This window comes from Leifsonia sp. P73 (genome assembly GCF_051059105.1).
Classification (GTDB): Bacteria; Actinomycetota; Actinomycetes; order Actinomycetales; family Microbacteriaceae; genus Leifsonia.
Genome location: NZ_CP194931.1, coordinates 3,286,446 through 3,342,298 on the forward strand (window position 1 = coordinate 3,286,446; position 55,853 = coordinate 3,342,298).

A 55,853-nucleotide genomic window follows, 5' to 3' on the forward strand; every position below is an offset into this window, starting at 1 on the left:
AGATGAAGTAGGACGCCTGCTTGAAGTTCGCCGAGTCGAGCGGGAGCACGCCCTCCCGCACCGCGGCGCGGAGGGCGCGCGGGATGTCCGGATCGTCCGAGAAGCCGAACGTGATGTGCAGGAACTCGACGCCGTCGTCCGCGTAGCCGAGCGGGTCGTACTCGAAGGCCTCCGCGGAAGGCACGTGCGGCACCTGCGCGGTGCTCACCCCCACGATGATCACGTGCTCGTGGAGGACGTGGTTGTGCTTGACGTTGGCCCGCAGCGCCAGCGGGGTGGTGGCCTTGTTCGGGTGCGGGAAGATGGCGATGCCCGGCACCCGCGGCAGCCTCTTCTTGCGGATCTCCTCGATGAACTCCTCCATCGAGCCCTCTTTCTTCAGCCGGTCGGCCTGCACCAGCTGACGTCCGCGGCGCCAGGTCGTCATGACGAGGATGACGATCCCGGCGATCAGCAGCGGCACCCAGCCGCCGTTGACGATCTTGGAGAGGTTGCCGGCCAGGAAGCTGAGCTCCAGGCCGCCGAAGGCGACGGCCGCGAGCACGATCTTCCACGTCGCCCAGTGCCAGAGCGGCCGCGCGACGAGCAGCAGCAGGACGGTGTCAACGACGAGCGCGCCGGTCACCGAGATGCCGTACGCCGTCGACAGCCGGTCGGACGAGCCGAACGAGAGCATGACCGCCATGACGCCGATGAACAGCAGCAGGTTGACGGCGGGCAGGTAGATCTGCCCGCCCTCGTGCTTGGAGGTCTGTTTGACGGTCAGCGGCGGCAGCAGGCCGAGCTGGACGGCCTGGCGGGAGAGCGAGTACGCGCCGGAGATGACCGCCTGGCTCGCGATCACCGTGGCCGCGGTCGCCAGGATCACGACAGGCAGCCGGCCCCACTCCGGGATGAGCAGGAAGAACGGGTCCACGCGGGTCGCCGGGTCGTGCAGCACGAGCGCCGCCTGGCCGAGGTAGTTGAGCACGAGGGCGGGGAAGACGAGGAAGAACCAGGCCCGGCTGATCGGCGCCCGGCCGAAGTGGCCCATGTCGGCGTAGAGGGCCTCCGCTCCCGTGATGACCAGGACCACCGCGCCGAGCGCGACGAACGCGATGAGCGGCTTGCTGATGAGGAACGCGATGGCGTACGTCGGGGACAGACCGAGCAGCACCGCCGGGAACTGGACGACCATCGCGAGCCCGGCCACGCCGATGACGACGAACCACAGCACCATGACCGGCCCGAACAGCACGCCGACCCTCCCCGTGCCGAACTTCTGCACGACGAACAGGGCGACCAGGATGACCGCGGCGATCGGGATCACCAGGTGCGAGATGGCCGGCACGGTGACGTGGAGGCCCTCGACCGCGGACAGCACGGAGATCGCGGGCGTGATGATCGAGTCGCCGTAGAAGAGGGCGACGCCGACGATGCCGATCACGAGAAGCGTTCCGGCCTTGCCGACGTTCTTGGCGTACAGGCGCTGCGCGAGCGCGGCCAGGGCCATGACGCCGCCCTCGCCGTCGTTGTCGGCCCGCATCAGGATGCCGATGTACTTGATCGAGACGATGATCGTCACGCTCCAGAAGATCAGCGAGATCACGCCGAAGACGTCGTCCTGGTTCGGGCGCACTGCGCCGCCGTCGAGCAGGAAGACCGTCTTCAGCGCGTAGAGCGGGCTGGTGCCGATGTCGCCGAAGACGACGCCGAGCGCGGCCAGCGCCGCCCCGAACAGCAGTCGCTGCCGATGGTCCGTCCCCCGGGGTGGACGGCTCTGTCCCTTCGGCGGACGGCTTTGCGGCGAGGAACTCCGCTCGGCCACCTTCTGCGTTGAATGCTGTTGGTTCTGGTGCACGCCGGTCACGCTACGCCACTTGTCGCGCGCCGTGACTCGCCGACTCGCTGGGGGTTCAGGTTGCCCCCGCCGAGGCGGCGGATTCTCCGCCGCCTCGGCCACACACGGCGGAGAATCCGCCGCCTCAGGCAGCCTGAGAGCTTTCTCAGAATGGGATGGCGCGCGGTTTCTATACCGATCGGTCCACCCCGAGTTAGGGTGCATCTCGGGCCGTCGCGCTCGAGCGGCGGCGGGATAAGGGAGCAGCATGAAACGTTCGTCGTTCGTCTCACTCAGCCTCGCCATCGCCGGAGCCGCCGCGCTCGCCGTGGCCGTCACCGCGCCGGCGTCCGCGGTCACACCCAGCGCCGCGACCCCCGACACCAGCGGCGTCTACAGCGTCCACCCGATCGTCGAGAAGGCCGGGCTCTCCACCAGCGCCGTCACGCCGTCCCTCACGCCGGCCCAGTGCCTGGCGCAGACCGCCGGCCGGGTCGCGTGCCAGACACCGGACAGCATCCGGGCCGCGTACGACATCCCGGCCACGATCAACGGCGTCCCCGCGGGCACCGGGCAGACCGTGGTCATCGTGGACGCGTTCGGCAGCCCGACCGTGCAGTCGGACCTCGCCGCGTTCTCCGGGGCGTTCGGGCTCCCGACGCCGAACCTGACGGTCTACTACCCGGGCGGCAAGCCGACCTGGACGGGCAAGGGCACGCAGACCGGCTGGGCCGAGGAGACCTCCCTCGACGTCCAGTGGGCGCACGCGGTGGCGCCGGGCGCGAACATCGCGCTCGTCGTGGCGGCGAACGACCACGGGGCGACGATCGACAACGCGATCAAGTACGCGGTGGACAACAAGCTCGGCAACGTGCTGTCGATGAGCTTCGGCGAGGCGGACAACCTGATCGCGTCGCCGAACGCCAACAACGGGCAGACCAGTCAGGGCGAGAAGGCGTTCGTGAAGGCCGCGTCGCAGGGGATGTCGCTCTTCGCGTCCTCCGGGGACAGCGGCTCCGACAACGGCGCCGGCTTCGCGAACTTCGCGTTCCCGGCCTCCGACCCGAACGTGACCTCGGTCGGCGGCACCAACCTCTGGGCCGGCAGCGGGCTGAACCAGCCGCGCGAGACCGTGTGGGGCGACTTCGCCAACTGCCCGCTGACCTGCGCCTTCGGCGTGGTCGGCGAGACCGGCGGCGCGCCGAGCCTGTTCACGGCGAAGGGCGGCTCGGACGTGGCGTACAACGCGAGCGTCTACACCGGCGTGCTCACGTACCTCGGGTTCCTCGGCGGCGACAACAACGGCCTCTACTTCTTCGGAGGCACGTCGGCGGGCTCGCCGCAGTGGGCGGCGCTGACCGCCGACACCATCCAGGCGGTCGGGCACACGGTCGGCAACGTCGGCCAGCAGGCGCAGAGCTGGGCGTCGAAGGGCCTGCTCTACGACGTGACGGTCGGCAGCAACACGACCCCGACGTACAGCGGAGGCTACTCGGCGACGGCGGGCTGGGACCGCCCGACCGGGTGGGGGACGCCGGACGTGAATGGCATCATCGCAGCGCTCAAGTAGCGGAGCGTGACGACGGCCCCGGTGTCCTGAGGATGCCGGGGCCGTCGCATGCGCGCGTCAGTCCCCGCGCACGATCCGACCCATGACCTCCTCCGCCACCACGGCCTCCCGGCCCTCGATGGCCGCCGCGACCTCCGCGTGCAGCCGCGCATCGGCCGGCGCGTCCCGCCAGCGCACCGGCGCGTGCGGCGTCCGCTCGCGCAGCGCCTCCCGCAGCACCGCCTGCAGGCGCACGAACATCCGGTTGCCGCTCGCCGCGATCACGCCGCTGTGGAAGGCAGCATCCGCCTCGAAGAACGCGGCCGCGTCCCGGCGCGCGGCCGCGTCCTCCAGGTCGCGCGCGGCGGCGACCAGCGTCGCCGCCTGCTCGGGAGTGCGCCGCGTCGCCGCGGCCCGGGCCGCGGCCGGCTCGACGGCGAGGCGGAGGTCGAGGAGCTCCGCGATCTGCGCGTCGTGGTCCGGCGAGTCGAGGCGCCAACGCACCACGTCGCCGTCCAGGGCGTCCCAGCCCTCGCTCGCGGTCACTGTCAGGCCGACCCGCTGGCGGGCGACGAGGAGGCCGAGGGAGACCAGCACGCGCGTCGCCTCGCGCACGACGCTGCGGGAGGCGCCGGTCTGCTCCATCGCCCACTCGACGTTCACCACGCGGCCGGCCGGGAGGTCGCCGGCGATGATCGCGCGGCCGAGCCGGTCGAGGACGCGGCGGTAGGCCCGTCCGCCGTCCACCGGGGCCTCGCTCACGTCTGCGACACCGGCGACACCACCAGCTCGTCGAACCGCACGCGCGCCGGCGCCTCCAGGACGAACCGGATGCTGCGCGCCACGTCCGCCGGCTGCAGCATCACCGCGCGGGCGTCGTCAGACGGCACCTGCGGGCGGTGGCCGAGGAAGTCGGTGTTCACGTCGCCGGGGCAGAGGTGGCACGCCCGGACGCCGGACGCGGCCTCCTGCGCGTTGAGGGTGCGGCTCAGCGCCGACAGCCCGGACTTGGACGCGCTGTAGGCGACGCCCGCGATCGGGCTGAACGCCCACGCCGAGTACGACGACACGAACACGACCACGCCGTGCGACGCGCGCAGCAGCGGCAGCGCGGCCGTGACAAGGTGCGCCGGGCCGGTGAGGTTGACGCGGACGATCTCATCGAAGGTGGGGAGGTCGTGGTCGGCCCACCGGCGCTGCGGCGCGTTCAGGCCGGCGGCGAGCACGAGCGCGTCGAGCCGGCCCCAGGCGGCGGTGATCCGGTCGAGGGCGTCCCGGATGACGTCGTCGGAGGTCGCGTCGCCCGGCACGATCAGCGCCGAGCCGCCCGCCTCCCGCACCGCCGCCGCGGTCTCCTCCAGCGCCGAGGCACGGCGACCGGTGAGCGCCACCCGCCAGCCCGCCTGCGCCGCCTCGATCGCCGTGGCCCGGCCGATGCCGCTGCCCGCGCCGGTGATCCACACCACGCGCCCGTCCGCGGGAGAACCCATCGCGGACCTCCTCTCACCTCGCTACGATGTCCCAATAGTATGACTATTGGAGGTCACATGCTCATCGACTTCGCCGGGCAGGTCGTCATCGTCAGCGGGGGAGGCCGCGGCATCGGGCGCGGGCTCGTGGAGCGGTTCGCCGCCGAGAACGCCACCGTCGTCGCCCTCGACCTCGCCTTCGACGACGCCGTGGAGGGGCTCGCGCGCACGATCCGCTGCGACGTCACCGACACCGCGTCCGTCCGCGCCGCGATCGAGGCTGTCGAGAGCGAGTTCGGCCGCATCGACGTCCTCGTGAACAACGCCGGCGTGAACGTGGAGGGCGAGGTCGAGACGCTCGACCCCGAGCGCTGGCGGACGTGCTTCGACGTGAACGTGTTCGGGGTGTTCGCGCTGTCGCAGGCGGTGATCCCGGCGATGAAGCGGGCCGGGCGCGGGCGGATCGTCAACGCCGCCTCCTTCGCGGCGATCATCCCGAGCGTCGGCGCGGCGGCCTACGGCGCGTCCAAGGCCGCGGTCGTGCAGTTCACGCGCGTCCTCGCCTCCGAGCTCGGGCCGTGGAACATCACCGTCAACGCCTACGCGCCCGGGATGATCCCCACGGCCATGAACGGCTTCGCCGACCTCCCGGAGGCCCGCCAGAGCCGCCTGCTCGACACCCTGTCGCTGCGCCGCTGGGAGCGCCCGGAGGACGTCGCCGACCTGGTCTGCTTCCTCGCGAGCGACTATGCCGGTTACCTCACCGGCGCGCTCATCGACGTGTCCGGCGGCAAGTTCGCCACCCAGATCCCGAGCCTTGCGCACGAGCGGGCGGCCCGGTGACGGGGCCGCAGGTCCTGCACGCGCAGGTCGTGGTGGCGGCCGCGGCCGAGCACGCCGAGGGGCCGCTCTGGGACGACCGCGACGGCACGCTGCTCTGGGTCGACCAGTACCGCGGGGTCGTCCGCCGCGCCCGCCCGACGACGACCGGTGTGCTCATCGAGGAGCCGCCCGTCGAGCTCGGGATGGCCGTCGGCGCCATCGTCCCCGACCGCGCCGACGAGGGCGGCGGCTGGCTGGTGGCGGCCGGCGCCGGCTTCCACCGGCTCGACCGGGCCGGCATCCTCACCCCGATCGCCGACGTCCTGCCCGACGACGGCGTCCGCCGCCGGATGAACGACGGCAAGCTCGACCCGCTCGGCCGGTTCTGGGCGGGCACGATGGCGTACGACAAGACCCCGGGCGCCGGCGCGCTCTACCGGCTCGACGGCGACCGCCCGCGGCTGATGCTCGACGGCGCGACCATCTCCAACGGCCTGGCCTGGACGCCGGACGGCGGCACCCTCTTCTACATCGACACTCCGACCCGGACGGTCCGCCGCTTCACCGTCGCCGACGACGGGCTGGGCGACGGCGAGGTCGTCATCCGCATCCCACCCGAGCAGGGCGCCCCGGACGGGATGTGCGTCGACGCAGACGGCTGCCTCTGGGTCGCGCTGTGGGGCGGCGGCGCCGTGCAGCGCTACGACACCGGAGGCCGGCTGCTCGCCCGCGTGGAGGTCGCGGCCGCGCAGGTGTCGAGCTGCTGCTTCGGCGGACCCGACCTCGCGACGCTGTACATCACGACCTCTGCCGAGGGGTACGACGAGGCGGCGCTGCGGCGGGACCCGGATGCCGGGAGGCTCTTCGCGGTCCAGGTCGCCGCACGATAGGGAGCACCCGCGGACGCGCGTGGGCCTGCGCATACCACAGCCGACGCCCGAGGAAAACGGTCTTCCCGCGGACGGCCGGCGCACGTACCGTCCGCAGGGATCGGCGCGCCGCGCGCCGCGAGAGGACACCTCCCATGAACGACGACAGCATGCCCGACCCGCAGCCGCTCTCCGCAGAGGAGCTCGCGGCGGAGGCCGCAACGCCGCTTCCCGACAAGGAGGTGGCCTCCATCCTCGACCTCAACGCCGACCTGAACCTGGGGCTCGGGCTGGTCGCCCCGGTCGACCTCGGCGTCGCCGCCAACGCCAACGTCGCCGCGCCCATCGAGGCCTCCGCCGGCGCGAACGTGCTCTCGGCCGGCTCGACGGCCGTCGCGGGCGCCGACCAGAGCGCGGGCATCCAGCAGGGCATCGCGGCGGACGCGGTCGCCAACTCGCACCAGGTGAGCGAGATGGCTCCCACGGCCGACACGACCCCGGCGCCTCCGCAGCCGACCGCCACCCCCGGCTCGATCACGGACGGCAACCTCCTCAACGTGAACATCAACGCCGCCGCCGACGCGCACATCGCGGCCCCGATCAACGGCGCGGTCGCCGCGAACGCGAACGTCGCGGCGCCGATCGACGCCAGCGTGGCCGCCAACATCGGCTCGATCGACAGCCAGGCCGCCGCCGTCTCGCACCAGGACGCCGCGATCGACCAGACCATCACCGGCTCGGCGGACGCGACCGCGGGCCAGCAGTCGACCATCGGACAGCCGCCGGCGCAGCCGTAACGCACCGCTGTGACCATCGCATCGAAGCCGCCGGGGGAGAGCGTCGACCGCTCCACCGAGGTGCCCGCCCGCGCCGAGGGCGTCCAGCTGATCGGCGCCATGCGCGGTTCCGGGTACCGCGAGCCGCCATCGCTCGCCCGCCGCGGCGACGGTCAGGTCCTCCAGCTCACGCCGCTGCTGTTCGCGATCCTCGACGAGGTCGACGGCTCGAGCGACCTCGGCCTGATCGCGCAACGCGTCAGCGAGCGGGTGGGCCGCGCCGTCCGCCCCGCCGACGTCGCGCACCTGGTCGACTCGTCGCTCCGCCCGCTGGGCCTGCTCACCCGCGCGGACGGCGGCGAGCCGGAGGTCAAGCGATCGTCCCCGCTGCTCGGGCTGCGGCTGCGGAAGGAGATCACCGATCCCGACCGCACCCGGCGGCTCACCGGGCCGTTCGCCCGGCTGTTCCATCCACTCGTCGTCGTGCCGGTGATCTGCCTGTTCGTGGCGGCGTGCTGGTGGCTGCTGCTGGTGCAGGGCCTGGCGTCGGCGACGTACCACGCGTTCCAGGACCCGGGCGTCCTGCTGCTCATCGTCGCCGTGACTGTGCTGTCGGCGGGCTTCCACGAGTTCGGCCACGCGGCGGCGGCGCGGTACGGCGGCGCCACCCCCGGCCGGATGGGGATGGGCCTCTACCTGTTCTGGCCGGCGTTCTTCACCGACGTCACCGACTCGTACCGGCTCGGCCGGCTCGGCCGCGTCCGCACCGACCTCGGCGGCCTCTACTTCAACGCGATCGTCGCCGTCGCCATCGTCGGCGTCTGGTTCGCCACCCGCTGGGATGCGCTGCTGCTCGTCGTGCTCACGCAGCTCCTGCAGATGGTCCACCAGCTGCTGCCGACCGTCCGGTTCGACGGGTATCACGTGCTGGCGGACCTGACCGGTGTGCCGGACCTCTTCCAGCGCATCGGGCCGACCCTGCTCGGCCTCCTGCCGTGGCGCTGGCGCCGCCCGGAGTCCCGGACCCTCCGGCCGTGGGCGCGTGCCGTGGTCAGCGTCTGGGTGCTCGTCGTCGTCCCGATGCTGCTGTTCTCGCTGGTGGCGATGGTGCTGACGCTGCCCCGCGTGCTCGCCACGGCGTGGGCCGCGCTGGCGGAGCGGGCCCACGTGCTCGCCGTGGTGTCCGGCCGCGGCGACCTGGCGGCGGGGGCGGCGCAGCTCGTCCTCATGCTCGCGACGGCTCTGCCGATCCTGGGCACCCTCTACATCCTGTTCCGGCTCGCCCGGACCGGCCTCGTGCGGCTCTGGACGGGCACGCGCGGGAGGCCGGTGCGCCGCGGCGTCGCGGCCGCGCTCGTGCTGGCGATGATCGGCGGCCTCGCCTTCGCCTGGTGGCCGGCGCCGCAGACGTATCGCCCCATCCAGCCCTACGAGCGCGGCACGCTCACGGACGTCCTCGCGCCGGCGACCCTCCAGTCCGGCCGGCTCACCGCCGGTACGACGGGGGCCGTGCAGACGATCTGGCCCGGCGGCGGCGCCCGGCCGACCGCCGACCATCCGCAGCTCGCGATGGTCCTGGTCCCGCGCGACGGCCGGTCGCCGTCCTGGGTCTTCCCGTTCACCAAGCCCGCCCCGCCGCGCCCCGGCGACAACCAGGCGCTCGCGGTGAACACCACGAACGGGTCCACGCTGTACGACGTCGCCTTCGCGCTGGTGTGGGTGACCGGCGGCCAGTCGGCTCTGAACACCAACTCCGCGTACGCGTTCGCGCACTGCTCCGGCTGCACGACCGTCGGCGTGGCGTTCCAGGTGGTGATCCTCGTCGGGGAGACGCACGTCGTGGTGCCGCAGAACCTGGCGGTGGCAGCCAACTACGGCTGCGTCGACTGCGTGACCGCCGCGCTGGCGAACCAGCTGGTGCTGACGGTGAGCAGCCGGCCCGACGCCGCGACGATGAGCCGGATCGCCGCGCTCTGGGCGAAGATCATGGCCTTCTCGCACAACCTCCAGGGACTCGGGCTCTCGGCGGTGCAATCGCAGTTGCTCGTCTTCGAGCAGGAGCTGAAGGACATCATCGCCCGCGATCCGGCCGCCGTTCAGGTGCCGGGCGGTGGGGCGACCTCGGTGCCGGCGCCTGCTCCCTCGCCTGCGCCCACCCCCTCGGGAGCGCCGGGCAGCACCCCGGGCCCGACCGCGAATCCCGGGCCGGCTCCCGCGCCTGCTCCGACGGGGACACCGGCGCCGCAGCCGACCGACACCCCGGCGCCCACGGCGACGCCGACGCCGGTCCCGACCGCCACGCCGTGAGGCGTTCGTGCAGCCGGTGGAAAGGTCGGGCCGCTAGCGTCCTGTCGTGCCCAGCCCGTCGCCCACCGAGACGCAGCCCCCGACCACGCGGGCGAAGGTCGAGTCCGCCGTCATCTGGGTGGCGTTCGCCCTCTACCTGGTGTTCCTGGCGAAGCTGCTGCTGTTCTCCCGGGTGCCCGGCTCCGAGCGGTCACTCAACCTGATCCCGTTCGCGAGCATCGGGAACTACCTCGACGGCCCCGCGGGCGTGCGGCGGTTCGCGTTCGCGAATCTCGCCGGGAACGTCCTCGCCTTCGTGCCGCTCGGCGCGTATCTGACGTTCCTGCGGCGCAGGGCGCGACTGTGGTCGAACCTGCTGGTCGTCGCGGCCGTGAGCGTGGCCGTGGAGATCCTGCAGTGGATGCTCGCCGTCGGGGCGTCCGACATCGACGACGTCCTCCTGAACTGCGTCGGCGGGCTGATCGGGGTGCTCGCCGTCGTCGGGCTGCGGCGCGCGCTTCGATTCGAGGTCGTGCGCACGGTGATCGCGGTCGCGTCGGTGCTCGCCGTGCCGGTGCTGGGGTTCCTCGGGTTCGTGGTGCGGCTGCGGCTGTGACCTGACACGGAGGCGCGCGCGGCTTTAGGTTGGTCCTGACCCCAACGAGAGGACTCCGGATGAGCGCCGACCGTCACGTCGTCCTGGGCGGCAACGGCGTGGCCGGCCGGGAGACCGTGCGCGCGCTCGTCCGGGCCGGGCGGTCCCCGGTCTCGGTCGGACGCCGCCCCTCGGCGGTCGACGGCGCGACGTCCGCCACCGGCGACCTCCTCGACGCCGCCGACGTGGCGCGGGTGCTGGACGGCGCGGAGGTCGCGTACCTGGTCGTAGCCCCGGCGTACTCGGCGCGGGTGTGGGCGCAGCAGTGGCCGGTCATCGCGCGGAACGTGGTGGACGCCGCGCTCGAGCACGGGGTCCGCCTGGTGTACCTCGACAACGTCTACGCGTACGGCGAGCTGCGCGGCCCGATGACCGAGCAGACTGCGCTGCGCCCCAACAGCCGCAAGGGCGCGATCCGCGCCGACGTGGTGCGCGCGCTGGAGGCCGCCTCCGCGTGCGGGCTCGACGTCACGATCGGCCGCAGCGCCGACTTCTACGGTCCTGGAGCCGACACGAGCGCCTTCGACCTGTTCGGCCTCGCCCCGATCGCCCGCGGCAAGCCGGGCTCCTGGCTCGTGGACGCCGACCAGCCGCACTCGCTCACCTACACGCCCGACGTCGGTGCGGCGCTCGCCGTGCTGGGCACGGACCCGGCCGCGCGGGGCCGCACCTGGCACCTGCCGACCGCACCGGCGCTGACCGGCCGCGAGTACCTCCGCCTCGCCGCGGGCCCCACCGCACGCGTGAAGGTCATCGGCCGCGCCACCCTCCGGATCGGCGCCCTCTTCAGCACGCCGGCCCGCGAGACGCTGGAGATGGCCTACCAGTACGAAGCGCCGTACCTGTTCGACTCGACCGCGTTCGAGAGCGCCTTCGGCGTAGCGGCGACGCCGGTCGAGGAGGGGATCGCGGCGACGCTGCGGGCGCTGCGGGCGGCGGCGCGCTGAACGACGGGCCGGATCCGCGGGTCGCGGGGCGCTCGGTGACTGAACCCGTCCGAGCGCCCCGCGCGCGACTCAGCCTCCGAGCCGCGGTCGCCGCCCAACTGGGATGGCGCCGACACAGGAGAGAGCTCGGGCAGGGGGAACCATGACGCGCCCCCTCCCACCGGAGTACCCTCCCACCCAACGAGGGGAGCCCCACCCATGACCGTCCGCGACCTCGCCGCGTTCCGCGACCTGCACCACGGCGACCAGCCGCTCCTGCTCCCGAACGCGTGGGACGCGGGCAGCGCCATCGCCTTCGCCGCCGCCGGCTTCCCCGCCGTCGGCACGACGAGCTTCGGCGTCAACGCGTCCGCCGGGCGCCCCGACGCCGGCAGCGCCAGCCGGGACGCCACCGTCGAGCTCGTCCGCCGGATCGCCACGCTCGACGTCTTCCTCACCGCCGACATCGAGGACGGCTACAGCGACGATCCGTCAGCAGTGGCCGCCTTCGTGGCCGCGCTCGCCGCGGACGGCGTCGTCGGGGTGAACCTGGAGGACTCCGCGGACGGGCGCCTCGTCGACCCGGCCGTCCCCGCGGCCAAGATCGCGGCCGTCAAGCGGGAGGCTCCCGGAGTGTTCGTCAACGCGCGCGTCGACTCCTACTGGTTCCACGAGGACGACACGGTGGAGGCGGTCGCGGCCAGGGCCGCGACCTACGCCGACGCCGGCGCGGACGGGATCTTCGTGCCGGGCGTCACCGATCCCGCCACCATCGAGCGGCTCGCCGCCGCCGTCCCGCTGCCACTGAACGTCCTGGTCGTCCCCGGGCTCGGCCTGGACGACCTCCAGGTGCTCGGCGTCCGCCGGGTCAGCACCGGCTCGCTGCCGTACCGGGTGGCGATCGACGCGGCGGTGGATGCCGCCGAGGCGGTGCGCGACGGGCGCGACGTGCCGGTCGCGACCTCCTATGCGGAGTCGCAGCAGCGGCTGATCGCGTTCGCTCAGCGAGCGGACGCGGACGGCGACCGGCCCTCCAGCGCCGCGCGGTAACGCCGGTACCGCGGGCGCCCCACCCAGCGCCAGATCAGGACGACCGGCGCGGGCAGGTTCTTCCTCATCCAGATGTCGCCGCCGTCCGGCTGCGCCGCGAGGATCGCGCCCAGCATGTTCCACTGCTGGCCCCTCGGCGTGCTGCGGCGGCCGTGGTCGGCGAACCACTTCTCCTCGTCCTTCGTGACCACGTGCTCCATGACCGGGACGATGTTCGCCTCTTCGTCGGGGAGGTGCTCGGCGAGCGCGGCGTTGATCCCCGCGAGCGCGGACCGCACCGGCTCGACGGTCGTGGCTCCCGGAGCCGTGCGCCAGCCGGGCAGCGCTGCGTCGAGCGCGGTCAGCTGCACGAGCATCGCCGCGTGCTGCCGCTTCATCCGCTCGACGTGGAGGGCGCACGACGGCGCGCGCGCGTCGATCGCCGGCCACAGCTTCGCGTCCTCGCCCTCGTGGTGGGCGTGCAGGGAGACGGAGATGAGGTCGAGCTGGGATGCGACGACGTCGGCGTGGGCGCTGTCGCCGTCGGCCACGCCGTCCACCAGGCCGCCCGCCTCGCCGAAAGCGTGCCGGTAGAGCCGGTGGATGTCGATCATCCCGCCGGCGTCGCAGGTCTTCGGCCCGTCGAGCGGGGGCTCGCCGGACGAGGGGAGGGGGTCGCGGCCATGTGCAGAATCTACGGCCCCGGCGGGTCCGGCGGGCAGCCCCCTCCGTCACGCCCTCCGGTACCGCGTCAGGCTCGCGGGCCCCACCTGCTCCGACGAGGTCAGCGTGAGGAGGGCCCCGTCCGGGAACAGCCGCCGCCCCGCGCCGACCGCCGTCGGGAAGGTCAGCAGCCGGTACTCGTCCACCCGATCGGCCGCGGCCAGCGGGCCGAGCAGGGTGCCGCTGCCGATGACGACCACGTCGCGCTCCGGCAGTGTCCCCTCCAGCCAGTCCTCCAGGGACCCCGCCACCTGCTCGGTGTTCGACCAGCGCGCGACCTCCACCGGGCTGCCGCTCACGACCGCTTTCGCCGCGCGGTTCATCGACCGCGAGAAGTCGTCGTCGCGCGCCGGCCACAGCGTGCTGAAGTGCTCCCAGGTGCGGCGGCCGAACAGCAGCGTCCCCGTCTCCAGGATCGCCCCGAGCCGGAACTTGTCCCCGGCGACGCCCTGCGGCCCGAACCGCATCGCCCAGCCGCCGAACGGCGCGCCGCCGCTGCCGTCCGGGTCTTCCACGACCCCGTCCAGCGTGATGAACTGCACGACGATCAGCTCTCCCATGATGGTCCTCTCCGACACCGCGCCTCGCTGTCATCAGTGGATACGTGCGGGAGGGCCGGAAATCATCGCACGGCTGCAGCGGTCTCCTCGAACAGGGCGAACAGCCGGGGATGCCGGTACACGAGCACATGCCCGATCGCGCCGCCGGCGTCCCCGTCGAAGAGCTGGAGCGTGTGCGGCTCGCGCGCCTCCCCGGCGCCCCGGTAGAGGAGGAAGCCCGGCTGGCCGCCTGCCGAGATCGGGGTGGTCGACCACTCGACGCCGCGCCACGAGAACAGGTGCTCCATGAACGCCAGGTACGGCGCGACACCGATCGACCAGTCCGGCACCGGCGGCATCTCGAACACCAGGTCGTCGGCGACCAGGGACGCCAGCGCGCTCACGTCGGCCCGCTCGATCGCGCGAGCGTAGCCTTCGACGGCCCCGGGCGCGGGCGGCTTCGCACGCTCGACCCCGGCGGCGATCGCGGTGCGCGCCCGCTGGAGCGCGGAGTTCGCCGACGCCACCGACACCTCCAGCACCGCGGCCGTCTCGGCAGCGCTGAGCCCGATCACGTCGCGGAGGACGAACGCTCCGCGCTGCACGGGGGACAGGTACTGCAGCATCGCCGTCACCGCGAACCGCACCTCCTCGCGCCGCTCGGCGCGGCCCTCGACGTCCGAGACCGCTGCCCAGCCGGTCGGCGCCGGAAGCAGCCACGGCACGTCGAGCGCGGGCACCAGCGGGGCGCCGGCCTCCAGCCCGGGATCCTGGAGGTCGCGCGGCAGGGGCCGCCGCGGCGCCTCCCGCAGCCGGTCGACGCAGACGTTGCGGGCGATCCGGTAGCACCAGGTCGAGAGCGACCCCTTGGCCGGGTCGAAGGTGTCGCGTGCGCGCCAGCTCCGCTCCAGGGCGTCCTGCGCCGCGTCCTCGGCCTCGAACGGGGAGCCGAGGAGCTGGTAGCAGAAAGCCGTCAGCCCGCGCCGGAGGCCGCTCAGTTCGGCCTCGTCGAATGCGGTCATGGGGCGATCCTAGGGCCGTCGCGAGATGTCCCCTGTATTGGGGTAGAGGGAAAACCGGCCGAATGGTTTTAACTGAGCGGGATGCTCGTGGGGGTCACTGACGAGCCGTACCCGAAATGAGCCGCCGTTGCCCGAACGCACTGCCTCAAACATTCCCGCCCAGGACGCCGTCGCCGCGCCGCCACGCCGACGCCGGCGAGCAGTCGCGGCCGTCGCCGCCGTCGCGCTGGTCGCCGGCGGTGTGCTCGCCGCCGGCTCACTGCCGGCCGCGGCCCAGCCCGGGAACATGGGCCCCAGCACCGCCTTCACGACCTCTCTCGCCGGGGTGGCGACGGACACGGCCGTCGACCCGTACACCGGCGGGGTCTTCGTCGGCCGCAACGGAGTCGTCGACGTGGTCGACGAGTACTCGGGCGGGCTCGCCGCGACGGTCCCCGTCCCCGGTGCGGCCAGCCCGCTCCTCGCGGCCGACCCGAGCAAGGCGTTCGTCTGGGTGCTGGACGCCGCGGGCAAGAAGCTGTACCGCATCGACGAGCGCACGGTGACGATCACCGGCACAGTCACGCTCTCCGGCAATGTGCAGCACCTCACCGTCGACCGCACCACGGGCAAGGTCCTCGTGACCACCGGCACGACCGGCACCATCCTCAGTGTGGACGAGTCGACCCTGAGCCAGGGCACGGCGATCACGGTCGGCGGCGCGCCTTCCCTCATCGGCGTCGACACCTCGACGGGCACGATCTTCACCGTCGACCCCAACGGAACGGTCTCGATCGTCGATGAGGCGGCGGGAACCGTCACCGTGACGGTGGCGGCCCCGGCCGGCACCACCGCGATGACGGTCGACGCGGCACACCACAAGGCGTACCTCGGGCTGGGGAGCCAGGTCACGGTGGTGGATGCGGTCGCGCAGACGGTCTCCCAGACGATCAACCTGCAGTTCGGGCTGGGAACAGGCATCTCGACCATGTCGATCGACCCGACAACGCAGTCCGTGCTGCTGGAGGCCGGCCAGACGGTGTTCGCCATCGACACCGTCGTCGGCTCGCAGCACCTCGAGTTCACCACGGGGTCGACCCCGCTGCTGGGCATGTCGGTCGACCCGTTCAGCAACACGATCTTCATGGGCGCGGGCTCGACCCTCTGGGGGATGTACGAGCCGGTCTCGATCCTCGGCAGCGCGTCCGGCGTCGCCGCGGCGGGGCAGCCCTATTCGCAGCAGCTCGCCGCCTACGGGCCGAGCCCGACGTTCGCCATCACCGGCGGCGCCCTGCCTGCCGGCCTCGGCCTGAACGGCGACACGATCTCCGGCACCCCGACCACGACCGGCTCTTCCACCTTCAGCGTGACGGTGACCGACAGCTACAACGACAGCGTGACGCAGACCTACACGATCCGCGTGGTCACGGTCGACCGGACCTCCGGCGCCGACCGGTTCGCGACCTCGGTGGAGGTCTCCAAGGCGTCGTACCCCGACCCGTCCACCGTCGGCACCGTGTACGTCGCCAACGGGCTGTCGTTCCCGGACGCGCTCTCGGGCGGTCCCGCCGCGGCTCAGGACTCCGGCCCGCTGCTGCTGACCGGTCAGGACGTCCTGCCGGCGTCGGTGTCGGCGGAGATCACGCGCCTGCACCCGACCAACATCGTGGTCGTGGGCGGCCCGGCGGTGGTCGGCGACAGCGTGTTCGGCGCGCTCCAGTCGCTGGCGCCCCACGTGCAGCGTGTGTACGGGGCCGACCGGTTCGCGACCTCCCGGGCCGTGATTCAGCATTCCTTCACGACGGCGCCGACGGTGTACGTCTCCACCGGCTGGAACTTCCCCGACTCGCTCAGCGCGGGCGGCGCGGCGGGCAGCCAGCACGCTCCGCTGCTGCTGGTGAACAGCGCGGCCACGTCCGTCGACCAGGCCACGGCGTCGCTGCTGCTGTCGCTCGGCACGAACAAGATCGTCATCATCGGAGGCTCGAGCGTCATGTCGCCCTCCCTGGTGGCGGACTTCGCCCGCTTCGGGACGGTGACGCACCTCGCGGGCGCCAACCGGTTCGACTCCTCCCAGCAGGTGGTCGAGGGCGCCTTCACCAACAGCAGCCACGTCATCCTGGCGAACGGGATGAACTTCCCCGACGCGCTGAGCGCGTCGGCCTGGGCGGGCAAGTCCTCGTCGCCGCTGTTCATCACCACCGCCACGTGCGTGCCGCAGCGGACCCTGGACGACATCTTCTTCCTGGGCGCGAACGACGTCACCCTGATCGGCGGCACCACCGCGCTGAACCCGAGCGTCGCAGGGCTGACGAGTTGCGACGAGGTCTACTCGGTGATCGCCCCGCTCCTCCCTGCGGCGGGCCTCGCGCCGGCGGCCGCGAAGACGGGCGCCTCCGGGGGCAGCGCACCGGTCGCCGACCACCCGGTCGGCCCGACGCTGCCGGTGGCGCCGCTCACGCACCACGCGACCCTGAAGCACTGAGTTCCGGGCGCGTCGGTCCCCGTCCCGTCGGGCGGGGACCGACGCGCTCCTAGGCCGCGGCGGCGGCCTCCCTGCTCCGCACACGCCGCACCACGTACAGCCAGGTGAGGCCGCTCCCCACCGCGAACACCAGTGAGAGCAGCACCACGAGGAGCCCGCTCGCCGGGCCGAGCGCGCGTACGCTCGCCGTCCACTGCAGCGCGTCGAACAGCCCGTGCGCGGCGGCCACACCGAGGTATGCGGCCACCACGCCGAACGTGATCCGGAACCGCCCGTCGCGCGCCGCGCCGAACACCGCCGCGCCGAGCAGCGCGGAGAAGACCAGGTGCAGGAACGGTCCGCTGAGCTGGCGGGCCGCCGTCGTGGTGAGGAAGAGCCCGAGCCCTGCGCCGTCGGCCTGCCCGAGCGCGAACGACTGCTGGAGGTAGCCGAGGTTCTCGATGACGCTGAAGCCGAGGCCCACCGCGCCGCCGACGAACAGCCCGATCCGGGCGTTCTTGACCGGCAGCCGCAGGCAGAGCAGCACCGCGCAGAGCATCTTGGCCAGCTCCTCCACGAGACCGGCGCAGGCCAGCACGGCGAGGCTGGGATGCAGCGAGGACCCACCTGCCGCGATGTCGATGAGGCCCTCGACCGGCAGCAGAGTCGCGACGGCGCCGCCGAGCAGCGCGACCGTGACGAGGCGCGGAACGCTGAGCCGGTTCTCCGGCCGCAGCTTGTAGGCCATCGTGTAGAAGATCGCGGCGGCCGCGGTGCCGCTGCCGGTCACCAGCAGGTACGGCGAGAGGACCGGCGGCGCGCCGTCGTGCGCGTGCGGGGCGAGCGCGGAGAACAGGAGGCTGAGGCCGAACAGCCACAGCCACACCGCGGCGCTGCCCGCGACGATCAGCCAGCCTCCCCAGCGGCCCAGCCCCTTGGTGCGGCGCGGGGAGCCGGAGGACGCGGCGGAGACCGTCTGCACGGACCCCCCGTGCGACGCCGCCGAGGCCTGAGCACCGACCGGCCAGGTGTACCCCGTCCACGACCCGCCGCTCCACCAGCGGTACGACGGCGCGGGGGTCGGGTCGGGATACCAGCCGGGCGGCGGCGGAGGCGGCAGGACGCTCATCCTGTCAGGATAGGGATCCGTTCCCCTCGATCGCCGCTTGAGCTTCGGGAGCTGGCCGACCTCCTTCTGGGGTGCTGTCCGTCGGCGCGCGCTGCCCCGATCATGGCCCCTGCGGAAATCCTCCGCTCCCGCGTAACCTTTCGCGCCTCCCGGCGATTAAGTCACCGAGGGCGTCGGCCTTCCCCGGATATCAGGAAGGACCCGGATGCCCCTCACGACCCCCGTCCCCACCTCCGTCTCCGCCGCCCCCGCGGAGCCGGCACAGGGGACGGGTGCCATCGCGGCGTGCTGTGCGACTTCGGTCGTCCCCGTGAAGTCCGCCGCCCATCGTGCCCGTGTCACCGCCCCGGCCGGCGTCCGCTTCGCGGAAGTCCCGGTCGGGCCGGAGGGAACCGCTGCGCCAACCCCCGGGGCGCGCGGGTCCCGACCGGCCCGGCCGGGGCGTCGTACGGCGCGCGGAAGGCCTAGACGATGGACCACTGCCTGCCGCGGGCTCGGGTTCTCGCGGCGGGCGGTGGTGATGGTGGCATCGCGCTGCGCTCCGCGGTCGGCCTCCTCCCGTCGGAGTGGCTGGTCCCGCTAGAGTGGCCGCGTGAGGCCCGGCCCGTGAAGGAGCGCGCGCACCGCGACACCGGCGGTACCGCCGTGCTGTTCACCGACGCCTACCGGACCCACGCGGCGTCGCTGCTGGCCTACCTCCGCTCGCAGGGCGTGGACGATCCGGAGGCCGTGACGCAGGACGTCTTCGTCGCGCTCTACCCGCGGCTGGAGTCGCTCTCCGGAGGGCGGGACGGCCTCCGCGCCCTCCTCTTCACCATCGCGCACGCCCGGGTGGTCGACCACCACCGGCGGCGCTCCCGCGTCCCGGCCGCCGTCGCCTACGACCCGCTCACTGACACCCGCAGCACGCCGTCCGCCGAAGACGACGTCGTGCACGGCGAGACCGGCGTGGCCGAGCTGCTCGGGCGGCTGACCCCCGAGTACCGCGACGTCATCGCGCTGCGCATCCTGGCCGAGCTCAGCATCGAGGAGGTCGCCGGGATCATGGGCCGCAGCCCCGGCGCGGTCAAGCAGCTCCAGCGCCGGGCCCTGCTCGCGCTGCGCCGGGAGGTCGCGAGCGACGACCAGGCGGCTGCTCTGGTGGACGCCGGCCGGGAACCGGAGGAGGTGCGATGACCGCGGATCCTGCCGACGACCCGGTGCTGCGCCTCCTTCAGGAGGCCGGCCTGGAGGACGACGCGGCGCTCGCCGCCCTCCTCGACGAGCTGAAGGCGACCGCCGCCGCGGAGCCGCCCGCGCCCTCGCGCGACGTGGTGCGGCTGATGTCCGGCCGCCGCCCGGCGCGCGCGTCGTGGTTCGCCCGCCACAGCACGCGGACGACCACTGTGGTGCTCCTGGCCGCGGCGCTGGCCGGGGAGCGTCCGCCGCCGCGGCGAGCCCCGCGTTCCACGCGGTCGTCGGCGACGCGATCTCCAGCCTGGGGAAGCTCGTCGGGCGTCCCGCGCGTCCGACGCCCGCCCCGCCCGCAGCGCGGCGTGACGAGGCGAACGAGGCGACGCCGTCGCCGCGCAACGGGGAGACTACCGCGGCTCGGCGTCGGCCGGGGCCGGCGACGCGCACGGGAGCCAGGCTGCGCCGCCATCGACGGCGGCGCAGGAGCAGCCCGCGTCCGGAGCCCAGCTCGGCGCGGAGTCGCACGCAGGCGTGGGCGGAGCGGGCGCCGCCGGCGCCGACCCCGGCCGCAGCGGAGGCACGAGCAGCGGGTCGGGCCAGGGCCAGGGCGGCGGCGGAGGTCAGGGCGACGATCAGGGAGCCTCCGGCGCGTCGTCCACGCAGAAGCAGGCCCCCTCGCACCACCAGCCTGCTCCCACGCCGGCCCCCCTGCCACCGGCGGCGGCTCGCAGACCAACCAGCCGGGCGGCGGCGGCGAGGCGGGCTCCGACCGCTGACCCCCACCACTCCGCGGGCGGGTGCGCACCGGGCTAGGGTGTGCGGTGACGAGCGAGGAGGGTTGATGCGTGCGGCGGACTGGCTGAGGCGACACGACCCCGACTTCGCCGCCCTGCGCCGGGCCGGCCGTGCCGCGATCGTCATGCCCCTGTTGTTCGCGTTCGGGAGCCTCATCCTCCACGACGGGCAGGTCGCCACGTTCGCGGCGTTCGGATCGTTCGCGATGCTGCTGCTCGTCGACTTCAGCGGGCCGCTGGTCGACCGGGTGCAGGCCCAGCTGGCGCTCGCGGTGGCGGGCGCGGTGCTCGTCTGCCTCGGCACGCTCGCGTCGCGCCCGGTCTGGCTCTCCGCGGTCGCAATGGCCGTGGTGGCGTTCGCCGTGCTCTTCGCGGGCTCGGTGAGCTCGGTCACGGCCTCGGCGAGCACCTCGCTGCTGCTGGCGTTCATCCTGCCGGTCACGCTTCCCGGGACCGTCGGCTCGATCGGACCGCGGCTGCTCGGCTGGGGGATCGCCTCCGTCGTCGCGGTCGTCGCGATCGTCGCGCTCTGGCCGGCGCCCGCGCGGGAGCCGCTGCGCACGCCCGCCGTCGACGCCTGCCGGGCGCTCGCGACGCGGCTGCGCGCGGAGGCCGCGGCGATGCTCCGCGCCGGCAGCCCCGACCTCGCGGCCGAGCGCGACCGCGCCGTCGCGGCGGCCGACGCCGCGGTCGACGCCCTGCACACCGCGTTCCTGCGCACCCCGTACCGGCCGACCGGCCTCAGCACGTCGGCGCGGACGATCGTCCGGCTGGTGGACGAGCTGAACTGGCTGAACTCCGTGATCGCGCAGTTCGACCACGTCAAGATCACGGCGGCGATCCACGGTCCCGTCCACGTCGCCGCGTTCGAGGTGAAGAGCACGTCGGCGGCGGTGCTGGAGGAGGGCGCGACCCTCCTCGCGCAGCACGGCGGCGACCCCGCCGCCCTGGACACCGCGCTCACCCTCCTGGTGGAGGCGCGCACCGGCGTGGAGGCCGCCACGATGGCGCTCCCGGTCGCCCCCGACCCGGACGGCGGCCGCCGGGTCGCCGACGACATCGTGACCGCGCTCGACCCGGGCTTCCGCGCGCAGGAGCTCGCCCAGGCGGTCGAGACCGTGGCCGGGAACATCGCGCTCACGGCGCGCGCGGAGCGCCGCACCTGGTGGCAGCGTCTCGTGGGGCGGCAGCCCGGCGACCTGGCCGGTCCCGTCGCCGCCGCCGCCGAGCGCGCGAGCGGGTTCATCGGCTGGAACTCGGTGTGGCTGCGCAACAGCATCCGCGGCGCCATCGCGCTCGGGCTGGCTGTGGCGCTGGCCAACCTCACCGGCGTGCAGCACTCGTTCTGGGTCGTGCTCGGCACGCTCTCCGTGCTGCGCTCGAACGCGCTGAGCACCGGCCAGACCGTGCTGCGCGGCGTGATCGGCACCGCGGTCGGAGTGCTGGTCGGCGCGCTCGCGATGCTCGCCATCGGCGACAACCGTGTCGTGATCTGGGTGCTGCTCCCGATCGCCATCCTCGTGGCGGGCATCGCGCCCGCCGCGATCTCGTTCGCCGCGGGGCAGGCGGCGTTCACGATCCTGCTGGTGCTGCTGTTCAACCTCATCGCGCCGTCCGGCTGGACGGTCGGCCTGATCCGCATCGAGGACATCGCGCTCGGCTGCGCCGTGAGCCTGGTCGTCGGGCTGCTGTTCTGGCCGCGCGGGGCGGCCGCGTCGCTCCGGCAGGCGCTGGCGGAGGCGTACCGGGAGAGCGTGCGCTACCTCGGCGCGACCGTCGCCTACGGGCTGGCACGGTGCGAGACGAACGCGGAGGAGCATCCGGAGCCCCGGCAGCAGGCGCTCCGGGCGGCCGCCGCCGCACGACGGCTGGACGACGCGTTCCGCACCTACCTGGGCGAGCGCGGGAGTAAGCAGCGTCCGCTCGCGGAGGTGTCGGCGTCGGTCGGCGGCGTCGCCGGGGTCCGGCTGGCGAGCGACGCCATCCTCGACCTCTGGCGCCGGCAGGAGGCCGCGGGCGACGAGCGCGAGGGAGCCCGCCGGTCGCTGGAGGGCTCCCTTACGCGGCTCGACGGCTGGTACGAGCAGCTGGCGTCGAGCCTGGTCGCGCGCGAACCGCTCCCCGCGCCAACGCCGTCCGATCCGGAGGACCGCCACCGGCTGGCCGACGTCGTCGCGGACGACCTCGGCGACGCCTCCGGCCACATCGTCGCGCGGGCCGTCCGGATCATCTGGACGGGCGACTACCTCGACGTCGTGCGCCGCCTGGAGTCGGTGATCGTCGGACCGGTGGACGCGCTGGGCGACGACCTGGTTGCAGCGAGGCGGCGCCCCGGCTCAGGGATGCGGTGACTTGGTGTGCCCCGGAGCCGACCCGCTCTTGCCCGCTGCGGGCGGAGCGGGGGCGGGGGCAGGGGCTGGGGCAGGAGCCGGTGCCTGGTCGACAGCGGCGGGTGGCGGAGCAGCCGGCGCCGGCGTGACGGCAGCCGCCGGGGGCGCCGCTACCGCGGGGTCCTGCGGGACGGCCGTCGCCGGCGTGGGCGCCGCGTCCGGGGTCGGTCGCGACGACGGGCCGGTCTGCGCCGGATGCGCGCCCGGGTCGTGCCCGGCGCTCTCCTGCGGCGTGCTCAGCAGGGCGAGTGCGTCGATGTGGGGCCCGGTCGCGAAGAGCGTGAGCCCGAGTCCGACACTCAGGGTGAGCGCGACGACGACGAGTCCGCCGCTCGCCCGGGACCTCCGGCGGCGCGGGCGGCGGACGGGCGCAGCGATCACCGGGTCGGCCGAGTGCCGTCCCTTCGTCTCGCTCACGCCTCCACCTGCACGGTCACGCAGTTTAGACGACGACCCTCAACAGGTTCTGGACCCCGGTGACCCGCCCGTCCACCACGGTGACCAGCTCGTCCAGCGCCGGCGAATGGACGAGGTCGTGCGTGACCAGCAGCGTCGCGGTACCGCGCGCGTGCGTGAGCCGGGCGATCAGGTCCATCACCGCGGCGCCGCTCTCCTGGTCGAGCGCGCTCGTCGGCTCGTCCACCAGCAGCACCTGCGGGCTGCGCACCAGGGCGCGTGCGATGGCGACCCGCTGCCGCTGGCCTCCCGAGAGCTGTGCGGGCCGCTTGTCCGCGTGCGCGCCCAGCCCGACCGCGTCGAGCAGCTCGTCCACCCGTTCGCGGACCTGGGCGCGGGCGGTCCGGCGCCGGGACCCGCCGAGCTCGCCCATCACCTGCAGCTGCTCGCGGGCCGTGAGGGAGGCCAGCAGGTTCGACTGCTGGAACACGATCCCGATCCGCTCGCGGCGCAGGCTCGTGGCCTGCTCCGCCGTCAGCGCCGCCGCGTCCTCGCCGCCGATCAGGACGCTGCCCGAGTCCGGGCGGATGAGCGTGGCGGCCAGCGCCAGGATGCTCGACTTGCCGGAGCCGGACGGCCCGGTGATCCCGGTGACCACTCCTGAGCGGCCGTGCAGCGTGACGTGGTCGACCGCGGTGACGCGGGAGGCTCCGTCGGGGAAGGTGAGGGTGACGTCGTCGAGGGTGATCATCGGTTGCTCCCGAGTGCGGTGAGGGGGTCGGCGGAGGTGACGGTGCGGAGGGCGAAGGCCGCGCCCGCGAGCCCCAGCAGGGTCATCGCGACCGCGGGGACCGCCGTGGTGAGCGGGGCGACGAGGAAGGGCAGCGCGCCGGAGGCGAGGGCTCCGAGGCCGAGGACCACGAGCATTCCCGCGCCGATCCCGGCCACCAGTACGACGAGCGCCTGCCCGAGCGCGTCGGCCACCAGCGAGCGCTGCGTGGCGCCGAGGGCCTTGAGCACGGCGATGTCGCCCGAGCGCTGCATCGTCCACACCGTGAAGAAGGCGCCGACGACGAGCGCGGAGATGCCGAACAGCATCGCGACCATGAGGCCGAGCGAGCCGATCTCGCTCTTGAACGTCTCCAGCGCCGTCAGGCTCAGGAGGCCGGGCTGGGCGGACGTGCCGGTGCGGCTCGCGACGGCGTCCCACTGCGGGCTGCCCGACACGGCCAGGACGGTCGGCTCCCCGTCGCCGCCCATCCGCTTGTCGGCGGCGGCCCAGGAGTCCGGGGTCAGCGCGATCACAGGGGTGTGGCTGTACCAGGCGTCGCCGCCGACGGTCGCGACGCGATAGTCCGCGCCGAGGATCGAGACGGTGTCGCCGACGGCCGCGTGGAGGTCCTTCGCCGCACCCGCGGAGAGGCCGACCTCGGTGTCCGCGGCCGGAGCGAGACGGGTGAGCGCCGTCGCGCCGGTGTCACCGGCGTCGGCGGGGAGGCCGAACAGCGCGACGCCCGCGGAGGCGCCCTCCTGCGTCGCACGCGACTGCGCGATGCCGACCGGCACGACGGCTGTCACGCCGTCGGCCTGCCGCCACGCGTCCACGACGGAGGCGGACAGCGCCGATTCGCTGAAGCTCGCCGCGCCTCCCGCCGGCTTCTGCAGCACGAGCCGGTCGCCGGGGAGGCCGAGCACGGCGGAGACGTTCTGGGCTGCGAGGCCGCCGGTGAGGCCGGCGAGGAAGCCGACCAGCACGGTGATGAGGGCGACGACGCCGCCGATGAGGATGAACCGGCCGCGGGCGTGCCGGAGGTCGCGCCAGGCGACGAACACGAGGAGTCCTTTCTGCGGGGCGGAGCGGTTCCGCCCGTGTCCCTCCAGCCTTCGCTCTCCTGTCGCGTGTCACATCGTCGTTCCGGTCGAACCTCCTCTCCGACTTTCCATTGATGCCGAACCCGGCGCTCGCTTCGTAGGCTGGGCGTGTCATGTCCCACAGCGCCCTCACCCCGGTCTTCGTCGGGCTGCGCGTCGGGCTGCACGTGCTCATCGCGGGACTGCTCGTCCTGGTGGTCGTGCGGCTGCCGGCGCTGCCGCCTCCCGCCGCCGTCGCCGGGCTCGTGCTCGTGCTCCTCTTCGCCGTCGTCTACGTCTCGAGCGCCTTCGTCCGCCGGGTGCCGGAGGCGCGGCGCCGTGCGGCCGCGACCGCCTGGGTGACCGCGCTCGCGCTGATCTGGGTCGGCCTCGTGATCCTGGTGCCGGAGGCCGCGTACCTGTCGTTCCCGCTGTTCTTCCTCTTCCTCCACCTGCTGCCGCGCTGGCTCGGCCCCGTCGCCGTCGTGGTCACGACCGCGATCGCGATCCTCGCGCTCGGCCTCCACCAGGGCTTCTCGGTGGCCGCGGTCATCGGCCCGCTGATCGGCGCAGGCGTCGCCATCCTGCTCGGCCTCGGCTACCGCGCCCTCGCCCAGGAGGCCGCCGAGCGGGAGGCGCTGCTCGCCGAGCTGCTCTCCACCCGCGACCGGCTGGCCGAGACCGAGCGCGAGCAGGGCGCCCTCGCCGAGCGTGCCCGGCTGGCCAGGGAGATCCACGACACCGTCGCTCAGGGCCTCTCCAGCATCCAGCTCCTCCTGCACGCGGCCGAGCGCGCCGACCCCGACCGCCCCGGCATCGAGCACGTCCGCCTGGCGCGCGAGACCGCCGCCGACAGCCTGGCCGAGACCCGCGCCTTCATCCGCGAGCTGACGCCGCCCGCGCTCGACGCCGGGCTCGGGGAGGCGCTGCGACGGCTGGCCGAGGCGCAGTCCGTCCCGGGCGGCCTCCGCGTGGAGGTCGAGGCACCGCCGTCGCTCGACCTCCCCATGGACCTGCAGACCGCCCTGCTGCGGATCGCCCAGGGCGCGATCGCGAACGTCCGGCAGCACGCGCGCGCGAGCCGGGCGACGCTGACCGTGCAAGCGGACGGGGACGAGACCGTACTGGTCGTCGCCGACGACGGCGTGGGCTTCGACCCGGCGGTCGCGGCAGGCCCGGGCGGCGCCGACTCGTTCGGCCTCCGTGCCATCGCCGAGCGCGTCGCCCAGCTCGACGGCGCTCTCGACGTCGACAGCGCACCCGGGCGCGGCACCCGCCTGACCGTGACCGTGCCCACGAGGGCGACGGGAGGCGACGCATGATCCGCATCGTCATCGCCGACGACCACCCGGTCGTGCGCGCCGGCATCCGCGCGCTGCTCGACGCCGAGGACGACCTGGAGGTGATCCGGGAGGCCGCCACCGCCGACGACGCCGTGCTGTTGGCCGAGCAGCTCGCGCCGGACCTCGTGCTCATGGACCTCCAGTTCGCCGACGGCCCGCGGGGTGCGGAGGCCACCCGCCGCCTCCGCGCGCTCGACGACCCGCCGCACGTCCTGGTGCTCACCAACTACGACACGGACGCCGACATCCTCACCGCGATCGAGGCGGGGGCGAGCGGCTACCTGCTGAAAGACGCCCCGCCGGACGAGCTGGTCGCCGCGGTGCGCGCGGCCGCGGCGGGGAGAGCGCCCTGGCCCCGGCGATCGCCGGCCGCCTGATGGCCCGCCTGCGCACCCCGCTGACCAGCCTCTCCGCCCGCGAGCTGGAGGTCCTGGAGCTGGTGGCCGCCGGCGCCTCCAACACCGACATCGCCGCTCGCCTCCACATCACCGAGGCCACCGTGAAGTCGCACCTGGTCCACATCTTCACCAAGCTCGACGTGGGGTCGCGGACGGCCGCGGTGAGCGCGGCGCGGTCGCTCGGGTTGCTGAGGTGAGCACCGATGACTGACCAGCGCCCCCTCTGGGACGACGCGGCCGGAACCTTCGACTCCGCCCCGGACCACGGCCTCCGCGACGCGGTCGCACGCGACGCCTGGACGCGGCTGCTCCGCGCGCTCCTCCCGTCGCCGCCCGCCCGCATCGCCGACCTCGGCTGCGGCACGGGAACCCTCACCACCCTGCTCGCCCGCGAAGGCCACGAGCTCGTCGGCGTCGACTTCTCGCCGGAGATGCTCAGGATCGCGCGGGCGAAGGCGGCGGGAAGCTCGCCCGCGCCGGTCTTCGTCGAGGCCGACGTGCAGGACCCGCCCCTGACGGCGGCCTCCTTCGACGTCGTCCTGTCCCGCCACGTGCTCTGGGCGACGGCCGACCCGGCGCTCGCCGTCCGGAACTGGCACCGTCTTCTGCGGCCGGGCGGTCGGCTTGTCCTCATCGAGGGCCGCTGGTCGACCGGCGCCGGGCTCAGCGCCGCCGCGTGTCAGGCCCTGGTGGCGCCGCTCGCAGAGACGACAGAACTGCGGAGGCTGGACGACCCGGCGCTGTGGGGCGGCGCCATCGCCGACGAGCGGTACGCGCTGACCGTCGCCGGACCTCGCAGCTAGGCGGCCCTGCCCAGCCGCATATAGCCGTCACCGCACCCCCGGCGTTACATTGTGCCCGACGTCGACCGCCCCCGGTCGCGCGGAGTGCGGGAGGTGGTCGCGATGAGCACCAGGGATCGGGTCCGGCCCACGTTCGGCGGCCTCAGCGCCCCGGCGCGGCTGACGGTCGAGGGCGCGGGGATCGTGGTCGGCGCGGCCACGTTCGTGCTCGCCGGCGTCGTCGCCCTTTTCGTGTTCTGGGGGAGCAGCCTCCCCATCGCCGGCCCGAACTCGGTCGGCCAGTTCGTCGCGATCGCCGCCGGGGTGCTCGCCTTCCTCGCGTACATCGCCGGGCGGCTGTGGCGGCGGGAGGGGCTCACCCCGTTCCAGACAGCGTCCGCACCCGGCGCCCCTCCGCGCCGCGCGACGGGCGTCGACATCTTCGACACCGTCGCGATCGCGCTGGCCCACGGCATCCTGGCCCTGCTCGGCTGGCTGGTGCTGGGGGCCGTGCTCGCGAACGGGTTCCAGGACGCGACCGTCTACTTCCTCTCCGCGACCGTGCTCGCGGGCGCGGCCACCGGCGTGACCGCGTACGCCGTCTTCCTCTCCGCCGCGGGGATGGACCTGATGCGGCTCTCCACCGTGCTGGCGGCGTTCGCCGTGGTCGGCATCCTGGCCTCCATGCTGAGCGCGCCCGACCCGCACTGGTGGCAGAAGCACCTCAGCGCCCTCGGGATGTCGCAGAGCGTCTCGTCGCTGACGTTCAACCTCACGCTCATCGTGACGGGCGTGATCGTGACCGCGATCGCCCGGTACGCCACCGACGCCCGCGGCATCCTCGACCCGAAGCGGCGGTCGGCCGTGCTGCGGGTGCGCGTCGGCCTGATCCTGATCGGCGTGCTGCTGGCCTGCGTCGGCATCTTCACGCTGAACATCTCGATCCTCCTGCACAACGTGTCCGCGGTCGGGATGGTCCTCGTCTTCGCGCTCGTCGTGTTCTGGGTGCGCGCCGCGCTGCCGACCGCGCCGCAGGCGTTCTTCGTGCTCGGCTACGTCTTCTTCGCCACGATCGTCGCCGTCCTGGTGCTGTTCGCGGTCGGCTACTACGTCCTCACCGCCGCGGAGCTCGTGGCGGGCGTCCTGGTCTTCAGCTGGCTCATCGTCTACCTCCGGATGACCGGCGCCGCGACCGCCGAGGCGCGCAGCGAGCAGAACATACACGTCGTCGAGGGTTGACTCACCTCTTCGACAGCGTGTACAGGATTGGGCGTTGCGCGCCCGCCTAGCATCCTCGTGAACCCCGATGGAGGAGTGATAGCCATGAACAGCATCGAACGTGACGTCGTCATCGTCGGCGCTGGAGCCTCCGGCCTCACGGCCGCGACGGAACTGACGAAGGCCGGCCTGAGTGTCGCCGTGCTGGAGGCCCGCGACCGCGTGGGCGGCCGGCTCTGGACGAACGACATCGACGGCGCCACCCTGGAGATCGGCGGCCAGTGGGTCTCGCCCGACCAGGACGCGCTGATCGACACCCTCGCCGAGCTGGGGCTGGAGACGTACTCCCGCTACCGCGAGGGCATCAACATCTATCTCGGCGAGGGTGGCGTGCGCCGCACCTTCGAGGGCGAGATCTTCCCCGTCGCCCCGGCGACCGAGCAGGAGATCGTCGGCCTGATCGAGCGGCTGGACGCCCTCGTCGCCGAGATCGACCCCGACCGGCCGTGGGAGCACCCGCAGGCGAAGGAGCTGGACGAGATCTCGTTCCGCCGCTGGCTGGAGACCCAGACCGACGACGAGGAGGCCCGCCTCAACATCGGCATGTTCATCGCGGGCGCCATGCTCACCAAGCCGGCGCACGCCTTCTCCGCGCTGCAGGCGCTGCTCATGGCCGCCAGCGCCGGCAGCTTCAGCCACCTGGTCGACGCCGACTTCATCCTCGACAAGCGCGTCAAGGGCGGCCTCCAGCAGGTGCCGCTGCTGCTCGCCGAGCGCCTGGGCGACGACGTCCACCTGAACTCCCCGGTGCGCACCCTCCGCTGGGACGGCTCGGGCGTGACGGCGATCACCGACGACCTGCAGGTGAACGCCCGGTTCGCGATCCTGGCCGTGCCTCCGGTGCTGATCAGCCGGATCTCCTACGACCCGCCGCTGCCGCGCCGCCAGCAGCAGCTGCACCAGCACCTCTCGATGGGCTTCGTGATCAAGGTGCACGCCGTCTACGAGACGCCGTTCTGGCGCGACCTCGGCTACAGCGGCACCGCCTTCAGCCCGTACGAGCTGGTGCACGAGGCGTACGACAACAGCTATGACGGCGACCCGCGCGGCACGCTGGTCGGCTTCGTCTCCGACGAGTCGGCCGACGAGGTCTTCCGGCTCAGCCCGGAGGAGCGCAAGGCGCGCATCCTGGAGTCGCTGTCGCACTACTACGGCGTGGAGGCGCTGAGCCCCGTCGTGTACTACGAGAGCGACTGGGGCAGCGAGGAGTGGACCCGCGGCGCCTACGCGGCCAGCTTCGACATGGGCGGTCTGGCGCGCTACGGCGCGGACCTGCGCACGCCGGTCGGTCCGATCCACTTCTCCTGCAGCGATCTGGCGGGCAAGGGCTACCAGCACGTGGACGGCGCGATCCGCGTCGGCCGCGAGACCGCCGCCGCGATCGTGGCCGCGCTGCAGCCCGCCGGCAGCTAGCCGGCGACGGGCTGCCCGCAGCCCCTCCAGACCGCGCGCGGCCAGTCGTGGATGGCCGCGCGCACCACTCCGGCCGGCCGGGCCGCGCACCGTCGTGGGATGCGCGCCCCGGCCGCCGGGACACCGCTAATGCATGCATAGCATCGCCGGAGTCTGTGAAATCTCTCATCGAGCATGTATCGTCTAATCACGAGCACCGTGAAGCATCCGGAGGCTCAGTGGTAGACGGAAGGCTTGAACGGGTACTTGTCTCCGTCGTGACGCCACGCTGCTCCTAGTGCAGCCATCGATGCCCCCAGCCGGGTCGGGTTCCGCTGGGGGCATCACCCGTTTCCGGGGGTTGGGGACGCAGGGGGAGGGGCAGAAGAATGTGAGGGTGCTTGACGTTTCGGCGGCGGTGAAGCAGAGTCTCCTCGATGGTGCCGCGGGTGCGGCGCCCGCTGGGCCGCTCGGGTGGCGGCCCGGACCGGCGAGGGGGGACCGTGACGAGTGAGCCGGCGAGAGCGTCGCGCACCACGCTGACGTGGGGCGGGGCAGCCCTCGTTCTCGCGACGTTGACCCCGATCGTGACGGAGCTGGGCATCCTCTTCCCTCTGCCCGGCACCTCGTGGCTGTACTCCGTGGAGACGCCTTTCGCCGAGACGGTGTCCGCCGCCGTCCTGGTCTTCGCGTTCGTCGTGCTGGCTTTCGGCGTCCGCGGCGAGCGGGGCATCGCGGGGTCGTCCCGGGTCGGCAGGACCGCCCTCGGGCTCTTCGCCCTGACGAGCATCGTGTCCGCCGGGTATGTCGCGGTGAACATGACCGCGGTCGGCGTGAACTCCGGAGTGCTGGCCCTCGTGAGTATCCTGTTCTGGACCCTGGAGATCGTCCGGGTGGTCTCGCTGATCGCGGCCGCGATCAGCGTCTTCCAGGCGGGAGTCGTCACCGGGCTGGCCCGCTGGGGGCTTCCGGCCGTCGCGCTGGTCCTGGCCGGCGTGGTGGTGGTGAGCCGCATCCGGCTCCCCGCGCTGCTCGACGTCTGGCTCTGGGGGCTCGTCCTGATCCCGCTCGGGCTGCTGCTGACCGGCGTGCTCTTCCTCGTCCAGGGGCTGCGGTCGCCGCGCGCGATCGAGACACCCGCCGTCCCCGCGGGTTAGCGCCGGGTCAGAGCCCCCGGATCGTCCACCCCGCCGTCGCCGACTCGGCTGGCGCGAGCACGATCAAATCCGTCCCCGAGTTGTACGCGTCCGGCGGGCACGTCATCGGCTCCACCGCCAGTCCCAGCCGGTTCAGCTCCGGCACGTCGCGGTCCGCCGTGTGCACCTGCACCCACGGGCACGCCGCGTCCCAGGTCATAGCGACGCCGGTGCCCTCCGGGGCGAGCAGCGAGACCGTCGCCGTCCCGTCCGCGTCGCGGCGCAGCCCGGTGAAGGCGTGGTCGATGAACGTGTCGGCGATCGGGCGCGCCGCCCGGAAGTCGAACGGGCCGCCCATCACGTCGGCGAGGCCCGCAGGGATCAGCCGGTCCTCGGTCACCGTGAGCACCTTGTCGGCCGGGAGGTCGAGCGTCCAGTCGTCCACGCGGCCCTCGCCCGCCACCAGGTACGGGTGCGGGCCGGTGCCCCACGGCGCGGGCGTCGTGCCGGTGTTGGTGCCGGTGACCGTGGTGTGGAGGCCGTCCTCGTCCAGCTCGAACGCGACCGCGACCTCCACGCGGTGCGGGTAGCCGTCCTGCGCTTCGATCGTCGCGGACAGCGTGACGCTGCTGGGGGAGCGGTCGATGGCGGTGAAGTCGAGCCAGGTGGCGAGGCCGTGAAGGGCGTGGCCGCGGCCGGGCTCGGTGAGCGCGAGCTGCTGCTCGGCGCCGTCGAAGGTGTACCGGCCGTCGACGACCCGGTTCGGCCACGGCGCCAGCGTCGCGCCTCGGAACGCCGGCCGCACCTCGTCGGCCGAGAACGGGACGACCAGGGGCCTGCCGTCGAACTCCAGCGTGCGCAGGGAGGCGCCGACCGACGCGATGGTCGCGTGGTAGTCGCCGGCGGTGAGACCGAAGTGGGTGCCGGAGATGGGGATGTTCATCCGCCCATTCTGGCGGCAATCCGCGGCGGGCTACGAACGGGAGGTTGTGACGTCCGCGAAACGTGGGGAAATCTGCGGGTAACCGGCGCTCGGTAACGTCCAGACATGGGTGATCTGTTCGGCGGGTACGGCACGCAGGCCGCTCGGCGCCGGCGCGGCCGGGCCACGCCCTTCGACGAGATGTTCGCCGGCGTCCGCGGCGCCGTCGCCGAGCGCACCCGGCCCGCCTACCGCGAGCTGTTCGCGGCGCTGGCCGCGCTCACGCAGGAGGAGCTCCGCGGCCGCACCGACGCGCTCGCCAGCTCGTACCTCGCGCAGGGCGTCACGTTCGACTTCGCCGGGGAGGAGCGGCCGTTCCCGCTCGACGCCGTCCCCCGCGTGATCGAGCAGGCCGAGTGGTCGCGGATCGAGGCCGGCGTGAAGCAGCGCGTCCGGGCGTTGGAGGCGTTCCTCAGCGACGTGTACGGCGCCCAGAACGCGGTCCGCGACGGTGTCATCCCGGCCGGCCTGATCACCTCCTCCGCGCACTTCCACCGCGCGGCCGCCGGCGTGGAGAGCGCCAACGGCGTGCGCATCCACGTGTCGGGCATCGACCTGATCCGCGACGAGCAGGGCGGCTGGCGGGTGCTGGAGGACAACGTGCGGGTGCCGAGCGGGGTCTCGTACGTCATCTCCAACCGCCGCGTCATGGCGCAGACCCTCCCCGAGCTGTTCACCTCGATGCGTGTGCGGCCGGTCGGCGACTACCCGTACCGGCTGCTGCAGGCGCTGAAGGCGAGCGCGCCGGGCGGCATGGAGAACCCGAACGTCGTCGTCCTCACCCCCGGCGTCTACAACTCCGCGTACTTCGAGCACACCCTCCTCGCCCGGCTGATGGGGGTGGAGCTGGTGGAGGGCCGCGACCTGTTCTGCTCCGGCGGCACGGTCTGGATGCGCACCACCTCCGGCCCGCAGCGCGTCGATGTGATCTACCGCCGGATCGACGACGACTTCATCGACCCGCTGCAGTTCCGGGTGGACTCGGTGCTCGGGACGCCGGGGCTGATGCTCGCCGCGCGCCTCGGCACCGTGACGATCGCCAACGCGATCGGCAACGGCGTCGCCGACGACAAGCTGGTCTACACCTACCTGCCCGACCTGATCCGGTACTACCTGGCCGAGGAGCCGGTCCTCCCGAACGTCGACACCTGGCGGCTGGAGGAGCCGGACGCCCTGGCCGAGGTGCTCGACCGCCTGGACGAGCTGGTCGTCAAACCGGTCGACGGCTCCGGCGGCAAGGGGCTGGTGATCGGGCCGGACGCCGACCGCAAGGAGCTGGCCCGGCTGCGGGAGCAGCTGGTCGCCGACCCGCGCGGCTGGATCGCGCAGCCGGTCGTGCAGCTCTCCACCATCCCCACGCTCGTGGACGACGGGATGCGGCCGCGGCACGTCGACCTGCGCCCGTTCGCGGTGAACGACGGGCGGGAGGTCTGGGTGCTGCCGGGCGGGCCGACGCGCGTGGCGCTCGCCGAGGGGCAGCTCGTCGTCAACAGCAGCCAGGGCGGCGGGTCGAAGGACACGTGGGTGGTCGGGATGGCGGCGCCCGGCGAGCCGGCGCGGGCCGAGGAGAGGCCCGAGCCCCGGAACGTGCCCGGCCTGGTCGCCGACCAGGCCGCAGCGCCACCGCTGCCCGCGCCCGACCACTCGATCGAGGACGCCCCCGCACCGACCAGCAGCAACAGCAGCAGCAGACGGAGGCCCGGTGATGCTCAGCAGGATCGCGTCCTCCCTGTTCTGGATCGGCCGCTACGTCGAGCGCAGCGACGGGACGGCGCGCATCCTCGACGTGCACCTCCAGCTGCTCCTGGAGGACCCGTGGATCGACGAGGACACCGCCTGCCGATCGCTGCTCGGCGTGATGGGCTCCGCGACCGTGCCCGGTCCGATCGCCCGGGAGGACGTCCTGCGCCTGCTCGCCGTCGACCGCACGACACCGGCCTCCATCGCCTACTCGCTCGGCGCCGCGCGCGAGAACGCCCGGCGCGCCAGGGAGATCGTCTCGACCGAGCTGTGGGAGTGCCTCAACACCACGGCCGCGCGGGTGCCGCGGCGGGTGGCCAGCGACAAGGTCCACGAGTTCTTCACCTGGGTGCGCGACCGCACGGCGCTCGCCGTCGGGATCATGGACTCCGGCGCCAGCCGCGACGAGGCCTGGCACTTCTTCACGCTCGGCCGCAGCCTGGAGCGCGCGGACATGACGGCCCGGCTGCTGGCGACCCGCTCGCTGACGGAGGCCAGCGGCCCGAGCTGGACGACCATCCTGCGCTCCTGCGGCGCGTACGAGGCGTACCTGCGCACGTACCGCGGGGTGCCCTCCACCCGGAACGCGGCGGAGTTCCTGCTGCACGACCGGCTGTTCCCCCGGTCGATCCTCTACGCGATCACGCGCGCCGTGGAGAGCCTGCGCGACATCGAGCCCCGGCACGAGCGCGCGGGGGTGTCCGACCGGGCCGTCCGGCTGCTCGGCCAGGTGCAGAGCGAGCTGGAGTTCCGGCCGGTCGCGGAGGTGCTGGACGACCTCCCCGCGCACATGGCCGTCGTCCAGGAGGCGACCAGCGCGGCGACGTCCGCGATCACCCGGCGCTACTTCCCGGAGAGCACGGCGCCGAGCTGGACGGGGGAGCGGGTGTGAAGCGGCTGCGGGTGACCCACTCGACCGGTTACCGGTACGGGGCGGAGGTGTCGGCCTCCTACAACGAGGCGCGGATGATGCCGGCGTCCGGCGAGGGGCAGCTCGTGCTGCACAGCGCGCTCGACGTGCACCCGGTCTCGTCGCACCACCAGTACACCGACTACTGGGGCACGCGCGTGCTCGCCTTCGACGTGCTGAACCCGCACCGCGAGCTGACGATCACGGCCACGAGCCTGGTGGAGGTGCTGGACGCGCAGCACGCGCCGGACCCGCTCGGCTGGCCGGAGCTGGCCGAGGCCGTCGCGCGGTCGGGGGAGTGCGTGCAGCAGCTCAGGCAGACGCCGCTGACCGAGCCGCCCGCGTCGCTGGTCGCGCTGGCGGGGGAGGCGGGCGCCGCCGGTGATCCGTGCTCCGTCGCGCAGGCCATCGCCGCCGCAGTCGGGGACGCGATGACCTACGAGAGCGGGGTCACGGGCGTGCGGACCACGGCGCGGGAGGCCTGGGAGTCGCGCAGCGGCGTCTGCCAGGACATCGCGCACGTGGCGATCGGGGCGCTGCGCTCGGCCGGCATCCCGGCCAGGTATGTGTCCGGCTACCTGCACCCGAAGGCCGACGCGGCAGTGGGGGAGACGGTGGTCGGCGAGTCGCACGCCTGGGTCGAGTGGTTCTGCGGCGGCTGGCATGGCTACGACCCGACGAACGGCATCCCGATCGGCGACCGGCACGTCCGGGTCGGCCACGGCCGCGACTACGCCGACGTCGCCCGCTGCGCGGCGTGTACTCGGGAGCGGCCGGCTCCGAGCTCTTCGTCTCCGTCTCCATCACCCGCGAGGCCTGAGACGGTCGCGGGTGCGCCGGGGTACGGTGGCGGGATGCGGATCGCAGTGCTGTTCGGAGGGTCGAGCGAAGAGCGCGACGTGTCCATCGCGAGCGCGGCGCCGGTGGTGCGGGCGCTGCGCGGGCTCGGCCACGAGGTGCTGGCCGTCGACACGGCCTCCGGCGCCCTCGACGCGGCCGCGGAGGCGCGCGTCCTGACCGGCGCGGTCGGCGTCGCCCCGCCCGAGTCGACCGCGCTCGCGCGGCTGGCCGGCGCCGGGAGCGCGCTGCGGCTGCCCGCGGAGGTCGCCGGCGTCGACCTGGTGTTCCTCGCGCTGCACGGCGGGTCGGGGGAGAACGGGGAGCTTCAGGCGCTCCTGCAGCTCGCCGGCATCCCGTACACCGGGTCGGGTCCGCTCGGCAGCGGGCTCGCGATGGACAAGGAGCTCACCAAGCGCGTGCTCCTCCAGGCCGGCGTGCGCACACCCGACTGGGCCCTCGACCCGCTGGAGCCCGGCGCGACGGCGGCGGAGCTCGGGCTCCCGGTCGTGGTGAAGCCGAACGCACAGGGCTCGACCGTCGGGCTGAGCATCGTGCGCGACCCGGACGACCTGGACGCCGCGGTCGAGCGCGCGGCGGTCTTCGGCTCCGTGCTCTTCGAGCGCTTCGTCCCGGGGCGCGAGCTGACCGTCGGCGTGCTCGGCGAGGAAGCGCTCGCGGTGGGCGAGATCGACGTCGACCCCGATGCCGCGTTCACCTACGGCGACAAGTACCAGCCGGGCGCGGTGGCGGAGACCTTCCCTGCCGACGTGCCGGCCGAGGTCGCCGCGGAGGCCAGGGCGACCGCGCTGACCGCTCACCGGGCGCTGCGGCTCTCCGGCTACAGCCGCACCGACTTCCGGCTCGACAGGGATGGGGTGCTCTGGACGATCGAGGTCAACTCGCTGCCCGGCCTGACCGCGACCAGCCTGCTCCCGCAGTCGGCGGCGGCGGTCGGGATCGGCTACGCCGAGCTGTGCCGCCGGATCGTCGACCTGGCCCTGCGCTGAGCCGTCCGCCGCGCTGGGTCGCTCGTTACCTGAACGACCGATAACGATCGGCCCGGCGGGGTTGCCCGGCGCATCCCGTGGGTTTGAATGGGACCATGCGCAGTGTCGGTTGGTCGTTGTTCGGGTTCGCTTTCGTCGTGGCGGCGGTGGCTCTGGGTGCCCTGACCACGCCGGCCGTCGACCACGGCCTCGCGACAGTGGCTGTCGGGCATCACATGGGCTTCACCCGCCGTCAGTGGGTGGACCTCGCGATCGCCGCGCTCTTCTTCATCGCCGCCGCAGCCGCCGCCGGAGCCCTCATCGTCACCCGCCTGCGCGCGTCCGCGCACGCCGCGCACGCCGCGCACGCCGACGCTCCCCCCACCGACGCCCTCCTCCCCGCCGACTGACCCATCAATCTCTTCCGGACTTAAGTACGCGACACGCCGCGCGGAAGCGTACACAGCTCCGGGAGAGATGGTCACTCGGCGGCACGCAGTGCGGCGTAGAGGTCGGCGCGGGCGGCGAAGCCCCCGAGGTCGCGCCCGAGCAGCCGCTCGGCGTCCGCGACCCGCGCCCGCAGGGTGTGCCGGTGCATCCCGAGCCGCCGCGCGGCCACGTCGTACACCCCGTCCGCGTCGAGCCAGGTGCGGAGGATGCCGGGCAGCGCCGGGTCGGCCTCCGCCAGTGGAGCGAGGGCGGTCGCCGCGACCGCGCGTGCGTCCGGCGTCTGGAGCAGCGCGAGCATCCCGGCCGCCGCCACGTCGTCGAACGACGGCACCCGGTCGTCCCTGGTCGACCGGCGGGCCGCGACACCGGCCTGCGTCACGCCCGACGCCAGCGCCCCGAACGTCACGGGGGCCGACGACCCGCCGCGCAGCTCGAACCGCTCGGCCAGCTCGGCGATCGCCTCGGGCGAGGACCCGAGCACCACGAGGTCCTGCCCGTCGCGGGCGAAGAACCCGTCGCCGCCGGCCTCCAGCCAGTCCGCCGCCGCCGCGACCGCAGCACCGTGCAGGACCGTCACGCGCGCAGGCTGATCGGGCAGCGCCCCGAGCACCGGCTCGGCCACCGCCTCCGCCAGCCCGGCGTCGCCGGCCAGCAGCGCCCGCCACACCGCCGTGCGGAGGCGCGCCCGCGCCGCGTCGGTCGCGCGGCTCTGCTCCAGTGCGAGCCCGGCGAGCGCGACGACGCCCGTCACCACCTGCTGCGCCGCCTGGTCGAGCCCCTCCGACCCGATCGCGAGCACGCCGCGCAGCCGCCCCGCCGCGCCGAGTGTCTGCAGGGAGAACGGCCCGGCAGTCGTCTCCGCGGTCCCCGCCGCCCGTCGCCGGCTGCGCAGCAGCGGTTCGGCCGCGCCGATCAGCACCGCCCGCGCCGCCGCGTCCAGGGCTCCCGCCGGCGCGAGCCGGTCCAGTGTCCCGTCCGCCCCGATCAGCGCCACCGGCCGGTCGATCTGGCGCGCCAGCTCCGCGAGCACCGCGCCGAGCGCGTCCGGCCGCAGCGCCGCGAGCGAGATCGCGCGGGAGGCCCGCAGCGCCCAGGTGTTGCGCGCATAGGCGTCGGCGGCCAGCCGGTCGGCCACGAACCGCGCCACCGCGATGAACGGCGTCCGATAGGGCACCTCGAAGAGCGGGAGGCCGTGCCGCGCGCACGCCGCCAGCAGCGCCTCGGGGGTGTCGCGCACGACCTCCGTGCCGAACCCCAGCCCGGCGATCCCGTGCTCGACCAGGCGCGACACGTACGGGTCGACGTCCTCCGGCGTCCCGGTCACGAGCAGCACCTGCCCGGGCGACAGGAACGGCGTCGGGTCGGGAAGGTCGGAGGAGTGCGCCCACGACAGCGGCACGTCCAGCTCGCCGACATCGGCAGCGGTGAGCAGGTGGAGGCCGAGCTCGGGCCGGGCGAGCAGCTGGGCGAGGGTCGCGGGCATCGGGAGCACTCCATCCGCCAGGGTGTCGATTCCTGACGTTCGAATTGTACGGCCCGTCCAGGCGCGAGACGCGCGCTGCTCCCTACGATGCCGCCATGACCATCGTTACTCCCGCCTCCGCAACACTCGTCGGCGGACCCTCGCTCCCGCAGGAGCGCCGGCTCGTCACCCCCATCCCCGGCCCCGAGTCGCGCAAGCGCGCCGAGCGCAAGGCGCAGGCCGTCGCCGCGAGCGTCGGCGCCACCATCCCCGTGTTCACCGTCGCAGCCGGCGGGGGTGTGCTCGTCGACGTCGACGGCAACTCCCTCATCGACTTCGGCTCCGGCATCGCCGTCACCGGCGTGGGAAACGCCGCCCCGCGCGTGGTCGAGGCCGTGACCGCGCAGGTCGCCGCCTTCACGCACACCTGCTTCACGGTCGCCCCCTACGACTCCTACGTGGACGTCGCGGAGGCCCTCAACCGCCTCACGCCCGGAGACTTCGTCAAGCGCAGCGCTCTGTTCAACTCCGGCGCCGAGGCCGTGGAGAACGCGGTCAAGGTCGCGCGCCACTACACGGGCAAGCAGGCTGTCGTCGCGTTCGACCACGCCTACCACGGCCGCACGAACCTCACGATGGGCCTCACCGCCAAGAACCAGCCGTACAAGAACGGCTTCGGCCCGTTCGCGCCCGAGATCTACCGCGCGCCGCTCAGCTACCCGCTGCGCGACGGCGGCCTCACCGGCGCCGAGGCGGCCAAGCGCGCCATCACCATGATCGAGAAGCAGATCGGCGCGTCCAACCTGGCCGCGATCATCATCGAGCCCATCCAGGGCGAGGGCGGCTTCATCGTCCCCGCCGACGGCTTCCTGCCCGCGCTACAGGAGTGGGCGAACGAGAACGGCGTCGTCTTCATCGCCGACGAGGTGCAGACCGGATTCGCCCGCACCGGCACCATGTTCGCCTCCGAGCAATTCGGCATCGTGCCCGACCTGATCGTCACCGCCAAGGGCATCGCCGGCGGCCTCCCGCTGTCCGCCGTGACCGGCCGCGCCGAGATCATGGACGCTCCGCAGGTCGGCGGCCTGGGCGGCACCTACGGCGGCAACCCGCTCGCCTGCGTCGCCGCGCTCGCCGCGATCGAGACCTACGAGCAGGAGGACCTGGCCGCGCGCGCCCGCGCCATCGGCGAGATCCTCTTCGAGAAGCTCGGCGCCCTCCGCGCCGCCGACCCGCGCGTCGCCGAGGTGCGCGGCAAGGGCGCGATGGTCGCGATCGAACTGGTCGACCCGGAGACCGGCGAGCCCGACGCCGCGCTGACCGCCAAGGTCGCCGCCGCCGCGCACGCCGCCGGCGTCGTGCTGCTCACCTGCGGCACCTACGGCAATGTGATCCGTTTCCTCCCGCCGCTCAGCATCCCGGACCACCTCCTCATCGAGGGGCTGGACGTCGTCGCGGAGGCGGTGGCCAACGCATGAGCGCCGTCGACACCGCCACCACCGCCGAGTTCACCGCAGCGGAGGCCGACCTCCTCGCCCGCGTCCCCGACGGCTTCTTCATCGGAGGCGTCTGGGAGCAGGGGACCCGCCCGCAGATCCAGGTGCAGGACCCGGCCACCGGCCGCGTCATCAAGCGCATCGCGAACGCGACGCCGGAGGACGGCATCCGCGCCCTCGACGCCGCCGTGGCCGCTCAGGACGCCTGGGCGGGGACGCCGCCGCGCACCCGCGCCGAGATCCTGCGCCGCGCGTTCGACCTGCTGCAGGAGCGCCGCGCGGACTTCGCGCTGCTGATGACGCTGGAGATGGGCAAGCCGCTGGCCGAGGCCAACGGCGAGGTCACCTACGGCGGCGAGTTCCTGCGCTGGTTCTCCGAGGAGGCCGTGCGCATCGCCGGCCGCTACGGCCAGAACCCGGAGGGCACCGGCACGATGGTCGTCTCGCAGCGACCGGTCGGGCCGTCGTTCTTCATCACGCCGTGGAACTTCCCGCTCGCGATGGCGACGCGCAAGATCGCCCCCGCGCTCGCGGCGGGCTGCACCGTCGTCGTGAAGCCGGCCGAATTGACCCCGCTGACCACGCTGTTCTTCGCGCAGCTGCTCGCCGACGCCGGTGTTCCCGCCGGTGTGGTGAACGTCGTCCAGACGAACACGTCCGGCGCCGTCTCCGCCCCGATCATCGCCGACCCGCGCCTGCGCAAGCTGTCGTTCACCGGCTCCACGCCGGTCGGCCGCGCCCTGCTCGCGCAGGCCGGTCAGAACGTGCTCCGCACCTCCATGGAGCTCGGCGGCAACGCCCCGTTCGTCGTCTTCGAGGACGCCGACCTGGACAAGGCCGTCGAGGGCGCGATGCTGGCGAAGTTCCGCAACATCGGCCAGGCCTGCACCGCCGCGAACCGCTTCATCGTCCACGAGGACGTCGCGGAGGAGTTCGCCCGCCGCGTCACCGAGAAGGTCGACGCCCTGAAGATCGGCCCGGGCACCGAGCCCGGCGTCACGATCGGCCCGCTCATCGACGACCGCGCGGTCGCCTCCATGACGGCGCTCGTGGACGACGCCGTGTCCCGCGGCGCCCGCGTGCTCAGCGGCGGCAAGGCACCGGAGGGCGACGGCTTCTTCTTCGAGCCGACCGTGCTCGTGGACGTGCAGCCCGGCAGCGAGATCCTCCGCGAGGAGATCTTCGGCCCGATCCTCGCCATCACGACGTTCTCCACCGAGGAGGAGGCCGTGGCCCGCGCGAACGAGACCGAGTACGGTCTGGTCGGCTACGTGTTCACGCAGGACCTCGCGCGCGGCCAGCGCATGATCGACCGCGTGGACACCGGGATGATGGGCCTCAACACCGGCCTCGTCTCCAACGCCGCTGCACCGTTCGGCGGCGTCAAGCAGTCGGGCCTCGGCCGTGAGGGCGGGCTCGAAGGCATCCACGAGTACCTGAGCACGAAGTACACGCTCATCCCCGCCTGACCCGGCGGAACGGGCGGCCCGCCCCACCCCGGCGGGCCGCCCGACCCAGCACCACCCCAACCTCCGCACCACCCGAGCCGGAAGAGGCAGACCATGACCACCACTCAGCGCATCCTCGTCGGATACGAGGCCACCCCGTCCGGAGACGACGCCCTCGCCGCCGGCGCCGCGCTGGCCGCCTCCTTCGGGGCGGACCTCGACGTGGTCCTGGTCATGCCGGACACCTCCCGGCGCGGAAACGTGCCGAACGACCCGGCCTACGACGCCCTCCTGCGCGACACCGCGGAGGGCTGGCTGGCAGACGCGCGCACTCGCGTCCCGTCGTCGGTCGCCTTCAGCGGGCGGGTCGTCTTCGGCGACTCGCTCGCCGAGGGCCTGCTCACCGCCGCGGACGAGCTCGGCACGACCCTGATCGTGGTCGGCGCCGCACGTGGCGGCCTCCTCGGCCGCTTCACCGTCGGCTCGGTCGCGGGAGCGCTGCTGCACGCCTCGCCGGTCCCGGTCCTCCTGGCGCCGGAGGGCTGGCGCGAGCGCGCGCCGCGGCTCACCCGCGTGACGAGCATGGTCGGCACCCGCGCAGGCGCCGCCGACGTGCTGACGACCGGCGAACGGCTCTCGGCCGCGGCCGGCGTCCCGCTCCGCCTGGTCTCGCTTCTCGCCCTCGACCTCCCGGGCGACGCGGCCGCTCCCAAGCAGAGCGTCGGAGAGCACCACGCCGCCGCGGTGCTGGAGGAGGCCAGCGCGGCGACCGGCGTCGTCGCGACCGCGGTCGTGGCGAAGGGCGACAACATCCAGAACGCGGTGGCCCGCCTCGACTGGGAGCCCGGCGAGATCGTCGTCGTCGGCTCCAGCCGCCTCGCGCAGCCCAGCCGCCTGTTCCTCGGTTCGACCGCGGCCGCCATGCTGCGCGAGCTGCCGGTGCCGATGGTCGTGGTGCCGCGGACGGAGTGAGGCGCCCCCTACTGAAAGAGGGTACTGAGGATCACGGTTCGACCATCGGTCGCCACGTAGACCTTGCACACAAAACGCCCCTGCGAAAACCGCTTGTTCAGATCGCTCGAGGTGAGCAACGGTCCCGTGGGGATCGCCCCGTGCAACTTCGGTGAGAAGTCCTCGGGCAGAGGAAGCTCAGCAGTTGCGACGTCTTTCAGCAGTTCGGCATGACCCGCTTCGGGGAGTCCCACGATCGCGTCGATCCAGTATGTGCTCGGCCCTGGCACTCGAGGGTCACCCATCCTGCCGGACATCCACGTTGCAGATTCCGCATTGATGAGCGGCGGAAATCTCGATGTCAGAGGTTCGAGCTCATCCCGCACCTCGCCTGTGCCGTCTTTCGTGGCCGATTGCACGGCGTCTCGTCCCCGCGGACTCTCATCGCCCGCGGGCTGCGGAGTGCAGGCACTCAGGCAGAGCACGAGGATGAGAGCCGCTGCGACATTCGAAGAAACCCGCAACTGACCCACCTCACTGACACGACCCCCGGAACGATCACCAGCCTAGATCGCCCCGATGCTGCGACTCCTCACAGTTGATTCTGTGTAAGGGGAGGCTTACCTTACAATCGAATGCGGCCGGAGCCCGCCGGTTCGATGTCAACAGCCTCCACAAAGGATCTTCATGCCTCCCATGGGTGTCGCCGCTCTCGGCGCCGTCGCCGGTCTCACGATCTTCCTCGGCCTCCCGATCGGCCGTCTGCGCTCGAACGCGGTCGGCATGAAAGCCGCGCTGAACGCCCTCGCGACCGGCATCCTGATCTTCCTGCTCTGGGACGTCCTCTCGCAGGCGTGGGAGCCCGTGGACAAGGCGCTCTCGTCGCACCAGCTCGGCCCCGCGCTCGGGCAGGGGCTCCTGATGGCCGCGTGCATCGGCGTCGGGCTGCTCAGCCTCACCTACATGGACCGCTACATGAAGCGGCGCGCGCTGGCGCTGGCGTCCCCGATCCGGCCCCCGGCAGCCCCGGACGGCCACGGTCCGCAGGCCGGTTCGCACCAGCCGCACGGCGCGGGCACGGGCCCTGCCATCGGCACCGCGACCGGCGTCGCCATCGTCGCCGCCACCGAGGTGGAGTCGCGCGCGGGCGCCCGCCGCCTGGCGCTCACCATCGCGATCGGCATCGGCCTGCACAACTTCGCCGAGGGCCTCGCGATCGGCACCGCCGCCGCGCAGGGCGAGCTCGCCTTCGCGGTGCTGCTCATCGTCGGCTTCGGCCTCCACAACGCCACCGAGGGCTTCGGGATCGTCGCCCCGCTCAGCGGCACCCGCCCGTCGTGGGGCTACCTGGCGCTGCTCGGCCTGATCGGCGGCGGCCCGACCTTCCTCGGCACCGTCATCGGCCAGGCGTTCAGCAGCGACATCGTCTCCATCGCGTTCCTGGGACTGGCCGCCGGCTCCATCCTCTACGTCGTCATCGAGCTGCTGGCCGTCGCCCGCCGCACCGGGATGAAGACCCTGGTCGCGTGGTGCATCTTCGCCGGGATCGTCGCCGGCTTCGCGACCGACGCGATCGTCACCTTCGCCGGGGCCTGACACCCGCCAGTAGGGTGGTGGAGAGCCGAGCAGGGAGGGCCGCATGCGCCAGGTCGTGGATTTCGTCACCGTCTCGACAGAGGGACTGGAGTCGAGCCCCGTCGCACCGGCGCTCGCCGGCCTGCGCGCCAACGAGTCCCGCTACTTCAAGAACAAGTACGACGTCGACTTCGCGACGGCCCCCGCCGCCGAGGAGCAGGAGGCCCTCGACTGGGTGAGCCGCATCCTCGCCGACGAGCGCGGCATCGTGATCGCCTCGCCCGCCCTGGAGGTCACGTCGTTCGAGGTCGACGGCATCCGGATGGCCTACGTCTTCTACGAGTCCGGCCTGTCGATCAACGTCATGTACACGATCGACGACGCGGGCAAGCGCGCGGTCGGCTTCAAGCTGTCCGACGGCATGGAGGTGCCGGAGGAGCTGGCGAACTTCAAGTTCGCGCGGCAGAAGTCCCGCCTCGCCGGGACGATCCGCGGGTCCTACTTCGTCATCAAGGGCGAGTACTGAACCCAACGGCGCTCACGCCAGCGGGGTGACCTCCGCCGCCAGCTCCCGTTTGACGTCGTGCTCGATGAGCACGGGGATGAAGTCGCGCACGGGCGCTCCCGTGTACTCGATATGCCGCTGGTGCACCAGGTCGACGATGCGGTCCCTGGGGACCTTCGGGAAGCGCTCCGCGAGCCGGTCGACGGCGTGGCCGATGGCGACCTCTTCGTCGTTGGGGGCGGCGGGGATGGCGGCCTCGTCACTCATGGCGGGATTATCCCCCGCATGCCAGGGTGGAGGCTATGGATGAAATCGAGGTAGTGGTCCTCCGCGTCTTCACCGACGAGCGCGGCGCGAACGGCAACGAGCTGGGCATCGTCACCAGCTCACCGGCGACGGCCGGGCGGGAGCAGGACATCGCGGCGGCGCTCGGGTTCAGCGAGACGGTCTTCGTCGACGCGCTGGACTCCGCGGGAGGCATCGCGACGATCCGCATCTTCACGCCCGCGTCGGAGCTCCCGTTCGCCGGCCACCCGAGCGTCGGGACCGCCTGGTGGCTCGCGCACGAGCGCACGCCGGTCGGCGCCCTGGCCGAGAAGGCCGGGGACGTCGCGGTCTCCGTCGACCTCGACGGCGACTGGGCCGCGATCGACGCCCGCGCCGCCTGGACCCCCGACTTCACCTGGCTGCCGCTGGACTCCCCGGAGGCGGTGGACGCCCTCGACCCATTCGCCTTCACCGAGGGCCAGCACTACGCCTACGCGTGGATCGACGAGGAGGCCGGATCGCTGCGCGCCCGCATGTTCGCCCCCGCGATGGGGATCGTGGAGGACGAGGCCACCGGCGCCGCGGCCGTCGCCCTGACCGCGAAGCTCGGCCGCGGCCTACGCATCCTGCAGGGGAGGGCTCCGAACTGGCCACCGAGCCGCTCGCCGGCGGCCTCGTCCGCGTGGGCGGGACCGTGGTGTACGACCGCACCATCGACGCGACGCTGTGAGCGCGGAGGTCGAACTGATCCCGGTCGGGGAGCCGGGCGAAGGACCCTACGGCATCGCCGTCACCGACGATGGAGCGGTCTGGTTCACGCTCGTGCACGGCGCCGCGGTCGGCCGCCGCGACCCCGACGGCAGGCTCACACGGCTCGACCTGGGCGCGGGCGCGCAGCCTTCAGTGGTTGCTGCAGCGAACGACTCGGACGTGTGGGTGACCGACACCACGGGAGGGCGGCTGCTGCTGCTCGGGCGGGGCCCGCGCATCCTGGCCGAGGTCGCCGTGCCGACCCCCGGCGCGCAGCCGTTCGGCGTCGCCGCCGTCTACGACGGCACCACCTGGTTCACCGAGCTCGCTGCCGACGCGCTCGGCCGCATCGGGGTGCTCGGCCGGGTGGACGAGTTCCCCGTCGGCCGCGAGGACGTCATGCCCTCGATGATCGCGGCCTCCGGCGACTCGCTCTGGTTCACCATGAACGCCATCGACGCCCTCGGCCACGTGCGCGGCGGCGACGCCGCGGTCGCGGTCACCGAACTCCCGGCCGGCTCCGCCCCGGTCGGCATCACGGTCGCCGAGGACGGCGCGGTCTGGGCCGCCCTGATCGGCGCGGACGCCCTCTCCCGCGTCGGACGGGACGGGACTCTCACCATCCACCCTCTCGGCTCCGGCGCCAAGCCGCACGCGGTCGCGCCCGACGCGAGGGGAGGAGTCTGGGCCTCCCTCTGGGGAGCCGACGCCCTGGCCCACGTCACCGCCTCCGGCGAGGTCGCCCGCGTGCCGCTCCCGCCCGCCTCCGAACCCCACGGCATCGCCGTAGCCCCCGACGGCACCGTCTGGTCCGCCCTGGAGTCCGGCGCCCTGGCCCACCACCCCTGACCCCCCGGAGCGTCCCGAAAAGCAGTGAACGGAGGAGACCCGGGACCGTATCGGCCGGATCTCCTCCGTTCGCGTCAGCGGGGAGGCTTACTCAGCGACCCCCACGTACTCCGCGGCCTGGTCGGCGTCCAGGTCCCCGGCCTCCAGCCGCGCCCGCAGCGCCGCGCCGAGCTCCGCGTCCACGTTCGTCCAGTACTGGATCGCGCGCTCGCGGATGTCGTCCCGCGTCACCCCGCCGACCGCTCCCGCGATCGTGTCGAGGAACCGCTCCTTCGCCGCGTCGTCGTACACCTCGCGGTACAGCGTCCCCGCCTGCCCGAAGTCGCTGTCCTCCGAATGCAGCGTCGCCGCCGAGCGCACGAGCGCGCCGTCCGACTCCCACGAGCCCTCACCCGCCGCCTCGGCGGAGGCGACCGGCCCGCCGAACGAGTTCGGCGCGTACACCGGAGCCGACGCCGCCTTGAAGCCGTGCCGCCCCGCGCCGTCCTGCGAGTAGTTGTGCACCGGCGCGACCGGAGCGTTCACCGGCAGCTCGTTGTAGTTGGTGCCGACCCGGTAGCGCTGCGCGTCCGGGTAGGAGAACACGCGCGCCATCAGCATCTTGTCCGGGCTGATGTCGATGCCCGGGACCGTGTTGGCGGGGGAGAACGCCGCCTGCTCGATCTGCGCGAAGAAGTTCTCCGGGTTCTCGTTCAGCGTGTGGACGCCCACCTCGATGAGCGGGTAGTCGCTGTGCGGCCACACCTTCGTCAGGTCGAACGGGTTGAAGCGGTAGGTCTTGGCGTCCTCGTACGGCATCACCTGCACGCTCACCTTCCACGCCGGGAAGTCGCCGCGCTCGATCGCCTCGTAGAGGTCGCGGCGGTAGTAGTCCGCGTCCTCGCCCGCGATCTGCTGCGCCTCGGCGCCGTGCATCTCCTCGTTTCCCTGCAGTGCGTGGAAGTGGTACTTCACCCAGAACCGCTCGCCCGCCGCGTTGATCCACTGGTAGGTGTGCGAGCCGTAGCCGGGCATGGTCCGCCACGAGCGCGGGAGGCCGCGGTCGCCCATCAGGTAGGTCACCTGGTGCGCCGACTCCGGGGACAGCGTCCAGAAGTCCCACTGCATGTCGGCGTCGCGCAGGCCGGAGCCCGGCAGGCGCTTCTGCGAGTGGATGAAGTCGGGGAACTTGATGCCGTCGCGGATGAAGAACACCGGGGTGTTGTTGCCCACGATGTCGTAGTTGCCCTCGGTCGTATAGAACTTCACCGAGAAGCCGCGGACGTCGCGCCAGGTGTCGGGGGAGCCCTGCTCGCCCGCGACCGACGAGAACCGCTGAACCGTCCGCGTGGTGGCACCCGGCTGGAAGACCGCCGCCTTCGTGTACGCGCTCACGTCGCCGGTGACGACGAACTCGCCGAACGCGCCACCGCCCTTGGCGTGCACGATCCGCTCCGGGATGCGCTCGCGGTTGAACTGGGCGAGCTTCTCGACCAGGTACCGGTCGTGGAGCGCGGTCGCGCCGTCCTGTCCGGATGTCAGCGAGTGCGCGTCGCTGCCGACCGGTGTGCCGGTCTGGGTTGTCGTGTGGTTCTCCGTCATGGTTCTCCTAACCTCATTCGGCGTGCGACGGGGCTTTCGCCGCGCGCTCCTGACAGGACGGGCACAGCCCCCAGAAGGTGACCTCCGCGACGTCCACCACGTACCCGGCCGCCCCCGAGGGGTGCAGGCAGGGCGCATGGCCGACGACGCACTCCACATCCGCCACCGCGCCGCACGAGGTGCAGACGACGTGGTGGTGGTTGTCGCCGACGCGCCGCTCGTACAGCGCGGGCGAGTGCGCCGGCTCGATCCGCCGCAGCAGTCCGGCCGAGGTGAGATCGCCGAGGACGTTGTGGACGTTCTGGATCGAGGTGCCGGGCAGTGCGGGCAGCACCGCGCGGTACACCGTCTCGGCGTCCACGTGGGGATGCGCGTCGAGCGCGTTCAGGACGGCGAGCCGTCCCTGCGTCACGCGCAGTCCCGACGCGCGCAGGGCGCCTTCGAGCTGTGCGGTGTCCATCCCCGCCACGCTAGCGGGTCTCTTTTGAACAACTCAAAACAACGTGCATCCCGGGAGTGGCGGAACGGCCGTCTAATCTGGCATGAGAAGTTTCAAGCCGAAGGGTGGATCAGGGTGGCGCGCGAATTCCAGGTGGACGCTCTCGGCGCGCGGCTGCGCGTCGCCCTGGACGGGTTCGCGGAGGCCGACGCCGACCGGCTCCGCGACCAGTGGCGACGGCTGGCGGCCGAGGGCGACGCGGCGGACACGATCACGGTCGCCGCGGCGCCGGGAGCGGGTGCGGACGTCTCCGGCCACGACCTCGACGCGGTGGGCATCGCCCTCCGCCGCGCCCTCAATCAGCGCGCGATCGAGGCGAACCGCGGGGAGCTGGTGACGTTCCACGCGGCGGGCCTGGCCGATCCCGCCACCGGTGAGGTCATCGCGCTCGTCGGCCCGTCCGGGGCCGGCAAATCGACCGCCGCCGCCATGCTCGGCGCGGGGCTGGGTTATGTGTCGGATGAAACGGTCGCGGTCACGCCCTCCGGCGAGGTGCTCGCCTTCCCCCAGCCGCTGGCGTTCAAGGAGACGGCGACGCACGGCAGGCACGTCGCGGGGCCCGACGAGCTCGGGTTGCTGCGACCGGGGCCGCGGCTGCGACTGGCGCGGATCGCCCTCCTCGACCGCACGGACGCGGCCACGGCGCCGACGATCCGCACGGTCGGGCTGCGGGACGTCTTCGACGAGATCGTCGCGCAGGTCAACCATTTCAACGCGCTGCCGCGGCCGCTCAGCCTGCTGGACGGGCTGGTCCGGCGCTGCGGAGGCGTCCAGGTGATCAGCTACCGGGAGGCCGCGGACCTCGTCGAGCCGGTGCGCGAGCTGCTGCGGAGCGGAGCGGACTCGGGCCCGACGTACAGCCGCGCGGACGTCGACGACTGGGTCGACCTCGACGGCGACACGGTCGTGCTCGCCCGGGACACGATCACCCGGCTGACGCCGCTCTCCTCGCTGGTCTGGAGGGTGCTGGAGGTCCCGCTGACTCTGACCAGGCTCGTCGCCGTCGCCGAGCGGGAGTTCGGCCCGGCGCCGGGCGGGAGCAGCGCGGACGCGCTCCGTGCGGTCCTCCACGAGCTCGCCGACGCCGGCCTGGTGCGGTCGAGCGGCGCGCGTCACCGCGCCCGGGACTGAAGCCGCGTCTCCTCGATGTCGAGCATGGACTGCGCCTCGCTGAGGATGCGCGACGGGTAGGCGCCGCGCGCCCGCTCCTCCAGCAGCCGGTCGCGCTCGGCGTCCACCACCGCGAGCCGCAGCGTGCGGTACACGTGGTGCGGACGGCCCTCCGGGGGCGTGTCGTAGAGCACGATGCGCTCCCAGGCCGCCTCGGCGCGGAGGTAGGTGGTCTGGCGCACCCGCTCCACCACCTCCGGGTCGACCGCGGTCGCGGTCCCCGCCGCGGTCTCCGGGTCGTCCAGCACGGCAAGGCCGGCCTCGCTGAGGTCGTCGAGGAGCTGCGCGAGCAGCCTCCTGTCGTCCTTGACGTCGATGCCCTGCAGCCCGAGCACGCGGATCAGCCAGGGGAGCGTGCCGCCCTGCACGACCAGGCTGACGAACGCGACCGTGAACGCGATCAGGATGAGCTGCGGGCGATACGGGATGTCCGCGGGGAGCGACTGCGCCGCCGCCAGCGTGACGACGCCGCGCATCCCCGACCAGCCGAGGACGATCCCGCCCTTCCAGTCGATGGCCTCCTGGCGGAACTCCTCCAGGTCGCTGCGGTGCCGCTCGTAGCGCTGCTCGGCGCGCTGCTTCCGCTGCGCCTGCCAGCGGTAGCGCACGGGATGGTCGCGGAAGTAGCTGATCATCAGCCACTCCCGCAGCACTTGCCGCTCGGCGCGCTCCCCGCGTCTTCGGAGCGCCAGGATCAGCGGCCCGATCAGGATGTACCGGATGACGACGAGGGAGGCCATCGCGATCAGGCCGATGCCGACCGCGTCCCAGACGCTGAGGATCTCGGGATGCTCGACGTCGGCGATGAGCGTGCGCAATTCCAGCCCGATGAGCAGGAAGACGCCGTTCTCGAGCAGGAACTGGATGGTGTGCCAGTTGATCTGGTCGCTGATCCGCGCCTGCGCGCTGAACTGCCGCGGCGCCGCGTGCCCGGTGTAGAGGCCGGTGACCACGACGGCGAGCACGCCGGAGCCGTGCAGCGCCTCCGTCGGCGCGAAGGCGGCGAACGGCACGACGACCGACAGCGCGGTGTCGAGCACCGGGTCGCTCAGCTTCGAGCGCACCCAGACCGTGACGAAGCCGACGACGAACCCGATCACGAGCGCGATGATCACGGCCGAGAAGAAGTCGAGCACGCCCGCGAGCGGGGTGGCGAGGGTGCCGACCGCCGCGGCCAGGGCGGTGCGCAGCAGCACCAGGGCGGTCGCGTCGTTGACCAGTCCCTCGCCCTCCAGCACGGTGAGCAGGCGCGGCGGGAGGCCGAGCTTGCGGCCGATGGAGGTCGCGGCGACGGCATCCGGCGGGCTGATGATCGCGCCGAGGGCGATGGCCGCCGCCAGGTTGAGGTCGGGGAGCATCGTGTAGAGCAGGAAGCCGGTCGCGAACGCGGTGACGATGACCAGGAAGATCGACAGCCCGGCGATCGGCGCCAGATTACGGCGGAAGTCGGTGAGCGGGACGCTGATCGCCGCCGCGTAGAGGATGGGCGGCAGCAGCCCGTCGAGGATGATCTCCGGTGGCACCTCGATGTCCGGCACCCCCGGCAGCACCGAGAGGGTGACGCCGACGATCACGAGGATGATGGGCGCGGCGACCCCGAGCTTGCGGGCGAAGGCGGCCACGCCGACGATCACCGCGACGGCGATCACCGCATAGACACCGAGCTCCATGGTTTCCAGCCTATGAGAACTCTCAGCATCGGTGCGCCCCCGGTCCGGCCGCGAGGGGCCGCGCGGCCGGATGCCGCGCGACCCCTCCGTGCTGCCGGTCGGCGCCGATCAGTGCCGGTCGCCGCCGCCGCGCTGCTGGGCTCCCGCGGCGAGCGCGAGCGTCTGCTGCAGCGCGGTGTACTCCGCCTTCGGCTGCAGGTTCTCGTCGTAGATGTCCGCCGCACCTTCACCCGCGAACACCGCAGGCACCCACGAGTAGCCGTCGCCGAAGCCCCAGACCGTGTACGAGATGCAGTCGCGGACGGCGAGGCAGGCCTGCAGCGTGGAGGTGTAGCCGCCGACCTGGGCGTTCTGCTCCACCGCCGTGACCGGGAGCGTGGTCCGCACGTCCACCTCCGTCTCGGCGACCTTCAGGCCGAGGGCGGAGAACCGCTGCAGGTTGTTCTGCAGGTCGGGCAGGCCGTACTGCGTGTCGAGGTGCGTCTGGAATCCGACCCCGTCGATCGGGACGCCCTGCGCCTTGAGCTGCTGCACGAGACTGTAGGCCGCGTTGCTCTTGGGGCCGGTGAACTCGATGTTGTAGTCGTTGTAGAACAGCAGCGCCTTCGGGTCTGCGGCGTGCGCCCACCGGAACGCGTCGGCGATGTAGCCGGGGCCGAGCTTCTGCAGCCAGATGGAGTCACGCAGGGTCCCGTCGTCGTTGAACGCCTCGTTGACCACATCCCATTGCCAGATCTTGCCCTTGAAGTGGGTGACCTCGTCCGTGATGTGCTTCTTGAGGACGGCCCGGAGTTGGTCCGGCGTCATCGACGGCGCCGCGGCGGTGAGCCACGCTGGGAGCTGGTTGTGCCAGACGAGGGTGTGTCCGCGCACGAGCTGCCCGTTCTGCTGGGCGAAGGCGACGAGCTGGTCGGCCGGGGCCCAGTTGTAGGCGCCCTGGGTCGGCTCGATGGTGTCCCACTTCATGACGTTCTCGGGCGTGACCGTCGAGAACTGCGTCGCGGCGATCGACCGGTAGTCGCTGTCCGACGCGAGGGCGTCCGTGTTGACGGCGGTGCCGATCCGCAGGCCCACGCGCGAGGCGAGGCTGCGCAGGGAGTCGGCCGGGGCGGAGGTCTGATGACCGGGCGCCGCGGGCGGCGTCGCAGGCACGGAGGCGAAGGCCGCCCCTTGGGCGAGGATGACGGCGCCGGCCCCCACCACCGCAGTGGTGATGAGACCGGCTCGAAGGCGCAGTGACACGCTGATACTCCTTTGTATGCGAGCGCGCGCCGACGGCGAGACCGCGGCGTCGCGACTGTCCGAATATGTTGCGTCAGACAGCTAATTACACCCGCACACGGGGGTCAAACATTTTGGAAAAGCTTGCGCTTTCGCAGTCGAGGTGATGTGATCCGCGCGGATCAGCGGGGCCGGAGGCCGTCGATCGTCATCGCGACGACTCGGTCGCGCTGCTCGTCGTCCTCGAAGGCGACGCCGGCGACGCCCGACACCATCCGGATGACGTCGCCGATGGTCGCGTCGGGACGCAGCTCGCCGGCCTCCTGGGCGCGGACGACGAGCGGCTCGCCCGCCGCGTAGAGGGAGGTGCGGCAGCTCAGCAGGACGGGGAGTCCTTGTTGAGGCCTTCGAGCAGGGCCTTCTTGGTGCCCACGTAGAGCAGGAAGCGGCGCAGCCAGGCCTGCACGGCCTCCCACGGCTCCAGGGCGGCGGCGTCGTCGGCGGCGCGGACGACGGCCTCCACCTCCTCGACGTAGACGGCCTCCACGAGGGCGTCGCGGGTGGGGAAGTTGCGGTACAGCGTGCCGATGCCGACGCCGGCGCGGCGGGCGATTTCCTCCAGGGAGGCGCCGGCGCCGTCCTCCGCGAACGCGTCGCGTGCGGCGGCGAGCAGCGCGTCGAAGTTGCGCCGGGCGTCCGCGCGCTGGGGGCGCTGGATGAGGGGACGCGCGATGGTGCTGTCTGCTACGTCGGTGCCGGTCACGGCGGGGGTCCTTCCGGGTGCGTGGAACTGAGGGTTGCGAAGCGGAGGCATCCTCCGGTAATGTCTTTCCTGTAACCGGAGGCACCCTCCGAACGGAGCCTCCCTCCAATTGTAACTCCTCTTCCCCAGAGATTCACCCGGTCGACCACACGTCGGCCTCCTTCGAGAAACGGAAAGACCGTACCTATGTCTCGATCCCGCCCGTCCGCCACCTTCGCCGTCCTGGCGTTGAGCGTGGCCTCCTTCGCGACGCTCCAGTCGCTCGTCGTCCCCGTCCTGCCGGTCATCCAGCAGGACCTCCACACCACCACCGCCGGCGTCACCTGGACCATGACCGCGTGGCTGATCGCCGCCGCCGTCGCCACGCCCCTGCTCGGGCGCGTCGGCGACCTGGTCGGCAAGCGCCGCATCTTCGTGCTCGCGCTGCTCGCCGTGGCGCTCGGCAGCGTGATCGCCGCCGTCGCGCCCTCCATCGGGGTGCTTATCGCCGGCCGCGTCGTCCAGGGTCTCGGCGGGGCGATGTTCCCGCTCGCGTTCGGCATCATCCGGGACGAGTTCCCGGCGCACCGCCTCCCGTCCGCCATCGGCGCGATCGCCTCGATCATCGCGATCGGCAGCGGCCTCGGCACCGTGCTGGCCGGTCCGCTCGCCGCGGCCCTGAGCTGGCGCGGTCTGTTCCTCGTGCCGGTCGCCCTCACCGTGACCGCCGCGGTGCTCGCCCTGGTGATCGTCCCCGAGTCGCCCACCCGCGCGACCGGAGGCGTCAACCCGTGGGCTGCGGTCCTGCTTTCGGGATGGCTGATCGCCCTCCTGCTGCCGCTCAGCACGGGCGCGCAGTGGGGCTGGTCGTCGCCGGTCGTGATCGGCCTGTTCGCGCTCGCCGCCGTCCTGCTCGCCGCCTGGGTGGCCGTGGAGCTGCGCTCCCGGCACCCGCTGGTGGACATGCGGCTCATGCGCGAGCCGGGCGTCTGGTCGATGAACGCCGCCGCGGTCTTCATCGGAGCCGCGATGTTCGCGGTGTTCGCCTTCTTCCCGCGCTTCGTGCAGACCCCGGTCTCCACCGGGTACGGCCTGGGCGCGACGGTCGCGGAGTCCGGGCTGCTGATGCTGCCCATGCTCGTGACGATGGCCGTGACCGGTTTCCTGAGCGGACCGCTGGAGCGCTGGCTCGGCTTCCGCACCCAGATCGTGATCGCGGCGACCGTCATGGCCGCGGCGAGCCTGTCGCTGGCCTTCCTGCACGGCTCGCTGCTCGCCGTCGCCACCGCGTCCGGGGTGTTCGGCGTCGGCCTCGGACTCATCTACGCCGCGATCACGAGCGTGGTCGTGCAGAGCGTGCCGGCCACGCAGACGGGCGTGGCGAGCGGGATGAACGCCAACCTCCGCACGGTCGGCTCCGCCATCGGCGCCGCCGTGATGACGGCGCTCGTCACCGGGACCCTCGGCGCCGGCGGCCTCCCGGCCGAGACCGGCTACACGGAAGGGTTCGCGACGGCGGGCGTGCTGGCGTTCGGCGCGGCCGTGGTGACGGTGGCGGCGGCGTTCGTGATCCGGTCGCGGACGGCGCAGCGCGCGGAAGCGCCGGCCGCGGCCGGGCTGCCCGGGGCAGAGCTGGCCGCGGGCCGCGTCGCGGAGCCGCTCCGCGCCGCCGCTGCGTCCTCCGCCGAGGCGGCCGAGATGGCGCGCCTGGTGGAGAAGGTGGAGGCCGACCTCCCGGCCGAGGCCACCGTCTCGGCGGCCTAGGCCCCGTCGGTAACGGAGGAGATCCACCCGCCGCGACCTCGAGAACGCAGCTAACGGAGGAGAGTCCGCGGCACCGGGCCCCGGTCTCCTCCGTTACCGCCGCTGTCGGCGGCGCGCGGTAGCGTCGCGGCGTGACCGAGTGCGCGCTGTGCGGGGCGCCCGCCCATCCCGGGGCGCCGCTCCCGCTGTGCCTCGCGCACCTCCTGGAGGCGCACGAGTGGGTGGAGGGCGAGTTCGGCCAGACCGACCTGCTGCCGTCGCCGTGCACGTTCTGCGGCTCCCGGCTCGGTGTGCGATACCCGTCCGGCTGGCTGTGCGCGGTCTGCGAGTGGCGCGTGGGTGAGACGGCGCCGGAGGGCGCGGCCGCCTCGCGAGTGGACGTCGTCTACTACCTGCGCTACCGCGACCGCATCAAGATCGGCACCACGGCGAACCCGGCGCAGCGGTTCGCGAGCCTCCCGCACGACGAGGTGCTCGCCTTCGAGCGCGGCGACCGCACCCTGGAGCATCGGCGGCATGTCGAGTTCGCCGCGCTGCGCATCCCCGGGACGGAGTGGTTCGAGACGGATGACGGGCTCCTCGCGCACGTCGCGGCGCTGCAGGGCGAGGACCCGTGGCTGCTGCTCGCACGCTGGCGCAGCGAGGCGGCGGCGCGGCACTGACGGAGGAGATCAACTCCGGCAGACCGCCCGAGCGCAGCGAACGGAGGAGACCGAGGCTCAGCAGTGCGAGAACTCCTCCAGTGGCCACTCCGCGGCCGCCGGAGGACTGCGGCCTCAGTGCGCAGTCCCCGCCAGCACCTCCCGCTGCCGCGCCCGGCCGGGTTGGTCGTAGTACTTCGCCCACCACCCGTCCGTCGGGTCGAGCCCGACCGCGGCCTCCACCCCGCTCTGCGGGCCCGGCGTCGGATCGTGCGGCGCGAGGGACAGCGAGTACCGGAATCGGTAGTGGTCGAACAGCCGCATGAACTCGGTGAAGTAGAGCTCGGCGACGGCCGCGTCCCCGC

The 55,853-nt window shown here is 73.0% G+C and carries 49 protein-coding genes and 5 pseudogenes (2 of these 54 cut by a window edge); 32 read left to right on the top strand and 22 right to left on the bottom strand.

Features of this window, described 5'->3' with window-relative positions; genetic code table 11:
• A protein-coding gene (locus ACQ86L_RS17040; protein WP_434316475.1) for a potassium transporter Kup crosses the window boundary here: on the bottom strand, positions 1–1,840 show its 5' portion. The gene continues 155 nt to the left of window position 1, outside the view; 1,840 of the gene's 1,995 nt are visible here — the first part of the coding sequence; its start codon is at positions 1,838–1,840; the stop codon falls past the left edge of the window.
• Positions 1,841–2,087: 247 nt separating this feature from the next.
• Here ACQ86L_RS17040 and ACQ86L_RS17045 point away from each other — a divergent pair, with 247 nt between their 5' ends.
• The gene (locus ACQ86L_RS17045) at positions 2,088–3,389 is read left to right on the top strand and encodes a S53 family peptidase (RefSeq protein WP_434316476.1); all 1,302 of its coding nucleotides are present in this window, start codon (positions 2,088–2,090) and stop codon (positions 3,387–3,389) included.
• A gap of 57 nt (positions 3,390–3,446) precedes the next feature.
• Here the strand turns inward: ACQ86L_RS17045 and ACQ86L_RS17050 are convergent, their stop codons facing one another.
• Both ACQ86L_RS17050 and ACQ86L_RS17055 read right to left on the bottom strand, forming a co-directional pair.
• Positions 3,447–4,130, bottom strand: coding sequence for a FadR/GntR family transcriptional regulator (locus tag ACQ86L_RS17050; protein WP_434316477.1), 684 nt, complete (start codon positions 4,128–4,130; stop codon positions 3,447–3,449).
• Positions 4,127–4,858, bottom strand: coding sequence for an SDR family oxidoreductase (locus tag ACQ86L_RS17055; protein WP_434316478.1), 732 nt, complete (start codon positions 4,856–4,858; stop codon positions 4,127–4,129). Before ACQ86L_RS17055 ends, ACQ86L_RS17050 begins: the two co-directional genes overlap by 4 nt.
• A 57-nt stretch (positions 4,859–4,915) precedes the next feature.
• Between ACQ86L_RS17055 and ACQ86L_RS17060 the strand changes: the two genes are divergently transcribed.
• From ACQ86L_RS17060 to ACQ86L_RS17090, 7 genes are all read left to right on the top strand, one after another.
• Entirely contained in the window at positions 4,916–5,680 is a 765-nt protein-coding gene (locus tag ACQ86L_RS17060; RefSeq protein WP_434316479.1) for an SDR family NAD(P)-dependent oxidoreductase, read from the top strand.
• Positions 5,677–6,549 carry an SMP-30/gluconolactonase/LRE family protein gene (locus ACQ86L_RS17065; RefSeq protein WP_434316480.1) on the top strand — a complete coding sequence of 291 codons (873 nt, stop codon included), beginning with the start codon at positions 5,677–5,679 and terminating at the stop codon, positions 6,547–6,549. Before ACQ86L_RS17060 ends, ACQ86L_RS17065 begins: the two co-directional genes overlap by 4 nt.
• A gap of 134 nt (positions 6,550–6,683) precedes the next feature.
• Positions 6,684–7,325, top strand: a complete 642-nt coding sequence (locus ACQ86L_RS17070; protein WP_434316481.1) for a peptidoglycan-binding protein — start codon at positions 6,684–6,686, stop codon at positions 7,323–7,325.
• 9 nt (positions 7,326–7,334) lie between these two features.
• Positions 7,335–9,611 carry a hypothetical protein gene (locus ACQ86L_RS17075; RefSeq protein ID WP_434316482.1) on the top strand — a complete coding sequence of 759 codons (2,277 nt, stop codon included), beginning with the start codon at positions 7,335–7,337 and terminating at the stop codon, positions 9,609–9,611.
• A 46-nt stretch (positions 9,612–9,657) separates the two neighbouring features.
• Positions 9,658–10,206: a VanZ family protein gene (locus tag ACQ86L_RS17080; RefSeq protein ID WP_434316483.1), complete on the top strand. Its 549-nt coding sequence runs from the start codon at positions 9,658–9,660 to the stop codon at positions 10,204–10,206.
• Positions 10,207–10,265: 59 nt separating this feature from the next.
• Entirely contained in the window at positions 10,266–11,192 is a 927-nt protein-coding gene (locus tag ACQ86L_RS17085; protein WP_434316484.1) for an NAD-dependent epimerase/dehydratase family protein, read from the top strand.
• Between the two features lie 198 nt (positions 11,193–11,390).
• Entirely contained in the window at positions 11,391–12,221 is an 831-nt protein-coding gene (locus ACQ86L_RS17090; protein ID WP_434316485.1) for an isocitrate lyase/PEP mutase family protein, read from the top strand.
• On the opposite strand, the gene ACQ86L_RS17095 is transcribed toward ACQ86L_RS17090, so the two are convergent.
• The 3 genes from ACQ86L_RS17095 to ACQ86L_RS17105 all read right to left on the bottom strand — a co-directional run bounded on the left by ACQ86L_RS17095 (position 12,173) and on the right by ACQ86L_RS17105 (position 14,484).
• Positions 12,173–12,814 (bottom strand): hemerythrin domain-containing protein, encoded by a 642-nt coding sequence (locus ACQ86L_RS17095; protein WP_434316486.1) that lies wholly within the window; start codon positions 12,812–12,814, stop codon positions 12,173–12,175. The genes ACQ86L_RS17090 and ACQ86L_RS17095 overlap by 49 nt on opposite strands.
• Positions 12,815–12,931: 117 nt before the next feature.
• On the bottom strand, positions 12,932–13,483 hold the full coding sequence (locus tag ACQ86L_RS17100; RefSeq protein WP_434316487.1) for a dihydrofolate reductase family protein: 552 nt from the start codon (positions 13,481–13,483) through the stop codon (positions 12,932–12,934).
• Positions 13,484–13,545: 62 nt separating this feature from the next.
• Entirely contained in the window at positions 13,546–14,484 is a 939-nt protein-coding gene (locus ACQ86L_RS17105) for an RNA polymerase subunit sigma-70 (RefSeq protein ID WP_434316488.1), read from the bottom strand.
• 127 nt (positions 14,485–14,611) lie between these two features.
• Here ACQ86L_RS17105 and ACQ86L_RS17110 point away from each other — a divergent pair, with 127 nt between their 5' ends.
• Positions 14,612–16,948: a cell wall-binding repeat-containing protein gene (locus ACQ86L_RS17110; protein WP_434316489.1), complete on the top strand. Its 2,337-nt coding sequence runs from the start codon at positions 14,612–14,614 to the stop codon at positions 16,946–16,948.
• Positions 16,949–16,997: 49 nt separating this feature from the next.
• On the opposite strand, the gene ACQ86L_RS17115 is transcribed toward ACQ86L_RS17110, so the two are convergent.
• The gene (locus ACQ86L_RS17115) at positions 16,998–18,056 is read right to left on the bottom strand and encodes a PrsW family glutamic-type intramembrane protease (protein WP_434316490.1); all 1,059 of its coding nucleotides are present in this window, start codon (positions 18,054–18,056) and stop codon (positions 16,998–17,000) included.
• Between the two features lie 471 nt (positions 18,057–18,527).
• On the opposite strand from ACQ86L_RS17115, the gene ACQ86L_RS17120 reads away from it, so the two are divergent.
• Positions 18,528–19,232 carry an RNA polymerase sigma factor gene (locus ACQ86L_RS17120; protein WP_434316491.1) on the top strand — a complete coding sequence of 235 codons (705 nt, stop codon included), beginning with the start codon at positions 18,528–18,530 and terminating at the stop codon, positions 19,230–19,232.
• A gap of 37 nt (positions 19,233–19,269) precedes the next feature.
• Here the strand turns inward: ACQ86L_RS17120 and ACQ86L_RS17125 are convergent, their stop codons facing one another.
• Complete coding sequence (locus tag ACQ86L_RS17125) at positions 19,270–19,506, bottom strand: hypothetical protein (protein ID WP_434316492.1); 237 nt, start codon at positions 19,504–19,506, stop codon at positions 19,270–19,272.
• Between the two features lie 564 nt (positions 19,507–20,070).
• On the opposite strand from ACQ86L_RS17125, the gene ACQ86L_RS17130 reads away from it, so the two are divergent.
• Positions 20,071–22,374, top strand: a complete 2,304-nt coding sequence (locus ACQ86L_RS17130; protein ID WP_434316493.1) for an FUSC family protein — start codon at positions 20,071–20,073, stop codon at positions 22,372–22,374.
• Here ACQ86L_RS17130 and ACQ86L_RS17135 read toward each other — a convergent pair.
• From ACQ86L_RS17135 to ACQ86L_RS17145, 3 genes are read right to left on the bottom strand one after another with little or no spacing between them, the layout of a single operon-like run.
• Positions 22,360–22,830 (bottom strand): hypothetical protein, encoded by a 471-nt coding sequence (locus ACQ86L_RS17135; protein WP_434316494.1) that lies wholly within the window; start codon positions 22,828–22,830, stop codon positions 22,360–22,362. The two genes, ACQ86L_RS17130 and ACQ86L_RS17135, sit on opposite strands and share 15 nt — an antisense overlap.
• A 25-nt stretch (positions 22,831–22,855) precedes the next feature.
• Positions 22,856–23,560 (bottom strand): ABC transporter ATP-binding protein, encoded by a 705-nt coding sequence (locus tag ACQ86L_RS17140; RefSeq protein WP_434316495.1) that lies wholly within the window; start codon positions 23,558–23,560, stop codon positions 22,856–22,858.
• Positions 23,557–24,642 carry an ABC transporter permease gene (locus ACQ86L_RS17145; protein ID WP_434316496.1) on the bottom strand — a complete coding sequence of 362 codons (1,086 nt, stop codon included), beginning with the start codon at positions 24,640–24,642 and terminating at the stop codon, positions 23,557–23,559. Before ACQ86L_RS17145 ends, ACQ86L_RS17140 begins: the two co-directional genes overlap by 4 nt.
• A gap of 152 nt (positions 24,643–24,794) precedes the next feature.
• On the opposite strand from ACQ86L_RS17145, the gene ACQ86L_RS17150 reads away from it, so the two are divergent.
• The 6 genes and pseudogenes from ACQ86L_RS17150 (at position 24,795) to ACQ86L_RS17175 (ending at position 31,010) form a co-directional block, all read left to right on the top strand.
• The gene (locus tag ACQ86L_RS17150) at positions 24,795–25,982 is read left to right on the top strand and encodes a sensor histidine kinase (protein ID WP_434316497.1); all 1,188 of its coding nucleotides are present in this window, start codon (positions 24,795–24,797) and stop codon (positions 25,980–25,982) included.
• Positions 25,979–26,598 (top strand): annotated as a pseudogene (locus tag ACQ86L_RS17155) (response regulator). Before ACQ86L_RS17150 ends, ACQ86L_RS17155 begins: the two are co-directional and overlap by 4 nt.
• Before the next feature lie 6 nt (positions 26,599–26,604).
• Positions 26,605–27,204 carry a class I SAM-dependent methyltransferase gene (locus ACQ86L_RS17160; protein ID WP_434316498.1) on the top strand — a complete coding sequence of 200 codons (600 nt, stop codon included), beginning with the start codon at positions 26,605–26,607 and terminating at the stop codon, positions 27,202–27,204.
• Positions 27,205–27,306: 102 nt separating this feature from the next.
• Positions 27,307–28,422, top strand: a complete 1,116-nt coding sequence (locus ACQ86L_RS17165) for a DUF998 domain-containing protein (protein WP_434316499.1) — start codon at positions 27,307–27,309, stop codon at positions 28,420–28,422.
• Positions 28,423–28,506: 84 nt separating this feature from the next.
• Complete coding sequence (locus ACQ86L_RS17170; protein WP_434316500.1) at positions 28,507–29,874, top strand: flavin monoamine oxidase family protein; 1,368 nt, start codon at positions 28,507–28,509, stop codon at positions 29,872–29,874.
• A gap of 482 nt (positions 29,875–30,356) precedes the next feature.
• Positions 30,357–31,010 carry a hypothetical protein gene (locus ACQ86L_RS17175; protein ID WP_434316501.1) on the top strand — a complete coding sequence of 218 codons (654 nt, stop codon included), beginning with the start codon at positions 30,357–30,359 and terminating at the stop codon, positions 31,008–31,010.
• A 7-nt stretch (positions 31,011–31,017) separates the two neighbouring features.
• Here the strand turns inward: ACQ86L_RS17175 and ACQ86L_RS17180 are convergent, their stop codons facing one another.
• Complete coding sequence (locus ACQ86L_RS17180; RefSeq protein WP_434316502.1) at positions 31,018–31,932, bottom strand: aldose 1-epimerase family protein; 915 nt, start codon at positions 31,930–31,932, stop codon at positions 31,018–31,020.
• 105 nt (positions 31,933–32,037) lie between these two features.
• On the opposite strand from ACQ86L_RS17180, the pseudogene ACQ86L_RS17185 reads away from it, so the two are divergent.
• The 5 genes and pseudogenes from ACQ86L_RS17185 to ACQ86L_RS17205 all read left to right on the top strand — a co-directional run bounded on the left by ACQ86L_RS17185 (position 32,038) and on the right by ACQ86L_RS17205 (position 36,857).
• Positions 32,038–33,677 (top strand): annotated as a pseudogene (locus tag ACQ86L_RS17185) (circularly permuted type 2 ATP-grasp protein).
• Entirely contained in the window at positions 33,677–34,603 is a 927-nt protein-coding gene (locus tag ACQ86L_RS17190) for an alpha-E domain-containing protein (protein WP_434318916.1), read from the top strand. The pseudogene ACQ86L_RS17185 and the gene ACQ86L_RS17190 overlap by 1 nt, the downstream one beginning before the upstream one ends.
• Positions 34,600–35,441 (top strand): annotated as a pseudogene (locus ACQ86L_RS17195) (transglutaminase family protein). The gene ACQ86L_RS17190 and the pseudogene ACQ86L_RS17195 overlap by 4 nt, the downstream one beginning before the upstream one ends.
• Positions 35,442–35,490: 49 nt before the next feature.
• Positions 35,491–36,468, top strand: a pseudogene (locus ACQ86L_RS17200) (D-alanine--D-alanine ligase family protein); the annotation flags it as partial.
• 95 nt (positions 36,469–36,563) lie between these two features.
• Complete coding sequence (locus ACQ86L_RS17205; protein ID WP_434316503.1) at positions 36,564–36,857, top strand: hypothetical protein; 294 nt, start codon at positions 36,564–36,566, stop codon at positions 36,855–36,857.
• 71 nt (positions 36,858–36,928) lie between these two features.
• Here the strand turns inward: ACQ86L_RS17205 and ACQ86L_RS17210 are convergent, their stop codons facing one another.
• Positions 36,929–38,380: a PucR family transcriptional regulator gene (locus tag ACQ86L_RS17210; protein ID WP_434316504.1), complete on the bottom strand. Its 1,452-nt coding sequence runs from the start codon at positions 38,378–38,380 to the stop codon at positions 36,929–36,931.
• Between the two features lie 95 nt (positions 38,381–38,475).
• On the opposite strand from ACQ86L_RS17210, the gene gabT reads away from it, so the two are divergent.
• The 3 genes from gabT (at position 38,476) to ACQ86L_RS17225 (ending at position 42,275) form a co-directional block, all read left to right on the top strand.
• The gene (gene gabT, locus ACQ86L_RS17215) at positions 38,476–39,837 is read left to right on the top strand and encodes a 4-aminobutyrate--2-oxoglutarate transaminase (RefSeq protein ID WP_434316505.1); all 1,362 of its coding nucleotides are present in this window, start codon (positions 38,476–38,478) and stop codon (positions 39,835–39,837) included.
• Entirely contained in the window at positions 39,834–41,324 is a 1,491-nt protein-coding gene (locus tag ACQ86L_RS17220) for an NAD-dependent succinate-semialdehyde dehydrogenase (protein WP_434316506.1), read from the top strand. The genes gabT and ACQ86L_RS17220 overlap by 4 nt, the downstream gene beginning before the upstream one ends.
• A 93-nt stretch (positions 41,325–41,417) precedes the next feature.
• Positions 41,418–42,275 carry a universal stress protein gene (locus ACQ86L_RS17225; RefSeq protein WP_434316507.1) on the top strand — a complete coding sequence of 286 codons (858 nt, stop codon included), beginning with the start codon at positions 41,418–41,420 and terminating at the stop codon, positions 42,273–42,275.
• An 8-nt stretch (positions 42,276–42,283) separates the two neighbouring features.
• On the opposite strand, the gene ACQ86L_RS17230 is transcribed toward ACQ86L_RS17225, so the two are convergent.
• The gene (locus ACQ86L_RS17230) at positions 42,284–42,673 is read right to left on the bottom strand and encodes a hypothetical protein (RefSeq protein ID WP_434316508.1); all 390 of its coding nucleotides are present in this window, start codon (positions 42,671–42,673) and stop codon (positions 42,284–42,286) included.
• 268 nt (positions 42,674–42,941) lie between these two features.
• On the opposite strand from ACQ86L_RS17230, the gene ACQ86L_RS17235 reads away from it, so the two are divergent.
• Both ACQ86L_RS17235 and ACQ86L_RS17240 read left to right on the top strand, forming a co-directional pair.
• Entirely contained in the window at positions 42,942–43,850 is a 909-nt protein-coding gene (locus ACQ86L_RS17235) for a ZIP family metal transporter (RefSeq protein ID WP_434316509.1), read from the top strand.
• A gap of 43 nt (positions 43,851–43,893) precedes the next feature.
• Positions 43,894–44,355, top strand: a complete 462-nt coding sequence (locus tag ACQ86L_RS17240) for a phage tail protein (RefSeq protein WP_434316510.1) — start codon at positions 43,894–43,896, stop codon at positions 44,353–44,355.
• 12 nt (positions 44,356–44,367) lie between these two features.
• Here ACQ86L_RS17240 and ACQ86L_RS17245 read toward each other — a convergent pair whose 3' ends face one another.
• Positions 44,368–44,601: a three-helix bundle dimerization domain-containing protein gene (locus tag ACQ86L_RS17245; protein WP_434316511.1), complete on the bottom strand. Its 234-nt coding sequence runs from the start codon at positions 44,599–44,601 to the stop codon at positions 44,368–44,370.
• A gap of 35 nt (positions 44,602–44,636) precedes the next feature.
• On the opposite strand from ACQ86L_RS17245, the pseudogene ACQ86L_RS17250 reads away from it, so the two are divergent.
• Both ACQ86L_RS17250 and ACQ86L_RS17255 read left to right on the top strand, forming a co-directional pair.
• Positions 44,637–45,155 (top strand): annotated as a pseudogene (locus ACQ86L_RS17250) (PhzF family phenazine biosynthesis protein); the annotation flags it as partial.
• A gap of 172 nt (positions 45,156–45,327) precedes the next feature.
• Complete coding sequence (locus tag ACQ86L_RS17255; protein WP_434316512.1) at positions 45,328–46,200, top strand: Vgb family protein; 873 nt, start codon at positions 45,328–45,330, stop codon at positions 46,198–46,200.
• Positions 46,201–46,287: 87 nt separating this feature from the next.
• Here ACQ86L_RS17255 and ACQ86L_RS17260 read toward each other — a convergent pair whose 3' ends face one another.
• Both ACQ86L_RS17260 and ACQ86L_RS17265 read right to left on the bottom strand, forming a co-directional pair.
• A complete protein-coding gene (locus ACQ86L_RS17260) occupies positions 46,288–47,781 on the bottom strand; it encodes a catalase (RefSeq protein WP_434316513.1) in 1,494 nt (497 codons plus the stop codon).
• Positions 47,782–47,794: 13 nt separating this feature from the next.
• Positions 47,795–48,241, bottom strand: a complete 447-nt coding sequence (locus ACQ86L_RS17265) for a Fur family transcriptional regulator (protein ID WP_434316514.1) — start codon at positions 48,239–48,241, stop codon at positions 47,795–47,797.
• A gap of 114 nt (positions 48,242–48,355) precedes the next feature.
• On the opposite strand from ACQ86L_RS17265, the gene ACQ86L_RS17270 reads away from it, so the two are divergent.
• Positions 48,356–49,411: a hypothetical protein gene (locus ACQ86L_RS17270; protein ID WP_434316515.1), complete on the top strand. Its 1,056-nt coding sequence runs from the start codon at positions 48,356–48,358 to the stop codon at positions 49,409–49,411.
• Here ACQ86L_RS17270 and ACQ86L_RS17275 read toward each other — a convergent pair.
• The 4 genes from ACQ86L_RS17275 to ACQ86L_RS17290 all read right to left on the bottom strand — a co-directional run bounded on the left by ACQ86L_RS17275 (position 49,393) and on the right by ACQ86L_RS17290 (position 53,104).
• Positions 49,393–51,120 carry a cation:proton antiporter gene (locus ACQ86L_RS17275; RefSeq protein ID WP_434316516.1) on the bottom strand — a complete coding sequence of 576 codons (1,728 nt, stop codon included), beginning with the start codon at positions 51,118–51,120 and terminating at the stop codon, positions 49,393–49,395. The two genes, ACQ86L_RS17270 and ACQ86L_RS17275, sit on opposite strands and share 19 nt — an antisense overlap.
• Before the next feature lie 108 nt (positions 51,121–51,228).
• Complete coding sequence (locus ACQ86L_RS17280; protein WP_434316517.1) at positions 51,229–52,362, bottom strand: endo-1,4-beta-xylanase; 1,134 nt, start codon at positions 52,360–52,362, stop codon at positions 51,229–51,231.
• 161 nt (positions 52,363–52,523) lie between these two features.
• A complete protein-coding gene (locus ACQ86L_RS17285; RefSeq protein WP_434316518.1) occupies positions 52,524–52,817 on the bottom strand; it encodes a hypothetical protein in 294 nt (97 codons plus the stop codon).
• Entirely contained in the window at positions 52,718–53,104 is a 387-nt protein-coding gene (locus tag ACQ86L_RS17290; RefSeq protein ID WP_434316519.1) for a TetR/AcrR family transcriptional regulator, read from the bottom strand. Before ACQ86L_RS17290 ends, ACQ86L_RS17285 begins: the two co-directional genes overlap by 100 nt.
• 186 nt (positions 53,105–53,290) lie before the next feature.
• Here ACQ86L_RS17290 and ACQ86L_RS17295 point away from each other — a divergent pair, with 186 nt between their 5' ends.
• Positions 53,291–54,847 carry an MFS transporter gene (locus tag ACQ86L_RS17295; RefSeq protein WP_434316520.1) on the top strand — a complete coding sequence of 519 codons (1,557 nt, stop codon included), beginning with the start codon at positions 53,291–53,293 and terminating at the stop codon, positions 54,845–54,847.
• 131 nt (positions 54,848–54,978) lie between these two features.
• Positions 54,979–55,509 carry a GIY-YIG nuclease family protein gene (locus ACQ86L_RS17300; RefSeq protein WP_434316521.1) on the top strand — a complete coding sequence of 177 codons (531 nt, stop codon included), beginning with the start codon at positions 54,979–54,981 and terminating at the stop codon, positions 55,507–55,509.
• A gap of 114 nt (positions 55,510–55,623) precedes the next feature.
• Here the strand turns inward: ACQ86L_RS17300 and ACQ86L_RS17305 are convergent, their stop codons facing one another.
• Positions 55,624–55,853: the 3' end of a phospholipase D-like domain-containing protein gene (locus ACQ86L_RS17305; RefSeq protein ID WP_434316522.1), read on the bottom strand. It continues 1,018 nt past the right edge of the window; only the last 230 of its 1,248 coding nucleotides appear in the window; its start codon lies beyond the right edge, outside the window; it ends in the stop codon at positions 55,624–55,626.

What these genes read in the sequence shown, in the direction of transcription:
- ACQ86L_RS17240 (WP_434316510.1), top strand. Translation starts at nt 43,894, where the DNA reads ATGCGCCAGGTCGTGGATTTCGTCACCGTCTCGACAGAGGGACTGGAG.
- gabT (WP_434316505.1), top strand. Translation starts at nt 38,476, where the DNA reads ATGACCATCGTTACTCCCGCCTCCGCAACACTCGTCGGCGGACCCTCG.
- ACQ86L_RS17245 (WP_434316511.1), bottom strand. Translation starts at nt 44,601, where the DNA reads ATGAGTGACGAGGCCGCCATCCCCGCCGCCCCCAACGACGAAGAGGTC.
- ACQ86L_RS17260 (WP_434316513.1), bottom strand. Translation starts at nt 47,781, where the DNA reads ATGACGGAGAACCACACGACAACCCAGACCGGCACACCGGTCGGCAGC.
- ACQ86L_RS17045 (WP_434316476.1), top strand. Translation starts at nt 2,088, where the DNA reads ATGAAACGTTCGTCGTTCGTCTCACTCAGCCTCGCCATCGCCGGAGCC.
- ACQ86L_RS17100 (WP_434316487.1), bottom strand. Translation starts at nt 13,483, where the DNA reads ATGGGAGAGCTGATCGTCGTGCAGTTCATCACGCTGGACGGGGTCGTG.
- ACQ86L_RS17180 (WP_434316502.1), bottom strand. Translation starts at nt 31,932, where the DNA reads ATGAACATCCCCATCTCCGGCACCCACTTCGGTCTCACCGCCGGCGAC.
- ACQ86L_RS17205 (WP_434316503.1), top strand. Translation starts at nt 36,564, where the DNA reads ATGCGCAGTGTCGGTTGGTCGTTGTTCGGGTTCGCTTTCGTCGTGGCG.
- ACQ86L_RS17210 (WP_434316504.1), bottom strand. Translation starts at nt 38,380, where the DNA reads ATGCCCGCGACCCTCGCCCAGCTGCTCGCCCGGCCCGAGCTCGGCCTC.
- ACQ86L_RS17225 (WP_434316507.1), top strand. Translation starts at nt 41,418, where the DNA reads ATGACCACCACTCAGCGCATCCTCGTCGGATACGAGGCCACCCCGTCC.
- ACQ86L_RS17160 (WP_434316498.1), top strand. Translation starts at nt 26,605, where the DNA reads ATGACTGACCAGCGCCCCCTCTGGGACGACGCGGCCGGAACCTTCGAC.
- ACQ86L_RS17130 (WP_434316493.1), top strand. Translation starts at nt 20,071, where the DNA reads ATGCGTGCGGCGGACTGGCTGAGGCGACACGACCCCGACTTCGCCGCC.
- ACQ86L_RS17120 (WP_434316491.1), top strand. Translation starts at nt 18,528, where the DNA reads ATGGACCACTGCCTGCCGCGGGCTCGGGTTCTCGCGGCGGGCGGTGGT.
- ACQ86L_RS17190 (WP_434318916.1), top strand. Translation starts at nt 33,677, where the DNA reads ATGCTCAGCAGGATCGCGTCCTCCCTGTTCTGGATCGGCCGCTACGTC.
- ACQ86L_RS17295 (WP_434316520.1), top strand. Translation starts at nt 53,291, where the DNA reads ATGTCTCGATCCCGCCCGTCCGCCACCTTCGCCGTCCTGGCGTTGAGC.
- ACQ86L_RS17095 (WP_434316486.1), bottom strand. Translation starts at nt 12,814, where the DNA reads ATGATCGACATCCACCGGCTCTACCGGCACGCTTTCGGCGAGGCGGGC.
- ACQ86L_RS17105 (WP_434316488.1), bottom strand. Translation starts at nt 14,484, where the DNA reads ATGACCGCATTCGACGAGGCCGAACTGAGCGGCCTCCGGCGCGGGCTG.
- ACQ86L_RS17140 (WP_434316495.1), bottom strand. Translation starts at nt 23,560, where the DNA reads ATGATCACCCTCGACGACGTCACCCTCACCTTCCCCGACGGAGCCTCC.
- ACQ86L_RS17235 (WP_434316509.1), top strand. Translation starts at nt 42,942, where the DNA reads ATGCCTCCCATGGGTGTCGCCGCTCTCGGCGCCGTCGCCGGTCTCACG.
- ACQ86L_RS17265 (WP_434316514.1), bottom strand. Translation starts at nt 48,241, where the DNA reads ATGGACACCGCACAGCTCGAAGGCGCCCTGCGCGCGTCGGGACTGCGC.
- ACQ86L_RS17170 (WP_434316500.1), top strand. Translation starts at nt 28,507, where the DNA reads ATGAACAGCATCGAACGTGACGTCGTCATCGTCGGCGCTGGAGCCTCC.
- ACQ86L_RS17070 (WP_434316481.1), top strand. Translation starts at nt 6,684, where the DNA reads ATGAACGACGACAGCATGCCCGACCCGCAGCCGCTCTCCGCAGAGGAG.
- ACQ86L_RS17060 (WP_434316479.1), top strand. Translation starts at nt 4,916, where the DNA reads ATGCTCATCGACTTCGCCGGGCAGGTCGTCATCGTCAGCGGGGGAGGC.
- ACQ86L_RS17220 (WP_434316506.1), top strand. Translation starts at nt 39,834, where the DNA reads ATGAGCGCCGTCGACACCGCCACCACCGCCGAGTTCACCGCAGCGGAG.
- ACQ86L_RS17055 (WP_434316478.1), bottom strand. Translation starts at nt 4,858, where the DNA reads ATGGGTTCTCCCGCGGACGGGCGCGTGGTGTGGATCACCGGCGCGGGC.
- ACQ86L_RS17275 (WP_434316516.1), bottom strand. Translation starts at nt 51,120, where the DNA reads ATGGAGCTCGGTGTCTATGCGGTGATCGCCGTCGCGGTGATCGTCGGC.
- ACQ86L_RS17090 (WP_434316485.1), top strand. Translation starts at nt 11,391, where the DNA reads ATGACCGTCCGCGACCTCGCCGCGTTCCGCGACCTGCACCACGGCGAC.
- ACQ86L_RS17165 (WP_434316499.1), top strand. Translation starts at nt 27,307, where the DNA reads ATGAGCACCAGGGATCGGGTCCGGCCCACGTTCGGCGGCCTCAGCGCC.
- ACQ86L_RS17085 (WP_434316484.1), top strand. Translation starts at nt 10,266, where the DNA reads ATGAGCGCCGACCGTCACGTCGTCCTGGGCGGCAACGGCGTGGCCGGC.
- ACQ86L_RS17115 (WP_434316490.1), bottom strand. Translation starts at nt 18,056, where the DNA reads ATGAGCGTCCTGCCGCCTCCGCCGCCGCCCGGCTGGTATCCCGACCCG.
- ACQ86L_RS17150 (WP_434316497.1), top strand. Translation starts at nt 24,795, where the DNA reads ATGTCCCACAGCGCCCTCACCCCGGTCTTCGTCGGGCTGCGCGTCGGG.